The organism is Streptomyces sp. TRM68416, assembly GCF_014596915.1.
Lineage (GTDB): Bacteria > Actinomycetota > Actinomycetes > Streptomycetales > Streptomycetaceae > Streptomyces.
The window spans coordinates 1-56,708 of record NZ_JACVWU010000003.1 but is presented as its reverse complement, the minus strand read 5'-3'; the positions used below and the strand labels follow the sequence as shown (position 1 = coordinate 56,708).

Here is a 56,708-nt window from a genome sequence, read left to right as displayed (position 1 = left end):
CGGCATCGCGTTCGAGGCCGTGTACACGATCACCTGGCGACCACTCTGGCGTGTGCCTCCCAACGTGGAGGAGGCAGTACGCACCGCAGTGCATGCCACGGCCGCCGAGACAGCAGCGCGTCTGGGAGCCTCGGACGTGCCCGCCGCGCAGGACGCCATCAACGCCGCCCTCGGCCAGTTGCCTCGCCGTGCCGCGAACTACTGCCTGCTGAACGTCTACACGGCTCTCAGTCTGCCCAGCGCGGCACAGGAGCTACTGGCACAGCAGGCCGCGGACAAGCAACGAATCAACCGCCTGCGCTTCCTGAAGGACCACCTCTACGATCACCCGGACCTCGTCGTCCTGGACCAACTTGAACACCACCCCCCAGGCGCCCTGGGCGACGATCACGTTGCCGAACTCCAGCGCCTTGCTCGCCTGATCTGCTCCTGCGACCGCTGGTGGTTCCCACTCCTGCAGCAATGGGAGCAGGTCGGCCAAGGGTTCACGGACATCGAGCGGCGACAGCAAGCCATGCTCGTCCTGTCTGACTCTCTCAAGGCTCTCAACGGCGGCAGTCTCCCCGACAGCATCCCGACAGCGGACATGTCCGTGTCTGGCGAAGCATCCGGAAGGGCGCACCCATGAAGCTCGCCCTGTGGCGAATACTGTTGGCCCCCCTGACGAGCCTCAGAGCCCTGTTCATGCAACGGCGTAGCGCGACCCCCCTGTCCTACGACGTTGCCTGGCGCCAGGCCCGCCTGGACCGTTGTCCCGACGAAATGGTCTATCGACTCCACGGCCACCAAGCCACCACACCCGACCAGGTATCCAGGGCTGATTCGCCCTTGGCCCCGCCCAGAATGGACGAGCAGACCGACCGGCGCCCCTGACCGAGCGTTCCGCAAGCACACAGACACCTTCGCCCTGTCCATGAGGACAGGGCGAAATGACGCTCATGCGGCAATGGTCAGTGGAGAGTCCATACGCTCCAGGCATCGAGGACAGCCTTATGCGCGTCCGGCTGCAGGTGGGCATAACGCTGGGTGGTCTGGAAACTCTCGTGGCCTCGCGGCACGTCCCGACCGGTACGCCACCCCGCCGACCTTGCCAACGCGCTGCCGCGTCAGGCAGTCGACGACTGCCCCGTACGCGCCTTCATCGACGCGAGCGCCACGGAAGGCGTTCCGAGCTTCCTTGATCTTCTGCAGAAGGGGGCGCTCGACGGCAGCAATTGACATGGGGCAGCCTACGGCGACGCCCCAATCGGGCCGCATGGCCGCTGCAGCGTGGACGGCTGCCGTGGCGGGACGGCTCCATGTGCCCCGACTTCGGAAGCCCCTCCTTCAGGCGGGTGGCGTCTGTCTGTCTCCCAGCGGGTCCGCGGTCCTCGTGATCCTTGTCGTGCGGATCGGCTTGAGCGGGCGCACGCTGAAATCATGAACGACAATGACGCCTCAGGCCGGTCATGGGGCCCGTCGCAGCAGCCTCCGGAGTGGGGACAGCCGCCGCCCGCCCCGCGCCGATCGAGATCGGTAAAAAGAGTCCTAACCCACACGGCAGCCGTGGTCCTCGGCCTCGTCATCGGGTTAGTCATCGGCTCAGCCGGCGCGGGCGACTCCGACAGCACAAGCAGCACACCAACGGCGACGGTCACGGCCACGACGACGGCGACCGAAACCGAGACCGAAGCAGCCCCGCCCACGAAGGAGACCCCTGCTCCCACCCCGACCCCGACGAAGAAGGCCCCGGGCGGTGAGATCCCAGGCGACGGGACGTACATCGTCGGCGAGGACTTCAAGCCCGGCACCTACCGAACCGACGGCCCCAAAGACTCGGCCATTCCGGACTGCTACTGGGCACGGATGAGCGGCACGTCCGGCGAGCTCGACGAGATCATCGCCAACGGGAACACGGCGGGCCCCACCACCGTGACGATCTCCGCCAGCGACGAGGCGTTCCAGACCACCGGGTGCAAGACCTGGAAACGAACCGGCTGACGGCATCCGCACCGCGCCCGAGCGACCAACCCCTCTCACCGCCGCCGTCCCCGGCACCGTGCTGCCGCAGAGCACACGACGTCCGGCTCCGGCCGGCCGCACCCTGGGGTGACCCATGAACAGTGACTATCCTCCCCCACCGACCGATCCACCCCGGCCGTTGCCGCACCCGTCCAAGCCCAGGCGCGTGCACCCCTTGGTCGCGGCGCTGGCGGGCGTGGTCCTGGGGGCCGGAGCGGTCGGGACCGTGTGGGCCATCGTGGGTGACAGCCACAACACCCCCAAGACCGACCCGAGCAGTGCCGCGCCCCCGTCCCCCGGCACCTTCGCTCTCACCGGGACCTTCGAACTCACTGACGGTGTCATCGACGACGGCCTGGGTGGATGCCAGGGCGGCGACGGCTATGACGACATCTTCGAGGGCACCGCGGTCACGGTCTACGACGGGGCGGGCACGGTGATCGCCACGGGGCAGCTCGGCGAGTCGACGCTGGAGAGCGACGGCACGTGCACGTTCGAGGTGTCGGTCGGGGACGTGCCTGCCGGCAAGGGTTTCTACAAGGTGGAGGTCTCGCACCGCGGCACTGTCCAGCTGAGCGAAGCCGAGGCGGAGGCCGGAGCCTTCGGCGCATCGCTGGGATGAAGCGAAAGCCCGCATCCGGACGCGGCCTGACCGCCCACCGCCGCACAGTGCCCCTTGGAACGGCGAGTGATCCCGAGCGGTCCGCCCTCGTTCGGTCGACAATGCGGGCAGCAGTGTCGCGCTGCGGTTCCGTACGGACGCTGCCCGCGCCTGGCGCCTGGCGCCTGGGGGGGGATAAGGCCGCCTGTGTGGCTCGGCCTGGTGGGTTCCGGCGGGTTCAGGTGGTGTGACGGCCGGTGCCGCTCGTAGGCGGCGGCCATGACCGAGATCCAGACTCCGACGCCTCGCGACGCTTTCGAGCTGCTCATGGCCGGTAACGAGCGCTTCGTCTCAGGTATCCCCGCGCACCCGAACCAGGACGCCATACGTCGCACCGAGATCGCACCGGCCCAACAGCCCTTCGGCATGCTGTTCGGGTGTTCCGACTCCCGGCTAGCCGCCGAGATCATCTCCGACCGCGGCCTGGGCGGCCTGTTCCAGGCTCTCCAACGACCTGACGGTCTTTCAGCCCGTGCGTCATTCGTGCGTCACGCCGCAAGGACCATCGGGCTCCGCCACCGCCACACACCCCTCCCCTCAGACGAATGCCCAGGTCACGCGGCATCGTCCGCCTTCACCCGTTCCCACCTCGCCAAACAGGTCAAGCCGACGAACGAAGTCAGAAAACTGCAGGTCAAGAGCCTTTTCCAGCGGGTTCCAGGATCGCGACGCACTCCACGTGCGCGGTCATCGGAAACAGATCGAACACCCGCAACGTCCGCACCCGATACCCCCCGTCCCGGAAGTACCCCAGATCGCGCGCCAGCGCCGCCGGGTCGCAGGCCACGTAGGCGATGCGGCGGGCGCCCAGGGAGGCCAGGTGTTGGACGGTCGCGCGGCCCGCGCCCGCCCGGGGTGGGTCGAGGACGATGAGGTCGACCTCGGTGATGCCGGTGCGGGGCAGGACGGACTCGACCTTGCCCTGTTCGATGCGGACGCGGGGGAAGTCGGCGAGGTTGTGCCGGGCGTCCTCGACGGCGCGCTTGCCGGACTCGATGCCCAGCACCGCGCCCTTCTCGCCGAGGCGGTCGGCCAGCGCGCCCGCGAAGAGGCCGACGCCGCAGTAGAGGTCCAGCGCCGTCTCGCCCTTGCGCGGGAGCAGTCCCTGCATGACCGCCGTCACCAGGGTGTCGGCCGCCTTCGGGTGGACCTGCCAGAAGCCGCCGCTGCCGACGCGGTGGGTACGGCCGTCCGCGCGCTCGCGGACGAAGGGGCGGCCGTGGACGCGGTGGACGCCGCCGTCCTTCTCCCCCACCCTCATCACGGAGACCGGCTTGTCCAGCTCCACGATCGGCAGGCGCGCGCCGGGGCGCGGGGTCAGGATGACCTGGCGGTCCTGCGAACCCGTCGCCGCGATGGCCTCGACGGACGCCATGCCCGGCCACTCGCGCCGCTCGATGCCGAGTTCGCTCACGCCCTCCGCGGCGATCATGCAGTGCTCGATGGGCTCGACCTCGTGCGAGCGGTGGCGGCGCAGACCGGCGCGGCCGTCGGCGTCGATCGCGTACTGGACCCGCGTGCGCCACTGCGGCACCTGTCCGGCCGGCAGCTTGTCGCCCTCGGCGGGCATCACGGTGCCGTCCCAGCCGGCCTCCTCGGGCGTGAGCCCGGCAAGACGCGCCAGCTGTTCCGCGACCACCTCGCCCTTGAGACGCCGCTGCGCGCCGGGCTTGGCGTGCTGCCAGTCGCAGCCGCCGCAGCGGCCCGGACCCGCGTACGGGCAGGGCGCCTCGATGCGGTCCTTGGACGCCTCCAGCACCTCGACCGCGTCCGCGCGCAGGAAGCGGGCGCCCTCCTCGCCCTCGGTCACCCGCGCGACGACCCGCTCGCCGGGCAGTGCGTGCCGTACGAAGAGCACCTGGCCCTCGGCGGTGCGGGCGATGCAGTGACCGCCGTGGGCGACGGGGCCGACCTCGACCTCGTAGACCTCCCCCACCAGCGTCTTCTTCGGTTCTGCCTGCATGGCGGGGTGACTCCAGGTGCGTAAGGGGGAAAGGGCCGGACAACAGCCCACCAGTCTACGGCTGCTTCGACGTGTCCTTCGCCCGCTCCTCGGCGGGGCCGCGCCGCACCGAACCCGGCGCGTTCCAGTCCTGGCGCTTGCGGGCCCGCCGCCTGGCGACCTCGGAGGACTGGAGCTGGTAGGGCACCGAGGTCACCATGACGCCCGGGGTGAACAGCAGGCGGCCCTTCAGGCGCAGGGCGCTCTGGTTGTGCAGCAGGTGCTCGTACCAGTGGCCGACGACGTACTCGGGGATGATCACGGACACCGCGTCGCGCGGGGACTCGCGGCGCAGGTTCTTGACGTACTCGATGATCGGCCGGGTGATCTCGCGGTAGGGCGAGTCGAGGACCTTCAGCGGTACGTCGACGCCGCGCCGTTCCCACTCGGCCTTGAGCGCCTTGGTCTCGGCCGGGTCGACGTTGACGCTGAGCGCTTCCAGGGTGTCGGTGCGCATCAGCTTGGCGTAGGCGATGGCGCGCAGCGTGGGACGGTGCATCTTGGAGACCAGGACCACCGAGTGCACCCGGGAGGGGCGCACGCTGTCGTCGCTCGGGCCCTCGGGGGCCGCGATCTCCTCGGCGACGCGGTCGTAGTGCTTCCGGATCGCGGACATGGTCGCGTAGAAGATCAGCATGCCGAGCAGGGCGACCCAGGCACCGTGCGTGAACTTGGTGACGAGGACGACGATGAGGACCAGGCCGGTGAAGAAGGCGCCGAAGGCATTGATCGCGCGGGAGCGGATCATGTGGCGGCGCTTGGCGGCGTCCTTCTCGGTGCGCAGATGGCGGTTCCAGTGGCGGACCATGCCGGTCTGGCTGAGCGTGAAGGAGACGAACACGCCGACGATGTAGAGCTGGATGAGGCGCGTGGAGTCGGCGCCGTAGATCCAGACCAGCAGGGCGGCCGCGCCGGCCAGGAGCACGATGCCGTTGGAGAAGGCGAGGCGGTCGCCGCGGGTGTGCAGCTGACGGGGCAGGTAGCGGTCCTGGGCGAGGATCGAGCCGAGCAGCGGGAAGCCGTTGTACGCCGTGTTGGCGGCGAGGAAGAGGACCAGCGCCGTGGCGGCGGCGAGCAGCACGAAGAAGAACGTGCCGTCGCCGAAGACGGCGGCCGCGACCTGCGAGATCACCGGGTTCTGGACGTAGTCGCTGCCGACCGGGACGCCGTCGAGGTAGAGGTCCTTGGCCGGGTACTCCGCCATGTGCACGTCGGTGGCCATGGCCAGCCCGATGATGCCGCAGAACATGCTGACGGCCAGCAGACCCATCATGGCGAGCGTGTTGGCCGCGTTCTTGGACTTGGGCTTGCGGAACGCGGGGACGCCGTTGCTGATCGCCTCGACGCCGGTGAGCGCGGCGCAGCCGGAGGAGAAGGCCCGCAGCAGCAGGAAGACGAGGGCGAAGCCGGCCAGGCCCTCGTGCTCGGGCTTGATCTCGTAGTCGGCGGTCGGAGCCGTCATCGTCTCGTCCAGGACCAGCCCCCGGAACGCACCCCAGGCGATCATGAGGAAGACGCCGGTGACGAACACATAGGTCGGGATCGCGAAAAGCCTGCCGGACTCCTTCACTCCGCGCAGGTTCATCAGCGTCAGCAGCACGATGATGCCGATGGCGCAGAACACCTTGTGCTCGACGAAGAAGGGGACGGCCGAGCCGAGGTTCTCCACGCCGGAGGAGATGGACACGGCCACCGTGAGCACGTAGTCGACGAGCAGCGCGCTGGCCACGGTCAGGCCCGCCTTCGGGCCCAGGTTGGTGTTCGCGACCTCGTAGTCGCCGCCGCCGCTGGGGTACGCGCGCACGTTCTGCCGGTAGGAGGCGACGACCGTGAACATCAGGACGACGACAGCGACCGCGATCCAGGGACTGAAGTGGTACGCCGACACGCCCGCGATGGACAGGACCAGCAGCACCTCACCGGGGGCGTAGGCCACGGAGGAGAGCGGGTCGGAGGCGAAGACGGGGAGGGCGATGCGCTTCGGCAGGAGCGTTTCGCCCAGCCGGTCACTGCGCAGTGCGCGCCCGATCAGAATCCGTTTGGGCACGTCGGTCAGTTTGGACACAACAGAGGATCGTAAGCGTTCGGTCGGGGCACCGCCCACCCGCCACCCCCGATCCACGGGCGCCCGCCCGCCTTGTGCTCTCCGGGTGAAATCGACGTGGGCCGGGGCTGCGGATTCCGCGCCGGACCGGATGAGCATGTCTATATGACAAGCCCGTCCTCTTTTCCCCTGCGTCGCGCGGCCGTTGCCGCCCCTTGGAGGTCCCATGCACACGACCGCGGAGCTGATCGGCGCCGTCGCCGCCCTCCTCGGCCTCGGAATCCTCACTCTGGCCAGTGTGCGGAGCATCAGCCGCCGGTGATCGTCCCGGGCTTCGGAGCAACCATGCACAGGGGTGCCGTCGTCCTACCGCGCGTGTGTAGCTTGGGCGTCTGTCTGAGACCCTGATGTGGCTGAGCAACATCTCTTGACACCGGAAGGACGGTCGTGCACATCGTCATCATGGGCTGCGGAAGAGTGGGTTCCGCTCTTGCCCAGACCCTGGAGCAACAGGGGCACACGGTCGCGGTGATCGACCAGGACCCCACCGCCTTCCGCCGGCTCGGCCCCGGGTTCGGGGGGCGCCGGGTCACCGGCGTCGGCTTCGACCAGGACACCCTGCGCGAGGCGGGCATCGAGGAGGCCGGCGCCTTCGCCGCCGTCTCCAGTGGTGACAACTCCAACATCATCTCCGCGCGCGTGGCCCGCGAGATGTTCGGTGTGGAGAACGTGGCGGCCCGGATCTACGACCCCCGCCGTGCCGAGGTCTACCAGCGCCTGGGCATCCCCACCGTCGCGACCGTCCGCTGGACGGCCGACCAGATGCTGCGCCGGCTGCTGCCCTCGGGCGCCGAGCCGCTGTGGCGCGACCCCACCGGCGGTGTGCAGCTCGCCGAGGTGCACACCGCCACGGCCTGGGTGGGCCACCGGATCAGCAGGCTGCAGGAGGAGACGGGCGTCCGCGTGGCCTTCCTGACCCGCCTCGGCGAGGCCGTCCTGCCCAGCTCGCAGACGGTGTTGCAGGAGGGCGACCTGGTGCACGTGATGATGCGCGCCGACGAGGTCGACAAGGTCGAGGCGGCGTTCGCCCAGGGTCCCGAAGAGGAGGGCGGTCACTGATGAGGGTCGCCATTGCCGGTGCCGGCGCGGTGGGCCGCTCGATCGCGGGCGAACTGCTGGAGAACGGCCACGAGGTCCTGCTCATCGACAAGGCGCCGACCGCCATCTCGGTCGAGCGCGTCCCGCTGGCGGAGTGGCTGCTCGCCGACGCCTGCGAGATCACGTCCCTGGACGAGGCGGCGCTCCAGCGCTGCAACGTCGTGATCGCCGCGACGGGCGACGACAAGGTGAACCTGGTCGTCTCCCTGCTGGCGAAGACGGAGTACGGCGTCCCGCGCGTCGTGGCCCGGGTGAACAACCCGAAGAACGAGTGGCTCTTCAACGAGTCCTGGGGCGTCGACGTCGCCGTCTCCACCCCGCGCCTGATGTCGGCCCTGGTCGAGGAGGCCGTCTCGGTCGGCGACCTGGTCCGCCTGCTCCGCTTCAGCCACGGCGACGCGAACCTGGTGGAACTGACGCTCCCCGAGGAGTCGGCGCTGGCCGGCACCCAGGTCGGCGACGTGGACTGGCCCCAGGACACCTCCCTGGTCACCATCATCCGCGGCACCCGCGTCCTCACCCCCACCCGCGACGACTCCCTGGAAGCGGGCGACGAACTCCTCTTCGTCGCCGCCCAGGCCCGCGAGGAACAGCTGGAGGACCTCCTCTCGGTCCGCCGCGACGACACGACGAGCTGAGGCCTTCGGGCGCTACGACGACGAAGGGCGCCCTGGGAAATCCAGGGCGCCCTCAGCGCCCTGAAGGGGCGCGCGAAACTGCGCGACAAGCCCGCACGGCGCCGCAGCCGACCTGCCACGGCACCCTCGGCGGAGCGTTCAGTCGCCGGAGCGGGCCGCCGCCTCGCGCTCCTTCTCGGCCTTCTCCGCCGCCTCCATCTCCGCGAACACGTCGATCGGCGCGGGCGCCTTCGCCAGGAAGACCCACGTCAGCCAGACCGCCAGCAGGAACGGCGGGATCTTCAGCGCGATCAGCACCCAGCCGAACTGCGTGGTGTCGGCCCACCAGTACAGCGGGAAGAGGATCGCGCACTTGGTGAGCAGGATCGCCCCCCAGGCGTAACTGGCCTTCGCGTACGCCTTCTTGCGCCCCGGATTGCGTGTCCGCCAGGAGAGGTTCTCCTTGAACACGGGGCCGAGGATCAGCCCGATCAACGGGACCCCGCACAGCGTGGTGATGATGTACGCGAGTCCGAGCCCCAGCGTGTAGAGCATGCCCGGCAGGTAGAAGTCCTTGGCGTTGCCGGTCATCATCGCGAACACGACACCGAAGGCCACCCCGAAGACACCGCTGAAGGCGTGCTTGACGGTGTCCTTCATCGCGAGGCGGACCACGACCAGGACCAGCGACACCGCGAGCGCGGCGATCGCGGACATGTGCAGGTCCTTGTTGATCGTGTAGATCGTGACGAAGAGCAGGCCCGGCGCGACCGTCTCGACCATGCCGCGCACGCCGCCGAACGCCTCGAAGAGCGCGGCCTCCGTCACCGCCCGCGCATCCTGCTGGGCGTCCTGGGTCGGCTTGTCGAGCGACGTCACCGGCTACTCCCGTCCGAGGGGTCTCAGTTCGTACTTCGGATTGAACAGCACCCGGCGGCCCCGGCTCATCGAGATCCGGCCCGATGCGATCAGCCTGCGCCCCGGCTCTATCCCCACGATGGAGCGTCTGCCGAGCCACACGACGTCCAGGGCGGCGGAGCCGTCGAACAGCTCGGCCTCCAGGGCCGGGACTCCCGCACGCGGCCGCAGGGTGACCGTGCGCAAGGTACCAGTAACGGTGACTATCTGTCGGTCCTGGCAGTCACCTATGCGTATGCAGCCGGCGGTGTCGGCGTCCTCTCGCAGTTCCTCGGACTCCAGGTCCTCCTGCGACGAGGAGAGCCGGCCGAGCATGCGCCGGAACCGGCCCGCCGGCCTCTCGGATCGAGGAACAGAACTCATGTCTGAAGCGTACCGGGGTGCACCGACACGTACGTACCCGCGGTGCAAGCCTGCGAAGCCCTTCCGCGTCATGATCCTGCTTGCCTAAAGCCTTTAGGTAACCGCATAGTGGATTTCGGCAAAGGAGAGGGATCTGATGGCACGTGCAGGACTGACCCCGGAGCGGCTGACCCGCGCCGGGGCCGAGCTGGCCGACGAGGTGGGCTTCGACAACGTGACCGTCTCGGCGCTCGCCCGGCGGTTCGACGTCAAGGTCGCGAGCCTGTACTCGCATCTGAGGAACTCCCACGACCTGAAGACCCGGATCGCCCTGCTCGCGTTGGAGGAGCTGGCCGACCGGGCCGCCGAGGCGCTCGCCGGCCGGGCCGGCAAGGACGCCCTGACCGCCTTCGCCGACGTCTACCGCGCCTACGCACGCGAGCACCCCGGCCGCTACGACGCCGCCCGGTTCCGCCTCGACCCCGAGACGGCGGCGGCGAGCGCCGGCGTCCGGCACTCCCGGATGACCCGGGCGGTCCTGCGCGGCTACGACCTGACGGAACCGGACCAGACCCACGCGGTCCGCCTGCTGGGCAGCGTCTTCCACGGCTACGTCAGCCTGGAGCTGGCGGGCGGCTTCGCCCACAGCTCCCCCGACAGCGACGAGTCCTGGGCCCGGATCCTGGACGCCCTCGACGCCACCCTGCGCAACTGGCCCCCACACTGAAAGCACCGAGCCCATGCAGAGCACCCCTCTCACCCCCGACCTGATACGCGGCGCCCTCGACCTGGAGCACACCGTCCACGGCGTCCTCCCGCACCGGCTGCCCGCCCGGGCCCGCGCCCAGTACCCCGACCCGCAGCTCGCCCTGGCGGAGGCCCAGCCCTCCGGCGTACGGCTGGCGTTCCGCACCCGGGCCACCGTCGTGGAACTCGACACCCTGCCCACGAAGCGCGCCTACACCGGCGTCCCGCCCCGCCCGGACGGCGTCTACGACCTCCTCGTCGACGGCCGTCTCACCGCGCAGGCGACCGCCTCCGGCGGCAACACGGTGACCGTCGACCCGGCCACCGGGTCCACCGAACTCCGGCCCGGCCCGGTCGCCACCCTGCGCTTCGCGGAGCTGCCGGACCGGGACAAGGACGTCGAGATCTGGCTGCCGCACAACGAGATGACCGAACTCGTCGCCCTGCGCACCGACGCCCCCGTCGAGCCCGTCCCCGACCGGGGCCGCAAGGTCTGGCTGCACCACGGCAGTTCGATCAGCCACGGCTCGGACGCGGCGAGCCCCACCACGACCTGGCCCGCCCTCGCCGCCTCCCTCGGTGGCGTCGACCTGATCAACCTGGGCCTGGGCGGCAGCGCCCTGCTCGACCCCTTCACCGCGCGTGCGATCCGGGACACCCCGGCCGACCTGATCAGCGTCAAGATCGGAATCAACCTGGTCAACCTGGACCTGATGCGGCTACGGGCCTTCACCCCGGCCGTCCACGGCTTCCTCGACACGATCCGCGACGGCCACCCCGACACCCCGCTGCTGGTCGTCTCCCCCGTCCTGTGCCCCCTCCACGAGAACACCCCCGGCCCGGGCGCCTTCGACCAGGACGCCCTCAGCGCCGGAGAGCTGCGCTTCCTGGCCACCGGGGACCCGGCCGAGACGGCCGCCGGAAAACTGACGCTGACGGTGATCCGCGCGGAACTGGCACGGATCGTGGAGCAGCGCGGGCAGGACGACAGGAACCTGCGCTACCTCGACGGCCGCGAGCTCTACGGCGAGAGCGACTACGCCGAACTGCCGCTCCCGGACGAACTGCACCCGGACGCGGCCGCGCACCGCCGCATCGGGGAGCGCTTCGCCGAGCGGGTCTTCAACGCTCGAACCGGTAGCCCATTCCCGGCTCGGTGATGAAGTGCTTCGGATGCGCGGGGTCCGCCTCCAGCTTCCGCCGCAGCTGGGCCATGTACACCCGGAGGTAGTTCGTCTCCGTCCCGTACGACGGCCCCCACACCTCCTGCAGCAGCTGCTTCTGGCTGACCAGCCGTCCGGAGTTGCTCACCAGCACCTCCAGCAGGTGCCACTCCGTCGGTGTGAGCCGCACGTCGGCGCCGCCGCGCCGGACCTTCTTCGCGGCGAGGTCGACGGTGAAGGTACCGGTCTCCACCACGACGTCCTCCTCGCCGCCCCCGGCGGGCTCCGCGCGGCGGACGGCGGCGCGCAGCCGGGCGAGCAGCTCGTCCATGCCGAAGGGCTTGGTGACGTAGTCGTCGGCGCCCGCGTCCAGCGCCTCGACCTTCTCGTCCGAGGAGTGCCGGGCGGACAGCACCAGGATCGGCACCCGGGTCCAGCCGCGCAGACCGCGGATGACCTCGACGCCGTCCATGTCGGGCAGCCCCAGGTCGAGGATCACCACGTCGGGGTGGCGGGCGGCGGCGAGCTGGAGGGCGGTGGCTCCGTCATGGGCCGCGTCGACCTCGTACTTGCGCGCCTTGAGGTTGATCACGAGGGCGCGCACGATCTGCGGCTCGTCGTCGACCACGAGCACCCGGCTCATGAAACCTGCCTTTCCGGTTGGTCAAGGGGAAGCGGCTGCGGCAGGCGGGTTCCCGTGCCGCGCAGGGTGAGGACCATGGTGAGGCCGCCGCCGGGGGTGTCCTCCGCGTCCAGGGTGCCGTCCATGGCCTCGGCGAATCCGCGGGCGACCGCCAGACCGAGCCCGACACCGGCGCCGCGCGGAGCGTCGCCGTAGCGCTGGAAGGGCGCGAAGATACGTTCCTTTGCCTCGTCGGGGACGCCGGGGCCGCGGTCGACGACCCGCACCTCGACCCGGTCCGCGATGGCGCTGGCGGACACCAGGACGGGGGTGCCGTCCGGACTGTACTTGACGGCGTTCTCGACCAGGTTGGCCACGGACCGCTCCAGCAGCCCGGGGTCGACGGCGACCATCGGCAGCGTCTCGGGGATGTCCAGCTGCACGCTGTCCTCGGGCACTCCGCCGAGCGCCATCGGCACCACTTCGTCGAGGTCGATCTCGCGGATCAGCGGGGTGACCGTGCCGGTCTGCAGGCGGGACATGTCCAGCAGGTTGCCGACCAGGTGGTCCAGGCGGTCGGCGCCCTCCTCGATGCCCTCCAGCAGCTCGGCCCGGTCCTCCTCGGACCACGCCACGTCGTCGGAGCGCAGCGAGGACACCGACGCCTTGATACCGGCCAGCGGGGTACGCAGGTCATGGCTGACGGCGGCCAGCAGCGCCGTACGGATCCGGTTGCCCTCGGCCAGGGTGCGGGCCTGCCCGGCCTCTTCCTGGAGCCGACGCCGGTCGAGGACGACGGCGGCCTGGGCGGCGAAGGCGGCCAGCACCCGGCGGTCCTCGGCGGGCAGCACCCGTCCGGTGAGCGCCAGTGCCATGTGGTCGCCGACCGGCATGTCGACGTCGGCGTCCTCGGGCCGCTGCACCGGCGGCCCCTGGCCCGCGCGGCCCGCGCAGGTCCACGGGTCGACGTCGCTCGCCCGCTCCAGCAGCGCCGCGGACTCCATGCCGAAGGTCTCCCGGACCCGTTCCAGCAGGTCCTCAAGGCCGGTCTCGCCGCGCAGGACGTTGCCGGCGAGGAAGGAGAGGATCTCCGACTCGGTGCGCAGCCGGGCGGCCTGCTCGGTGCGCCGGGCGGCCAGGTCGACCACCGAGGCCACCGAGACCGCCACGGCCACGAAGATCGCCAGGGCGAGGGCGTTCTTCGGGTCGGCGATGGTGATCCGGTGCACCGGCGAGGTGAAGAACCAGTTCAGCAACAGGGACCCGAACGCGGCCGAGGCCAGCCCCGGCAGCAGCCCGCCGAGCAGGGCCGCGGTCACCGTCAGCATCAGGAACAGCAGCATGTCGTTGGCGAGGCCGAGGTCCGCGTCGACATGGGTCAGCAGCAGGGTGAGCAGCGCCGGACCGCCGACGCCCGCCAGCCAGCCCCACACGATCCGGGACCGGCCGAGCCGCGCACCGCGGGCGACCGGCAGCCCGCGCCCCTTGGCGACCTCGTCGTGGGTGACGATGTGCACGTCGAGGTCGGACCCCGACTCGCGGGCGACCGTCGCGCCGACGCCGGGGCCGAAGACGTACTGCCAGCTCTTGCGGCGCGAGGAGCCGAGGACGATCTGGGTGGCGTTCACCCCGCGGGCGAAGGCCAGCAGCGCGGCCGGTATGTCGTCGCCCACGACGTGGTGGAAGGTGCCGCCGAGGTCCTCGACGAGGGTGCGCTGGACGGCGAGTTCCTTGGGCGAGGCCGAGGTCAGGCCGTCGCTGCGGGCGATGTACACGGCGAGCACCTCGCCGCCGGCGCCCTTCTCGGCGAGCCGCGCGGCGCGCCGGATCAGCGTCCGGCCCTCGGGGCCGCCGGTGATCCCGACCACGATCCGCTCCCGCGAGCCCCATATCTTCGACACCCGGTGCGCGCCGCGGTACTCGCGCAGGTATTCGTCGACCCGGTCGGCCACCCACAGCAGGGCCAGCTCGCGCAGTGCGGTGAGGTTGCCGGGCCGGAAGTAGTTCGACAGGGCCGCGTCGACCTTGTCGGGCTGGTAGACGTTGCCGTGCGCCATACGGCGGCGCAGCGCCTGCGGGGACATGTCGACCAGCTCGATCTGGTCGGCGCGGCGCACCACCTCGTCCGGCACGGTCTCCTGCTGGCGCACGCCCGTGATCGACTCGACGACGTCGCCCAGTGACTCCAGGTGCTGGATGTTGACGGTCGATATGACGTCGATCCCGGCCGCCAGCAGCTCCTCCACGTCCTGCCAGCGCTTGGCGTTGCGGGAGCCGGGGATGTTGGTGTGGGCGAGTTCGTCGACGAGGGCCACCTCGGGGCGGCGCGCCAGCACCTCGTCCACGTCCATCTCGGTGAAGACGCCGCCGCGGTACTCCAGTTCCCGGCGCGCGATCTGCTCCAGGCCGTGCAGCATCACCTCGGTGCGCGGCCGGCCGTGGTGCTCCACGAAGGCGACCACGCAGTCCGTGCCCCGCTCGGCGCGCCGGTGCGCCTCGGAGAGCATGGCGTAGGTCTTGCCGACGCCCGGTGCCGCACCGAGGTAGATCCGAAGCTTGCCGCGTCCCATGGCCTCATTGTCTTCCGGTCGAACACTGCCTGCGCAGCGTCGACCTTACGACCAGCAATCCCGACATATGACACCCCGTGGGGCCGCCGGAACGTCTTTGACGCAACCCTGACGCACCGCGCCGCACCCGGCGGGGCCGCACCTGGCGGGTCCCTGCCCGGCAGGTCCGTGTCAGTGGGGCAGCACCTGGTGCGGGCCCTGCCCGGAACGGTCTTCGGCGGGCCGCCGTCGGGGCGAGGTGCCGAGGTGGCCCGTCCCCGGTCCGGGGCGCGAAGGGCGGGAGCACGGCGCCCGGGACCCTACGCCGCATGGCAGCGCCCCGTGGCTCGCACCCGGGCGGGCGGTTCGGCACGACCGACCTCGCCCGTCCCGTACGCAGTCGACCGGGCCCCCGCCGCACGGCAGCCCCCTGCGGCTCGCGCCCAGCCCGGCGGTCCCGGACGGCCGCCCTCACCCGCAAGCCGTACGCCGGAACGCGCAGAGGGCCGCACCCCGCGCGGGGTGCGGCCCTCTGCGCTGATGCCTGTCAGCGGACCTCGGTGATCTCCGGACCGCGCTGCAGCTGGCCCATGCCGCCGGAGAAGCGGGAACCGGCCTCGTCCTGCTGCTGGACCCCTTCGGGGACCATCTGGGCGTCGTTGGGCAGCTTCAGGACGATGGGATCGCGGGGCGCCATGGGGCCGTCGCCGCGGACCACGACCGTGTCCCGGAAGATCTGCTCCAGCAGCCCGGCCGCCTGCGGCTGCACCGCGCCCTGGCCCGAGATCACCCCGCGCAGGAACCAGCGCGGGCCGTCCACGCCGACGAACCGCACGACCTGGAAGCCGCCCGTGCCGTCCGGCAGTTGCACCGGGACCTGCGCCCTGAGCTCCCAGCCCAGCGGGCCCTCGACCTCGTCGATGATGCCGCCCTGCTGGGTGATGCCGGAGCCGATCTCCTCGCGCACCTCGCCCCAGATGCCCTCCCGCTTGGGAGCGGCGAAGGCCTGGAGCTGGATGGCGCTGTCGCGCAGCACGACGGTCGCCGCGACGATCGCGTCGCCCGCGACCTCGACCCGCAGCTCCATGCCGTCGACTCCGGGCACGAAGAGACCGCCCAGGTCGACCCGGCCCTCGCCCGGTTCCCGCACCTCGGTGCTGTCCCACGGCCCGTCGGGCCGCGGCTCGGGCTCCAGCCGCACGCGCTCGCGCGCGCCGTTCTCGTCCGCCTCGGTGTCGACGCCGTCGACGACCTGCTCGGGCTCGCCGGCCGCGTCCTCGGCGGCACCCTTCTTCTTGCGACGTCCGAACACGTCACTGTCCTTCCCGGTCGGATACGACCGAAGCGTATCTAGTCCCACCCGTTGTGCCGCCGTCGGCGGCCTGATCGCTTGTGCCGTCCCCGTCGCCCACGGCGGCGTGACCGCCGGTGGACCCGAAGCCCCCCTCGGCCCGCGCCGAGTCGGGAAGCTCCGCGACCTCCTGGAAGCGGACCCTCTCGACCTGCTGGACGACGAGTTGGGCAATCCGGTCGAAGCGCTCGAACCGCACGGTCTCGTGCGGGTCGAGATTCACCACGATCACCTTGATCTCCCCACGGTACCCGGCATCAACCGTCCCCGGGGCATTCACGAGGGCGACACCGCAGCGGGCGGCGAGACCGGATCGCGGGTGCACGAAGGCCGCGTACCCCTCCGGGAGCGCGACAGACACGCCCGTGGGCAGCACGGCCCGCTCCCCCGGCTTCAGTTCACAGCCCTCGGTGGTGCGCAGATCGGCTCCCGCGTCACCGGGGTGCGCATACGACGGAAGCGGTACGTCCGGATCGACGCGCCGGATCAGCACGTTCAGGGGGTCACGGCTCACGGGTTCACCTCGAAGGCACGGGCACGCCGTACCTGGTCCGGGTCGTTCATGGCCGCGCGGATCTCCTCCGGGCGGCCGTTGTCGATGAAGTGGTCGACCTTCACCTCGATGAAGAGGGCGTCGGCCCGGACCGCCACGGGTCCGTCGGGGCCGCCGATCCGGCCGGTGGCGGTGGAGTAGATCTTCCGCCCGGCCACCGCGGTCACCTCGGCCGCCAGGTGCAGCACCGTGTCCACCGGGACCGGCCGCACGAAGTCCGTCTCCAGCCGTCCCGTCACCGCGATCGTGCGCAGCAGCCAGTTCAGCGAGCCGAGCGTCTCGTCCAGGGCGCTGGCCAGCACTCCGCCGTGGGCGAGGCCCGGGGCGCCCTGGTGGGCGGGCCGCACGGTGAACTCCGCGGTGAGGGAGACGCCTTCCCCGGCCCGCGCCTGCAGGCGCAGTCCGTGCGGCTGCTCGTCACCGCAGCCGAAGCACTGGCCGTAGTGGGCGCCGAGGAGTTCGCCGGGCGCGGGCGCGTCGGGGTGCCGCACCGGCCGTACGGCATCGGCGGGAGGCGTCAGAGCTGCGGATGTACCACTCACAGGCGCAGACCTTACCCGCGCGTCGGCCCTTGCCGGACACCGTGCCAAGCTTGACTCCATGCAGCCCTCCGCCACCCCGTACGAAGAACGTCTCACTGCCCCCCGCTCCTGGTGGCTGATCTCGGTCCTGGTCGGCGTCGCGCTGGCGTTGGTCCTGCTGCCCTTCGGCACGCTTCCGATGCTCGGCGGACTGGCCGGCGGCACGGCCGCGGCGGCGGTGACGGCCAGTTCGTACGGCTCGGTCCGCATCCGGGTGGTGGGCGGCTCGCTGATCGCGGGGGAGGCGAAGATCCCGGTCACGGCGCTGGGCGAGGCGGAGGTCCTGGACGCCGAGGAGGCCCGGGCCTGGCGTACGCACAAGGCCGACACCCGCGCCTTCCTGCTGCTGCGCGCCTACATCCCCACGGCTCTGCGCGTGGAGGTCACGGACCCGGAGGACCCGACGCCGTACCTGTACCTGTCCACGCGCGAGCCGGAGCGCCTCGCCGAGGCGCTGAAGGCGGCGAGGGCCACGGTCTAGCACAGGCGACCGAGAGGTCCCCGGAACGGGGGCCTCGCACTCAGCCTCCGGAGTCGCCGCGCTTCCTGCGGCCGAGTTCCTTGGCGAGGTCCCCCAGCTTCAGCGGGTCCTTCGGGGCCTCCAGCTCGGGCAGGTCATCCAGCGCGTCCCACGGCACCTGGACCTTGCGCAGGTCCGCCCGGATGCGCTCCGCCAGCTTTCTGGTGTCCCGGCGGTTCATGACCGCTCCCACGGCCGCGCCCACCATGAACGGCATCAGGTTCGGCAGGTTGCGCACCGTGCGCTTCATGATCTGCTGGCGCAGCTGGACCTTCATGTGGCTGTTGAGCGCCGAGCTCATCGTCGACGGCTTGGTCACGTCGATGCCCCGCTCGCCCGACCAGGAGTCGAGGTAGGCGGTGGAGCGCTGTTTGAGGTTGCCGGGCGGCCGTACCCCGTACACCTCGTGGAGTTCGGCGATGAGTTTCAGCTCGATGGCCGCCACCCCGGTGATCTCCGCGGCCAGTTCCGTCGGCATCGCGGGCGGCACGGGCAGCATCGCCGCCGCGCCGACCCCGGCCCCGACGGTCGACGTCGCGGCCGTCGCGCCCGCCACGAGCTTGTCGGCGAGCTGCTCGGGCCCCAGGCCGGGGAACTGCCTACGGAGCGCCGCGAGGTCCCGTACGGGGATACGCGGGGCGTTCTCGATGATCCGGTCGGCGAGGTACCCCAGCCCCGCCCTGGCGCGGCTGCCGCCCTTACGGACGCCTTCCCGGGCCTTCTCCCGGATGACCGCCGCCCGCCGCCTGGCGACGGGCACGGGATTCCGCGCCGGCACCGGGAGGTTCCCCGGGCCGGACGCCGGTTCGAGCGAGGCCGATCCCGTACCGGATGAGCCCCGCTCGTCGTCACGCGCGCCGTGAGGGCCGCCGGACGGCCCTTGGTCCGCTCCCCGCGCGGGGAAGCGGCGCTTCCAAGGAGAGGTCGAGCCGGTCATGCCCGACCCCTCCTCAGTCGCAGTCGCGGCAGATCGGCTGACCGTTCTTCTCCCGGGCCAGCTGGCTGCGGTGGTGCACCAGGAAGCAGCTCATGCAGGTGAACTCGTCCTGCTGCTTGGGCAGCACCCGGACGGCCAGCTCCTCATTGGAGAGGTCGGCGCCGGGCAGCTCCAGGCCCTCGGCGGCCTCGAACTCGTCGACGTCCACAGCGGAGGTCGACTTGTCGTTCCGCCTGGCCTTCAGCTCTTCAAGGCTGTCCGAGTCGACGTCGTCGTCGGTCTTGCGTGGGGTGTCGTAATCCGTTGCCATGTCGCTCTCCCCCTCTGGGTGTCTGCGGTGTCTCCAGCGCACGTAACGCGTGAGAGGCCGGACTTGTGCCCGACCCGAGGCGGAGATTTTGCCTCACATCAAGGTCTGTTACTCAATCGACACCCAACCGGACCCCTCAAGAGTGATCGGCTTGGATGGCGAACGGGACCGTACACGGTCCGGATACCGCACTTCAAAGGCGCCTCACCGTGTACTTCCCGTGATCTGGACCCCCGAAAACCCGGATTTTCCCGGCTTTCCGGCATGTTGCATGATCACAGAGAGTAGATGGCCGGAAATTCGCCCATGTGATCGATCACACAGGATGCCGCTCCACGAGTGCCCAGAAAATTCCGCGCAAAGCGAACACCTCTGTGTGCCTGCGGCCCGATCTCACACGGCAAGCGTCACTCTCATCACCAGCCCGCCGCCCTCGCGCGGCTGCGCCGCGATGTGCCCGCCGTGCGCGCGCGCCACGGAGCGGGCGATGGACAGCCCGAGCCCGACGCCCTTGTCACTGCCCGTACGCTCCGTACGCAGCCGCCTGAAGGGCTCGAAGAGGTTGTCGATCTCGTACGCCGGCACGACCGGCCCGGTGTTCGACACCACGAGCACCGCCTGGCCGTGCTGGACCTCGGTGGTGACCTCGACCCAGCCGCCCTCGGGGATGTTGTAGCGCACGGCGTTCTGCACGAGGTTCAGCGCGATCCGCTCCAGCAGCACGCCGTTGCCCTGGACGACCGCCGGTTCGCGCTTTCCGCGGATCTCCACACCCTTGGCCTCCGCCTCGCCGTGCACCTGGTCGACGGCCTGCGAGGCGACCTCCGCGAGGTCCACGGGCTTGCGCTCGACGATCTCGTTGTCGCTGCGGGCGAGCAGCAGCAGGCCCTCGACGAGCTGCTCGCTGCGCTCGTTGGTGGCCAGCAGCGTCTTGCCGAGCTGCTGGAGCTCCACCGGGGCGTTCGGGTCGGACAGGTGCACCTCCAGCAGCGTGCGGTTGATCGCCAGCGGCGTTCTCAGCTCGTGCGAGGCGTTGCCGACGAAGCGCTGCTGGGCGGTGAAGGCCCGCTGGAGGCGCTCCAGCATGTCGTCGAAGGTGTCGGCCAGCTCCTTCAGCTCGTCGTCCGGGCCGTCCATCTCGATCCGGCGGGACAGGTCCGAGCCCGCCACCGCGCGCGCGGTGCGGGTGATCCGGCCCAGCGGGGACAGGACGCGGCCGGCCATGGCGTAGCCGAAGGCGAACGCGATGACGGCGAGGCCGAGGAGGGCGAGCAGGGAACGGCTGAGCAGGGTGTCCAGGGCGTGCTGGCGCTGTTCGTTCACGCACTCGTTCAGCGCGTGGTTGAGCTCGTCCGCGGGCAGCGGGTTGGAGCGCAGCGTGCAGGTCTCGCTGGCCACCTGGCCGGAGACGACCCTGAACGGAAGATCACTGCCGACATTCAGCGCGCTCGCGGCGAGCAGGTAGATGATCGACAGCAGCAGGATGCCGGCGATCAGGAACATGCCGCCGTAGAGCAGGGTGAGCCGTATACGGATGGTCGGGCGCAGCCAGGGGAAGGGCTGCACCGGCCTTCTCGGGTCCCAGGTCGGCTTCGGGGGCGCCTGGGGCGGTGCGGGGGTGCCTGCCATGGTGGATCAGATCCGGTAGCCGGAGCCGGGGACGGTGACGATGACGGGGGGCTCGCCCAGCTTGCGGCGCAGGGTCATGACGGTGACGCGGACGACGTTGGTGAACGGGTCGGTGTTCTCGTCCCAGGCCTTCTCCAGGAGCTGCTCCGCGGAGACGACGGCCCCCTCGGAGCGCATCAGCACCTCCAGCACGGCGAACTCCTTGGGCGCGAGCTGGACCTCCTTGCCGTCGCGGAACACCTCACGGCGGTTGGGGTCGAGCTTGATGCCGGCGCGCTCCAGGACGGGCGGCAGGGGCACGCTCGTACGACGGCCGAGGGCACGCACGCGTGCCGTGAGCTCGCTGAACGCGAAGGGCTTGGGGAGGTAGTCGTCGGCGCCGATCTCCAGCCCCTCGACGCGGTCGCTGACGTCGCCGGAGGCCGTGAGCATCAGCACGCGCGTGGGCATGCCGAGCTCGACGATCTTGCGGCAGACGTCGTCGCCGTGCACGAGCGGGAGGTCGCGGTCGAGGACGACCACGTCGTAGTCGTTGACGCCGATGCGCTCCAGGGCGGCCGCACCGTCGTACACGACGTCGACGGCCATGGCCTCCCGGCGCAGTCCGGTGGCCACCGCATCGGCGAGCAGCTGCTCGTCCTCGACGACGAGTACGCGCACGTCGCTTTCCTTCCTCTGTCCACCCGCGTAGCGCTCTTTCCGCGCGCGGGCAGGGTCCTGGTGGGGTGTCTTGGCTCCATCCTGCCCTTTTCGGCCATAAGTCGGCGGTAAGACGGGTGAGTGACGCATGAAGGGCGGGTGCGGGGCGCGGGAATGCGAGATTTTCTCGTCCGGTTGAGGTTTCCGTGAAACGGAGCAGGGGGAGGACGGCTGTACACCCCGCGATCACGCTCCGCTGCTGCCGCACCACCATGCGGTACGGAGCCATCCGCTTTCCGCAGAGCGGGCGCGGGTGTCCGGCACCGTCGCCGCCCGGCACGGGTCGCGCCGGGCGCTCGCACGAGGCGTGATCGCCCCTTCTGAACGGCACACCCCCGTGCCACCGACCCACGACCCAGGACGAGGGGGCACAGCATGGACGCATTCACCGCAGGGCTTCTGCAGCGCATAAGGACGACCGAGTCCGACCTGACGCGGGCTCGTGACGAGGGCGACGACTTCCTCGTCGAGGTGGAGCAGGGCGAACTCGACGACCTGCGCCGCCTCGCCGCCGAACACGGTGTGGAAGTCGGCGTGTCCAGCGTCTGACCGGCCCATAGGCACACCAGCGGGCCCCCGGCGAATCCAGCGCCGGGGGCCCGCTGTCGTGCTTGCGGACAACGGCACGGGGGCTTGCAACGAGAACGGCCCGGGCCCGAGGTGGCTGCTCGCAAGGCGAACGGCACAGGCCGACGCTGTTGCCTGCACCGAAGGGCACAGGCCCACCAAGGCCGACGCTGTTACCTGCACCGAACGGCACAGGCCGACCACGGCCCGACGGTGTTACCTGCACCGAAGGGCACAGGCCGACCACGGCCCACGGGTGTCGCCTACACAGAACGGCACAGGCCCACCAACGGCCACTGTCCCCAGGCCACCGGCCGGGAGGGAGCCGAAGGGGCGCGCCGGTGTCGAGAGCACGAGCGCGCGGAGGCGCGAAGCGCTGAGCACGGTCGGGCTCTCGACACCGGCACACAGCGCCCCGTAGGCGACCGACCCATCCAGCACAGCCCCGTCAATCCCTCCAGGCGCCGAAGTCCTCCAGGAGCCGCTGGAGCGGCTCGAAGACCGCCGGGGTGGCCGCGACCGTCAGGTCGTACGACGGGCGTTCTCCGGGGCGTCCGCCGGTCAGGGCGCCCGCCTCCCGGGCGATGAGGTCGCCGGCCGCGAGGTCCCAGGGGTGCAGGCCGCGCTCGTAGTAGCCGTCCAGGCGGCCCGCGGCGACGTCGCACAGGTCGACCGCGGCCGAGCCGGAGCGCCGGATGTCGCGCAGCAGGGGGATCAGCTTGCGGGCGACCTCGGACTGGTGGACGCGGACCTCGGTGACGTAGTTGAAGCCGGTCGAGACCAGGGCCTGCTCCAGCGGTGCCGCGGGGCGGCAGGCCAGCCTGCGCTCGCCGTCCCAGGCGCCTGTCGCCCAGGCGCCGCCGCCCCGGACCGCGTGGAAGGTCTCGCCGCGCATCGGGGCCGCCACGACGGCGACGACGCTCTCGCCGTCCTGCTCGGCGGCGATGGAGACGGCCCAGGTCGGCAGGCCGTACAGGTAGTTGACGGTGCCGTCGAGCGGGTCGATCACCCAGCGGACGCCGCTCGTGCCCTCGGTGGAGGCGCCCTCCTCGCCGAGGAAGCCGTCGTCCGGGCGGTGCTCGGCGATCAGGTCCGTGATCAGCTTCTCGGCGGCGATGTCCATCTCGGTGACCACGTCGATCGGGCTCGACTTGGTCTTGGCCACCGACAGGTCGGCCGGGCGGCCGTCGCGCAGCAGGTCGCCCGCGCGGCGCGCGGCCTCCCGGGCCAGGTGGAGGAGTTCGGTGTGGAGAGGGTCGGTCACAGGGGTCCTCACGCGTAGGGGCTGTCGGCGCCTGCGGCGGCCGGGCGGGGGGCCCGGGCGGGGCAGCAGCCCACCGGGCAGAGGTTGTGGCTGGGGCCCAGCGCCCCCAGGGCGCAGGGGGTGGCCTCCTGGCCGCGTTCCGTCGCGGCCCGCTCCAGGATCAGGTCCCGGATCGCCGCGGCGAACCGCGGGTCGGCGCCGACGGTGGCCGAGCGGCGCACAGGGAGCCCCAGTTCCCCGGCCTTGGCCGTGGCCTCGGTGTCGAGGTCGTAGAGGACCTCCATGTGGTCCGAGACGAAGCCGATGGGGGCGATCACGACGGCGGGGGCGCCGGAGGCGTGCCGCTCCTCCAGGTGGTCGCAGATGTCGGGCTCCAGCCAGGGGATGTGCGGGGCTCCGGAGCGGGACTGGTAGACGAGCTGCCAGGGGTGCTCGACGCCGGTGCGCTCGCGGACGGCGTCGGCGATCAGCCGGGCCACGTCCAGGTGCTGCGCGACGTACGCACCGCCGTCGCCGTGGTCCTCGACCGGTCCCGAGGTGTCGGCGGCGGAGGTCGGGATGGAGTGGGTCGAGAAGGCGATGTGGGCGCGGTCCCGGACCTCCTCGGGCAGGTCGGCGAGGGACCGCAGTACGCCGTCGACCATGGGCTCGACGAAGCCGGGGTGGTTGAAGTAGTGCCGCAGCTTGTCGATCTTCGGCGGTTCCAGGCCCTCGGCCTCCAGGGCGGCCAGCGAGTCGGCGAGGTTCTCGCGGTACTGGCGGCAGCCCGAGTACGAGGCGTAGGCGCTGGTGGCGAGGACCAGGATGCGGCGGCGGCCGTCCCGGACCATCTCGCGCAGGGTGTCCGTCAGGTAGGGGGCCCAGTTGCGGTTGCCCCAGTAGACCGGCAGGTCCAGGCCGTGGTCGGCGAAGTCCTTGCGCAGGGCGTCCAGCAGTTCGCGGTTCTGGTCGTTGATGGGGCTGATCCCGCCGAACAGGAAGTAGTGCTGACCGACTTCCTTCAGGCGTTCCTTGGGGATGCCTCGCCCGCGCGTCACGTTCTCCAGGAACGGGACCACGTCGTCCGGTCCTTCGGGGCCGCCGAACGAGAGCAGGAGCAGGGCGTCGTAGGGGGTGGCATCGAGCGCGTCTGGCATGGCTCGATCCTGCCACCCGGCACTGACAGCCGGGAAACGGCGGGGTGTCGGCCGGGGTCCCACCGGCCGACCGGGTGCGTTAGGGTCACCTAACTCGTAAGCTGTATCAGCCACGTACACGCCTTACGCCGTACGCCCTACGCCGCCCGCCCTACGTCCTACGCCTTGCCCCTCACCCGGCGCCCTCGCCGAGCCGCCGCCCTGCCGTCCGACCGGAGATCCCGTGCCCAGCCCCTACCGCGCCTTGTTCGCCGCCCCCGGCTCCAAGGGCTTCTCCGCCGCAGGCTTCCTCGGCCGGATGCCGCTGTCGATGATGGGCATCGGCGTGGTGACGATGGTGTCCCAGCTGACCGGGCGGTACGGCCTGGCCGGCGCCCTGTCGGCCACGATCGCGCTCGCCGCCGCCGTCGCGGGACCGCAGGTCTCCCGCCTGGTGGACCAGTACGGTCAGCGGCGCGTGCTGCGTCCGGCGACCCTGATCTCCCTGACTGGCGCTGGCCTGCTTCTCCTCGCCGCGCACTACGGGTGGCCGGACTGGGTGCTGTTCGTGGCCTGCGTCGGCATCGGCTGCGTGCCGAGCATCGGTGCGATGATCCGCGCCCGCTGGGCCGCCGTGTACCGGGGCACCCCGCAGCTGCACACCGCGTACTCCTTCGAGTCGGTGATCGACGAGGTCTGCTTCATCTTCGGGCCGATCATCTCCATCGGGCTGTCGACGGCCTGGTTCCCGGAGGCCGGTCCGCTGCTCGCCGCCTGCTTCCTGGCGGCCGGGGTCTTCTGGCTGACCGCGCAGCGCGCCACCGAGCCGGAGCCGCATCCGCGGGACCAGCACGCGGCGGGCGGCCGCACCGCCTTGCGCTCCCCCGGTCTCCAGGTCCTGGTGGCCACCTTCGTGGCGACGGGCGCGATCTTCGGGTCGGTCGACGTGGTCACGGTCGCCTTCGCGGAGGAGCAGGGCCACAAGGGCGCCGCGAGCGTCGTTCTCGCGCTGTACGCGGCGGGGTCGTGCCTGGCCGGTGCCGTCTTCGGGCTTTTGCACCTCAAGGGAGCGCCCGAACCTCGCTGGCTGCTGGGCGTATGCGCGATGGCCGTGAGTATGATCCCCCTCCTACTGGTCGGAAACTTGCCGTTTCTGGCCGTGGCGCTGTTCCTTGCCGGGCTCTGCATCGCTCCCACGATGATCACGACGATGTCCCTCATCGAGCAGCACGTACCACGCGCGCAACTGACCGAGGGCATGACCTGGGTGAGCACGGGGCTCGCGGTCGGGGTCGCGCTCGGCTCCTCCGTGGCCGGCTGGGTGATCGACGCGGCCGGTGCGCAGGCCGGGTACGGGGTTCCGGCGGTGTCCGGGGCCGTCGCGGTCGCGGTCGGTTTCCTCGGGTACCGCCGGCTCAGCAGGCCGGCTCCGGGTCGGGGAGGCACCGTTGAGCAGCACAGCGAGCGGGACGAACGGCACATGGCGTAACTGGGGAGGCAACGTCTCCGTCCGGCCCGCGCGGGAGGTCGAACCGGCCTCCGTGGAGGAGCTGGTGGCGGCCGTGCGCGGCGCCGCGGAGGACGGCCTGAAGGTGAAGGCGGTCGGCACCGGGCACTCCTTCACCTCCATAGCGGCCACGGACGGCGTCTTGATACGCCCTCAACTGTTGACCGGCATCCGCAACATTGACCGGGACGCCATGACGGTCACGGTGGAGGCCGGCACCCCGCTCAAGAGGCTCAACGTGGCCTTGGCGCGCGAGGGGCTGTCGCTGACCAACATGGGCGACATCATGGAGCAGACGGTCTCCGGGGCCACCAGCACCGGCACGCACGGCACGGGCCGTGACTCCGCTTCGATCGCCGCCCAGATCAGGGGCCTGGAGCTGGTCACCGCCGACGGCTCGGTCCTCACCTGCTCCGAGAAGGAGAACGCGGACGTGTTCGCGGCCGCGCGCATCGGCCTCGGCGCACTGGGCATCGTCACCGCGATCACGTTCGCGGTCGAGCCGATCTTCCTGCTCACCGCCCGCGAGGAGCCGATGACCTTCGACCGGGTCACCAGCGGCTTCGACGAACTGTGGGCCGAGAACGAGCACTTCGAGTTCTACTGGTTCCCGCACACCGGCAACACCAACACCAAGCGCAACAACCGCAGCGCGGGTCCCGAGCGGCCGGTGGGCCCGGTGCGGGCCTTCTTCGAGGACGAGTTCCTCTCCAACGGCGTGTTCCAGGCCGCCCAGTGGGTCGGGCGCGCGGTGCCCGCCACGATCCCGGCGATCGCGCGGATCTCCAGCAGGGCCCTGTCCGCCCGGACGTACACCGACATCCCCTACAAGGTCTACACGTCGCCGCGCCGGGTGCGCTTCGTGGAGATGGAGTACGCCGTCCCGCGCGAGGCCGCCGTCCAGGCGCTGCGCGAGCTGAAGGCGATGGTCGACCGCTCGGGCCTCAGAGTCAGCTTCCCCGTGGAGGTGCGCACCGCCCCGGCCGACGACATCACGCTGTCCACCGCCTCGGGCCGCGACACCGCCTACATCGCCGTGCACATGGTCAAGGGCACGCCGTACCAGCGGTACTTCACCGCCGCGGAGCGCATCTTCACCGCGCACGAGGGCCGGCCGCACTGGGGCAAGATCCACACGCGCGACGCCGAGTACTTCGCCGGGGTCTATCCCCGCTTCGGCGAGTTCACCGCGCTGCGGGACCGGCTCGATCCCGAGCGTCGGTTCCAGAACCCGTACTTGCGGAGGGTGCTGGGGTCGTAGCAACCAACTGCACGAGAAAGGGACGTACGAACGAAACCATTAGTTCCGTATCTGTCGATTACGTGAAGTACGCCACGCACAAGATCCCCAAAGCCCCGCAACGGGCGGCCGGGGCCCGCCTCTTGCGAGAACTTGAGCGGCGCGCCAATCCACGCACGTGGCCCGAATGGAGTACTGTTGCGAGCCCTGGGTCCGGTCTCCCGCCAGGGCGTCCGCGACCTTCAAGGACCGCCAGGAGGGGGCTAGTTGCACAGGGTGACGGAGTTGGTCACTTAGCGTTGCGAATAGGTAACCGTGCCATAACGGCGATCCAGGGCCCGCGCCCGACACGCCGGGCAACTCGGCAAGGTTGTGGCAGGCTGCACCCGGGCAGGCCACACTCGACTAGCGGAAGCAGCGACGCACGTGACGTCGGCAGGCACCACCCGGGAGGTCCCCATGCCCGAACTGCGTGTCGTGGCCGTCTCCAATGACGGCACACGGCTGGTGCTGAAGGCTGCGGACAGCACGGAGTACACGCTTCCGATTGACGAACGGCTCCGCGCCGCCGTGCGCGGCGACCGTCCCCGCCTCGGCCAGATCGAGATCGAGGTGGAGAGCCATCTCCGCCCCCGCGACATCCAGGCACGTATACGCGCCGGCGCGACCGCGGAAGAGGTCGCCCAGATGGCCGGCATCCCCGTCGACCGCGTACGGCGGTTCGAGGGCCCCGTGCTGGCCGAGCGCGCCTTCATGGCCGAGCGGGCCCGCAAGACGCCCGTCCGCCGGCCCGGTGAGAACGCCGGACCCCAGCTCGGCGAGGCCGTCCAGGAGCGGCTGCTGCTGCGCGGCGCCGAGAAGGACACCGTGCAGTGGGACTCGTGGCGCCGCGACGACGGCACCTGGGAGGTCCTGCTGGTCTACCGGGTCGCGGGTGAACCGCACTCGGCGAGCTGGACGTACGACCCGCCGCGGCGGCTCGTCCAGGCCGTCGACGAGGAGGCCCGCTCGCTGATCGGCGAGTCCGAGGACCTGGCCGCGCCGGAGCCCAGCTTTCCGTTCGTCCCGCGGATCGCCCGCCTGCCGCGCGACCGCCCGCTGGACCGCGCCCTGGACCGGGAGCGACCGAGCCTGCCGGCGCCGGCCACCGAGCCGGTCGCCGAGGAGAGCACGAGCGAACGGGACTCCCTGACCAGCCTGTTGGAGGCCGTACCGAGCTTCCGCGGCGACCTCGTGGTCCCCGAGCGCCCCTCGGAGCCCGCTCCCCCGGAGGAGCCCGAGACCGAACCCGCGGAGGAGGAGCCCCCGGCGCCCGCGGCCTCGGCCGGTTCCGCCTACGCGGACGTCCTCATGCCCCGCTCCGTCGGCAGCCACCGCGACCGCCTCATCGGCTCCACCGACCGCCAGGCCGAGGCCGACGGCGTCCGCCCGGGCCGCCGCGCGGCCGTCCCGAGCTGGGACGAGATCGTGTTCGGAACGCGGCGGAAGAAGCAGGAGTAGTCGGCTCGGCGCTCCGTGCGGCGGCCTCGGGAAGAGGCGGGAGAGTCGGCCGTACGGCGGCCGTGGCAGCGAACACCTGGGCCCGCACCGGTCGGTGCGGGCCCGTTCTCCCACTGCGGCGCCACTGAGGGCCGTACGCCCGCTGCCGCGCGAACCTGGGGCACCCTCCCGCCGCCGTACTACTACCGCGGACCCGTTCGACCCCACCGAGCACCCATGGACCCGTTCTCCCGCCGCCGCACGCCCGCGAACCGCTCCACCGCCGCCGCACAAACCACCACGGACCCGCTTCCCCGGGCGCTGCCGCGCTACTGCGGATCCGGCCCCACGGCCACAGGGCGGGACGGGTCCGAGGACCATTCCGACCAGGAGCCCACGTAGAGCGCCGCGGGAATCCCGGCGACGGCGAGTGCCAGGACCTCGTGCGCCCCCGAGACGCCCGAACCGCAGTACACGCCGACCTCGGTGCCGTCGGAGGCCCCGAGGGCCTTGAAACGCGCGTGCAGGTCCTCGGCGGGCAGGAAGCGGCCGTCGGCGGCCACGTTGTCGTTGGTGGGGGCGCTGCGGGCGCCGGGGATGTGCCCGCCGACCCGGTCGATCGGCTCGACCTCACCGCGGTACCGCTCCCCCGCGCGCGCGTCCAGCAGCACACCGGAGCGGGCGAGCGCCGCCGCACCGTCCGCGTCGAGGAGCCCCACGGCGCCCGGCGCCGGTTCGAAGTCCCCTTCCGCGGGCGTCGCCGCCGACGTCTCCAGCGGGCCGTCCCAGGCCGGCAACCCGCCGTCGAGGACCCGCACGTCCGGGTGACCCGTCCAGCGCAGCAGCCACCACGCGCGGGCCGCCGCCCAGCCCTGCCCGCCGTCGTAGACGACGACCGGCACCCGGGCCGAGACACCCGCCCGCCGCATCGCGGCACCGAACTCCGCGACGTCCGGAAGCGGATGGCGGCCGCCCGCACCCGGCGGGGAGGCGAGTTCCCTGTCCAGGTCGACGAAGACGGCCCCGGGAATGTGCCCGGCCGCGTAGGCGGCACGACCGTCGAAGGGTGGTTCGCCGGCCGCCTTGGCCGTGCTCAGCTGCCAGCGGATGTCGAGCAGAACTGGCCGATTCTGCCCTGCCAGGTCGCTCGCGAGTTCGGATGCGGAGATGATGGCGTTCATGGCCACCATCCTTGCGCACGGGGTGGCCGCATCGTCCATGTCCGGCTACTCTGCTCCGCCGGACAGGCCCGATCACGAGGCGTACGGGATCGGGCACATGCTGTACAGCCGATCGACACTCGTGGGCAAGCACACGGAAACGGACGGGAAACGGCACAACGGGCATCCTCCGTGGCACAGGGTGCCGCCGGGCGGCGCGCCCGGGACGCGCGGCACCACGGGTGGTGCGAGCATCGGCACGGGTCCGAAGAGTCGGAAGCGACGCGGCCACCGCGAGGGGCCGAGGAGAGAGTGACGATGACCGAGGCACGGGGGTCGGCCGGTTCGAGCGGCGAGGCAGAGGCTCGGCACGCGCCCGGCACGCCCTGCTGGGTGAGTCTGATGGTGCACGGACTGGACGCGACCCAGGAGTTCTACGGCGAGCTGTTCGGCTGGGAGTTCCAACCGGGCCCCCAGCAGCTCGGCCCGTACGTACGGGCCCTCCTGGACGGCAAGGAGGTGGCAGGCATCGGCCAGTTGCCCCCGGACCGGCACCTTCCCATCGCCTGGACGCCCTACTTCGCCTCGGACGACGTACACGGCACGACCGAAACGGTACGGCTGTGCGGCGGCACGGTCGGCGTGGGTCCCCTGGACGCGGCGGAGGCCGGCCGGCTGGCGATCTGCTCCGACCCCTCGGGCGCCGTCTTCGGCATCTGGCAGGCGGCCGCCCACCTCGGCATCGCTCTCACCGGCGTGCCCGGCACACCCGCCTGGAACGAGCTGATCACCTTCGAGTCCGCGAGCGTCGTCAAGTTCTACGAGACCGTCTTCGGCTTCGAACAGGAGGCCGTGGCCTCCGCGGACTTCGACTACGTCACCCTGCACATCGCCGGCCGCACGGTCGCCGCCGTCCTCGGCATGGGCCAGGCCCTCCCCCGTGACCGCGGCCCCCACTGGATGACCTTCTTCGAGGTCGCCGACACCGACGAGGCGACCGCCCGTGTCTACGAACTCGGCGGCCACGTCCTCAGACAGCCCCACGACAGCGCCCTCGGCCGCATGTCCACGGTCACGGACCCGGAGGGCGCGAGGTTCTCCCTGCTGCAGAGCAAGGCCTGAGCAGCGGCCCACAGCGGCACGACGAACGGCACATCGAGATGTTCCCTCGTCCGGAAGACGCGGAAGGCGTGTTCACGTACACCACGGTGAACCCGTGGCCGTCCCTGCGGATGTTCGCGAAGTTCGCCTGCATCGCGGAGCAGTACGGCTACCGCTACGACGGCCTGGATCCGGACATGAGCGGCTCCTCCACGCCCTTCTTCGTCTTCCGGCGTCTGCCGGACGCCCGGGCCCGTGCGGAGCGCACGCGCTCGCGCTACCCCGACGCGCTCAGTGGCGGCCGGCTGCCGGGAATGCGCCGCCGCTGGTTCCCCGGTCCGGCGTCGCCGGAAGCGCGGCACGAGGTGAGGATCTTGCGCGCCCGCATCGCGATCGACCACTTCAGCGTGGTGGGAGGTCAGCGGCTGAGGCCCTGGCTGATCCGTATCGCGGTCGTGGCGGTGGCCCTCGTCGTGGTGAACGCACAGTTCAGCGCCGCGGCCGTGGGCACCGCAGCGGGCCTCGCGCTGGCTCTCACCGTGTTGCTGGTCGGTTCAAGGGTGTTCATGCGCCGACGCGTCGTGACGTATCGAAGGAAGCTTGAAGCAGTCGGCATCCGGTGGCCCGCATCGCCCTCGGGCGGAGGCCTCCCGTCACCGCACGATCAGCCCGAGGTGACCGGCAGCACGTCGGGGGACAGCGCCGCGGCCCGAGCCCGCGCAGCCGTCATGCGGCGCCGGTGATGCCGTCGGCACAGCACCTCGTAGCCGATCTCCTCGGGTGAGCGGTTCACGTCGCCCACCACGACCTGCTCGCCGTCGACGACCATCTCGCCGCCGACCGTACGGGCGTTGTGCGTGGCCCGCGCCCCGCACCAGCACATCGCCTCGACCTGCAGCGTCTCGATGCGGTCGGCCAGCTCGATCAGCCGCTGGGAGCCGGGGAAGAGCTTGGTGCGGAAGTCCGTCGTGATGCCGAAGGCGAAGACGTCCAGCGTCAAGTCGTCCACGATCCGGGCCAGTTGGTCGATCTGCTCCGGTGCGAGGAACTGGGCCTCGTCGACGATGACGTAGTCGACCTTGCCGCCCTGTGACAGCTCGGCCACGACATGCGCGTAGAGATCGAAACCGCGTCCGGCCTCCACCGCGTCCGTCACCAGGCCGAGCCGGGAGGACAGCTTGCCCTCGCCCGCTCGGTCGTCGCGGGTGAAGATCAGGCCCTGCAGACCGCGCGCCGAGCGGTTGTGGACGATCTGCAGTGCCAGGGTCGACTTCCCGCAATCCATCGTTCCGGAGAAGAACACCAGCTCGGACATGGGGAGTTGAGCACCTTTCGGCAAGGGGGACGGGAGAGCGGGTGTCAGGATCGTACTTCGAGCAGCGGCACCAGCTGCTCGGCCGGAGTCATCGAGCCGTGGTTGCCGACCATGGCCGACTCCTTCGGCTCGCGCTCGGAGGCGATGATCAGGACGTCGTCGCGGGCGGCGGCGACCACGTCGCCGATGCGGGCGTGGACCCGCTCGTCGACGCGCGGCCCGAACCAGCCCGCCGCGATCGCCTCGTCCCGCGAGGCCACCCAGAACTGCTCGCCGAGCACCTCGCGCCAGCAGGTCAGGACGTCGTTCTCGGCGCCGGGCACGGCGTAGACATGGCGGGCGCGGCCTTCGCCGCCGAGCAGGGCGACCCCGGCGCGCAGCTCCCAGTCCGCGTCGAAGTCGATGCGGTGGTCCTCGTCGAAGGGCACGTCGATCATGCCGTGGTCGGCGGTGACGTAGAGCGCGGTGCGCGGCGGGAGTTGTTCGGCGAGGCGCTGGACGAGCCGGTCGACGTACATGAGCTGGCCGCGCCAGGTGTCGGAGTCGACGCCGAAGCGGTGGCCGGCGCCGTCGACCTCGGCGTAGTAGGTGTACACCAGGGAGCGGTCGCCGGCGGCCAGTTGCTCGGCCGCCAGGTCCATCCGGTCCTCGCCGCCGAGCCGCCCGTGGAAGCGGCCGCCGCTGAGCGCGACCTTGGTCAGGGGGGTCGTCTCGAAGGCGGGTGACGACACCTGCGCCGCGTGCACGCCGGCCTCGTGGGCGAGCTGGAAGACGGTGGGGTACGGCTGCCAGGGGCCCGGCGGGGTCCAGGGCTGCCAGCGCAGCTGGTTCATCAGCTCGCCGGTGTCGGGGTTGCGCACGGTGTAGCCGGGCAGGCCGTGCGCGCCCGGCGGCAGGCCGGTGCCGACGGAGGCGAGGGAGGTCGCGGTGGTCGCCGGGTATCCGGCGGTGATCGGCCGTCCGGTGCCGCCGCGGGAGCTGCTCAGGAGCGAGCTCATGAAGGGGGCCTCGTCCGGGTGCGCCTTGAGCTGCTCCCAGCCCAGACCGTCGATCAGGAACACGCAGTTCCGGTCGGCGGGGGTGAGCTCCGGGATCGCGGCGGTCATGCCGGGTACGGCCATGCCCGCGGCCAGCGTGGGCAGGAGGTCGGCGAGCGAACCGCTGCCGTACTCGGGCAGGGGCGCGGAGTCGACGGCGAGCGGTTCCGGGTGGGGCTCCCAGGCGGTGGGCTGCGCCATCAGCGGGTGAGGTCCGCGGTCGCCTCGGAGACCGCCTGCGCGAAGGCGAGCGCCTGCCGCACGGTCTCCGGGCCGTCGCCGGCCTCGCTGACGCGCAGGCTCAGGTCGTCGGCGGTGGAGCTGCCCGTGTAGCCGTGGTCGGCCTCGCAGTTGGGGTCGCCGCAGGCGGCGGGCTCCAGGTCGATACGGGAGACGGCGCCCCAGCCGATGGTCAGGACGACCTCGCGGGGCAGGGTGCCGGGCCGGTACTGCTCCGGGTTGGCGACCACCCGGCTGACCACGACCGATGAGATCCGGCCGAGTTTGACCGACTCCGTGGAGGTCGTGGCGTACGGGGTCGGGGACGTGCTGTCGGCGGCCTGCTCGTCGGTGTGGCTGACGATGAAGCGGTTGCCGGTGAGGACGAGCACGGTGACGTGCCGGCGCACCTCGTTCTGGTCGAACGTCGTCTCCTGGTGGACCAGGTACGACCGGATGGGCTCGCCGCCCACGGCGGCCTCCACCGCCTCGGCCACGAGGGCCGGGTAGTAGCCGCTGCGTTCGATCGCCGCTCGCAGCCCCTGGGTCGTCGTACTGGTCTTGGCCATGACGCCCATCCTACGGGGGCCCACTGACTGCGAGGCACCGCTCGCCCGAGGTCAGTACGCGGGCAGGGTCCGCGGGCCGAGGTCGTCGCGCGCGGGCGGCGGCGCGAGCCGCACGGTGGCGCCGAGCACGCTCAGGCCGTTCGGTGCGACGACGACCGGCTCCAGGGTCACCGCGACGACTTCGGGATGGTCGTGGACCAGCCGTGACACCCGCAGCAGCAGCTCCTCCAGGGCAGGCGTGTCCACCGGCGTCGAGCCGCGCCACCCGAAGAGCAGCGGTGCCGTCCGGATCGAGCGGATGAGCGAGGCGGCCTCCCGGTCGGTGACCGGTATCAGCCGGTGCGCCATGTCCCCGAGCAGCTGCGAGGCCGCCCCGGCGAGCGCGAACGACAGGACGGCCCCGGCCGCCGGGTCGATCACGGCCCGTACGACGGTGTCGACGCCGCGCGGGGCCATGCCCTGCACCACCGGCCGCAGCGCCTGCGGTGTGCCGAACAGCTCGGTCAACTCGGCGTAGGCGCGGCGCAGTTGCTCCTCGTCGGCGAGGTCCAGGCGTACGCCGCCCAGGTCGGCGCGGTGCCGCAGGTGCGGGGCGGTGGCCTTGAGGGCCACGGGGTAGCCGATGGCGCGCGCGGCCTCGGCGGCGGCGTCGGGGCTGGGCGCGGGGACCGCCCGGCGGACGTGAATGCCGTACGTCCCGAGCAGTTCGCAGGTGTCCTCGGTGCCGAGCGTGAGGCCCTGCCCGCGCGCGAGGAGCCCGTCGATCAGGGCGGCGGCCCCCCGCTCGTCGATGTCCTCGTACTCGGGCACCCGGCCGGGCTCGGTGGCGTCCCGGCGCCACTGGCCGTACCGCACGGCTTCGGCGAGGGCGCGGACGGCGCGTTCGGCGGCGGGGTAGGCGGGGATGAGTCCCGCCGGGCCGCCGGTCCCGGGGGAGGGCGGCTCCTCGTCGGCGGCGCCGGGCCGGGTGTCGTCCGCCTGCCCGGCGGGTTCGCCGGAGCCGGACTGGGGTGCGGTGCTGGCCGCGGCGGACAAGGCCTCCGCCAGCCCGCCCAGCTCCACGTGCACCACCAGGACCGGCTTCCCGGGCACCTCCTCCGCCGCGGAGCGCAGCGCCTCCGCGAGCACCGCGTCCCCCGGCGAGCCCTCCCCGATCGCCGGGATCGCCGTGACGACCACCGCGTCGCAGGTGTCGTCGGCCAGCGCGCGGGACAGGGCCCGGCGGAAGTCCTCCGCCGACGCGGCCGTCGTCAGGTCCAGCGGGGGCAGCGGCCGCAGCCCCTCGGACAGGCACGCGTCGTACGTCAGCAGCCCCAGCGACTCGGAGTTGCCGAGGATCGCCACCCGCGGCCCGGCGGGCAGGGGCTGGCGGGCGAGCAGCAGTCCCGCGTCGACGAGTTCGGTGATCGTGTCGACCCGGATGACGCCCGCCTGGCGCAGCAGCGCGGACACCGTGGCGTGCGGCAGCCGGGTGGCCCGTACCGCGTGTCCCTGGGGCGCGGATCCGCCGTGGCGCGCGCCCTGGACGACGACGAGCGGCTTGGTGGCCGCCGTGCGCCGGGCGAGGCGGGTGAACTTGCGCGGGTTGCCGATGGACTCCAGGTACATGAGGACCACGTCGGTGTCCGGGTCGTCGTACCAGTACTGGAGTACGTCGTTGCCGGAGACGTCGGCCCGGTTGCCGGAGGAGACGAAGGTGGACACGCCCGTGTCGCCGGTGACCCCTCCGCCGCGCCGGTGCAGCCGGGACAGCAGGGCGATGCCGATGGCGCCGGACTGGGCGAACAGCCCGATCCGGCCGGGCCTCGGCATCTCGGGGGCCAGGGAGGCGTTGAGCCGGACGTCCGCGGCGGTGTTGATGATGCCGAAGGTGTTCGGGCCGATGAGGCGCATCCCGTACGCGCGCGCGTGCCGGACGAGTTCGCGCTGGCGCTCGCGGCCCTCGGGGCCGCTTTCGGCGTATCCGGCGGAGACCACGACCAGTCCCTGCACGCCGTGCTCGCCGCACTCGGCGACGACCGCGGGGACCTGTTCGGCCGGTACGGCGACGACCGCGAGGTCCACGTGCTCCCCGACGTCCCGCACCGAGCGGTGGGCGGGGACGCCGTCGAGTTCCTTCAGGTCCTCGGGGAAGGCCTTGTTGACGGCGTACAGCCGGCCCGTGAAGCCGGCGTCCCGGATGTTGCCCAGGACGCTGCGGCCCACGCCGCCCGGTGTGCGGCCGGTCCCGATGACGGCGACGGAGCCGGGCGCCAGCAGGCGCTGCACGGACCGCGCCTCGGCGCGCTGTTCGCGCGCGTACTGCACGGCGAGCGAGCGGGCGGTGGGTTCGAGGCCGAACTCCAGGCGTACGACGCCGTCCTCGAAGCTGCGCTTCTGGGTGTACCCGGCGTCCGTGAACACCTTGATCATCTTGGTGTTGGCGGGCAGTACCTCGGCGGCGAAGCGCCGGATGCCGCGCTCGCGGGCGACGGCGGCGATGTGCTCCAGGAGGGCGGAGGCCACACCGCGCCCCTGGTGGGCGTCCTGGACGAGGAAGGCGACCTCGGCCTCGTCGGCGGGTGCCGACGCGGGCATGCCGTCGGCACCAATGCGGTCATAGCGTACGGTGGCGATGAACTCGCCGCCGATGGTGGCTGCGAGTCCCACCCGGTCCACGAAGTCGTGGTGCGTGAAGCGGTGGACGTCCTTGGCGGACAGACGCGGGTAGGGCGCGAAGAAGCGGTAGTACTTCGACTCGTCCGAGACCTGCTCGTAGAAGCTGACCAGGCGCTCGGCGTCATCAACGGTGATGGGGCGGATGCGCGCGGTGCCGCCGTCGCGCAGCACCACGTCGGCTTCCCAGTGGGCGGGGTACTCGTGCCGGTCCGGCGCGCTCTGCATGGGCCCCAGAGTACGGCTCGCGTCCGACAACGGCGCGAGGCAGTCTGTGGAGGACGGAAGTCGGACCGAGGCCGCGGCCCGACTGCCCGCCCCGGAACGGGACACCGGTTCCGTTCCGGAGAGGCTTCACGTTGTGGAACACTGGTCTAGACAACCCTGAGAACCTGAAGGGCAGCATCACATGGCTGAGCGCCGCGTCAACGTCGGCTGGGCCGAGGGCCTCCACGCCCGCCCCGCCTCCATCTTCGTCCGAGCCGCCACGGCCGCAGGCGTCCCGGTGACGATCGCCAAGGCTGACGGCAACCCCGTCAACGCGGCCTCCATGCTGGCCGTCCTCGGCCTGGGCGCCCAGGGCGGCGAGGAGATCGTCCTCGCCTCCGACGCCGAGGGCGCGGACGCCGCCCTCGACCGTCTCGCGAAGCTGGTCTCCGAGGGCCTCGAGGAGCTCCCCGAGACCGTCTGAGCATCCCTCGCACAAGCGCTGAAGCCGCGTCGGCATTTCCTGCCGACGCGGCTTCACCGTTTTCGGACCGGCGCCACCGGAATTTGCGGCGCACCCGAAAAGTGGCAGCGGAAATTACCCGCCGCCGAATATCATCTCTTTGTATACGGCCCCCGTGTTAATGCCGCAGGCTCGGCATGTTTACGGGATGTTGCGAATTCCTCACACGGTCCGCACGATCGCCTCCGCCGGGGAAACGCAGCCGGTGCGCGGCGCTCGACCGCTCGGTGTGCAGGGCCGTGACGGCCCGCGCGCGCTCGCCGTCCCCTCGCGCCACCGCGTCCACGATCGCCCCGTGCTCGGCCCAGGACGCGGCCGGATCGGCGGGCGCGTCCACCACGTACATCCAGGCGATCTTGTGGCGCAGCTGGGTCAGCATCGAGCTCAGGGCCGGGCTGCCGGAGGCCTGGGCGAGCGTCTCGTGGAACCAGCCGCCCAGGGAGCGCAGATCCTCGCTGTTGCCCCGCCTGGCCCGCTCCTGCCCCAGCCGCACGAGGCCGCGCAGCACCTTCAGATGGGCCTCGGTGCGCCGCTGGGCGGCCCGGGAGGCACCGAGCGGCTCCAGCAGCGTCCGCATCTCCAGCAGGTCGGCGGCCTCCTGCTCGGTCGGCTCCGCCACGCACGCGCCCGCGTGCCGCCGGGTCACCACGAAGCCCTCCGCCTCCAGGGTGCGCAGCGCCTCCCGGACGGGGACGCGCGAGACTCCGTAGCGACGCGCGAGCAGTTCCTCGGTGAGCCGGCTGCCGCGCTCGTAGACACCGGCGACGATGTCGTCCCGGATCGCCGTGCATACCGAGTGCGCCGGAATACGCATGACCGACCTCCGCATTAATCCCCGTGAAACGTCGACGATTGACGTCTGTTCCGTGACTCTATTGCAGCGGGCCGGAATTTCCGACGGCGGGCCGGAATCCATGGATATTTTTTGGACAGACGTGCCATGGAAACGACGAAAGCCCCGGCTCGGGGAGCCGGGGCTTCGGGAGACGTCAGCGATCTGTCGTCAGACGCTCACGCCGTGCGCACGGAGGTAGGCGACGGGGTCGAGGTCGGAGCCGTAATCCGCCGTCGTACGGGCCTCGAAGTGCAGGTGCGGCCCGGTGACGTTGCCGGTCGCGCCGGAGAGGCCTATCTGCTGGCCCGGGGTGACGGTCTGGCCGACCGACACACCGATGGACGACAGGTGCCCGTACTGGGTGTACGTGCCGTCGTGCATCTTGATCACGACCTGGTTGCCGTACGCCCCGCCCCAGCCGGCCTCGACGACGGTGCCCATGCCGACGGAGCGGACGGCGGTGCCGCTGGCGGCGTGGAAGTCGACACCGGTGTGGCTGCCGGAGGACCAGACGGCACCGCCGGCCTTGTAGCCGGTCGAGACGTAGGAGCCGGCGATCGGGGTGACGAAGGTGTTGAGGCGCTTGCGCTCGGCTTCGCGGGCGGCGCGCTCCTTGGCCTCGCGGGCCTCCTTGGCCGCCTCGGCGGCCTTCTTGCGCGCGGCCGCCTCGGCCCTCTTGCGCAGCTCCGCCTCTTCGGCGGCCTGCTGCTGGGCGGCGGCCTGGGCGTCGATCTTCTCGGCGACCGAGTCGCCGATGGTGATCACGGGGGTGAGGCCGGTCTGCTCGGCGGCGGCCTCCGCGGCGAGCGCGGGTGCGGCGAGGGTGCCGATGACGCCGGTGGTGGTGAGTGCCGCGACGCCCGCCGCACGGGCGGTGCTGCGCTGCATCCTGCTGGGACGACGGTGCTTCCCGGTGGCGCGCGTGAACGCCATGGAGTGGCTGGTCCTTTCCTTCCCTCTCGCCTACCGGGTTAGCTGACGGGTTCGGAGCAGGAAGGTCTCCTACGGACCCCCTCGCGTCGCGCGGGCGTCCGATTCACCCCAGGGACGATTGGGTCCCCGGCTCCCCTGGCTCGCGCCGTACGGGGACTCGGCGATGACTGTCCGGTGCCGCGGGCGCGGCGCACTGCTCGGACGGACAGCCCGGATGACGCTAAAGGGGACAACTTTCAATCCCCAAACGGATCACCGCTTTTGTAGCGCATGCCACAGGCCAGACAGGCAACCTCTGCCCTAATTCGGACATTAAGGGGCCCTGGTGACGCATCAGTCACCAGGGCCCCCACGCGCGCGTGCCGTTACTCCGCGGACACCACGGTCACTTCACCGATGCCGAGGGCCTCCACGGGCTCCTTGATCGCGGCCGCGTCGCCGACGAGGACCGTCACCAGCCGGTCCGTCGGGAAGGCGCTCACGACCGCCGCGGTGGCCTCCACGGTGCCGGTCTCGGCGAGCCGCCGGTACAGCGTGGCCTGGTAGTCGTCGGGCAGGTGCTGCTCGACCTGGTCGGCCAGCGTGCTCGCCACGGCCGCGGCCGTCTCGTACTTCAGCGGCGCCACACCGACGAGGTTCTGCACGGCGACGTCGCGCTCGGCGTCGGTGAGCCCCTCGGCGGCGAGCGTGCGCAGCACCGTCCACAGGTCATCGAGGGCGGGGCCGGTGTTGGGGGTGTCGACGGAGCCGCTGATGGCGAGCATCGCCGCGCCCGTGCCGTCGGGGGCCGAGCGCATCACCTGCGCGAAGGAGCGCACACCGTAGGTGTAGCCCTTCTCCTCGCGCAGGACCCGGTCCAGACGCGAGGTGAGGGTGCCGCCGAGGCAGTACGTGCCGAGCACCTGCGCGGGCCACACGCGGTCGTGCCGGTCGGGGCCGACGCGGCCGATCAGCAACTGGGTCTGGACGGCGCCGGGACGGTCCACGACGACGACCCGGCCGGTGTCGTCGGCGGTGACCGGGGGCACCGGCCGCGGCTCGGCCCGGGAGCCGGTCCAGGCGCCCAGGGTGTCGCCGAGGAGCGCGTCGAGGTCGGTGTCGGTCAGGTCGCCGACGACCACGGCGGTGGCCGTGGCGGGGCGTACGTGCCGCTCGTAGAAGGCGCGTACGGCCGTGGAGTCGATGCCCGCCACCGTCTCCTCGGTGCCCTGGCGCGGGCGCGACATGCGCGAGGTCGCCGGGAACAGTTCCTTGGAGAGTTCCTTCGCCGCGCGCCGGGAGGGGTTGGCCAGCTCGTGCGGGATCTCGTCGAGCCGGTTGCGGACCAGCCGTTCGATCTCGCTGTCGGCGAACGCGGGCGCCCGGAGAGCGTCGGCGAGCAGACCGAGCGCCTTGGCCAGCCGGGAGACCGGCACTTCCAGGGAGAGCCGTACGCCCGGGTGGTCGGCGTGCGAGTCGAGGGTGGCGCCGCAGCGCTCCAGTTCGGCGGCGAACTCCTCGGCGGTGTGCTTGTCCGTGCCCTCGGAGAAGGCCCGCGCCATGATCGTCGCGACACCGTCGAGACCGGCCGGCTCGGCCTCCAGGGGGGCGTCCAGGAGTACCTCGACGGCGACGACCTGCTGGCCGGGGCGGTGGCAGCGCAGGACGGTCAGGCCGTTGTCGAGGGTCCCGCGCGTGGGGGCCGGGAACGCCCACGGCCTGGCCTCGCCCGCCTGCGGCTGAGGGTGGAATTCCATCGTGGCGAGCTCGGTCACTTGGCCGCCTCCTCGTTGTTGTCGGTGGCTTCCACGGTGGCCGCGGACTCCAGGTCGTCGGTGCCCTCGTCCTCGACCGTCTCCGTGGGGACCGTCGGCTCGTAGACGAGCACCGCGCGGTTGTCGGGGCGCAGGCGGGCCTTGGCGACCTCCTGGACCTCCTCGGCCGTCACCTCCAGCACGCGCTGCACGGCCGTGAGGGCGAGCTGCGGGTCGCCGAACAGGACGGCGTAGCGGCACAGTTCGTCGGCGCGGCCCGCGACCGTGCCGAGCCGGTCCAGCCACTCGCGCTCCAACTGGGCCTGGGCGCGCTCCATCTCCTCGGCCGTGGGGCCCTCCGCCGCGAAGCGGGCCAGCTCCTCGTCGATGGCGGCCTCGATGACGGGGACCTCGACGTCGCCGGAGGTCTTCACGTCCAGCCAGCCCAGGGAGGGCGCGCCGGCCAGCCGCAGCAGGCCGAACCCGGCGGCGACGGCCGTACGGTCGCGGCGTACGAGACGGTTGTAGATACGGGAGGACTCGCCGCCGCCCAGGACGGTCAGCGCCAGGTCGGCCGCGTCGCACGCGCGTGTGCCGTCGTGCGGCAGCCGGTAGGCGGCCATCAACGCGCGCGCGGGGACCTCCTCCTCGACCACCTCGCGCAACTGCTCGCCGATGACGTCGGGCAGGGAGCCGTCGCGCGGCGGCTGCTTGCCGTCGTGCGAGGGGATGGAGCCGAAGTACTTCTCGATCCAGGCGAGGGTCTGCTCCGGGTCGATGTCGCCGACGACCGACAGCACGGCGTTGTTCGGCGCGTAGTACGTACGGAAGAAGGCGCGCGCGTCCTCCAGGGTCGCCGCGTCCAGGTCGGCCATCGAGCCGATCGGCGTGTGGTGGTAGGGGTGGCCCTCCGGGTAGGCGAGGGCGGTCAGCTTCTCGAACGCCGTGCCGTAGGGGACGTTGTCGTAGCGCTGGCGGCGCTCGTTCTTCACGACGTCCCGCTGGTTCTCCATCGACTCGTCGTCGAGGGCGGCGAGCAGCGAGCCCATGCGGTCGGCCTCCAGCCAGAGGGCGAGCTCCAGCTGGTGGGCGGGCATGGTCTCGAAGTAGTTGGTGCGCTCGAAGCTGGTGGTGCCGTTGAGCGAGCCGCCGGCGCCCTGCACGAGCTCGAAGTGGCCGTTGCCCTTCACCTGGGCGGAACCCTGGAACATCAGGTGCTCGAAAAGGTGAGCCAGGCCGGTACGCCCCTTGACCTCGTGGCGCGAGCCGACGTCGTACCAGAGGCACACCGCCGCGACCGGGGTCAGGTGGTCCTCGGAGAGCACCACGCGCAGGCCGTTGGCCAGGCGGTGCTCGGTCGCTGTCAGGCCGCCGGAGCCTGCCTGGGCTGTGGCCGTGTGACCCATGGGCATGTACGTCCCTTCGATCGCGAACGCGGTCGTTGAAACCGCGGTTTTCCTGCCGGTCCTGCCACTGTATGCAAGCGTGCGCGGCGTCGGCGAAGTTCCCGCGGGACGTACGCCGACAGCGGATCGCGTAGCCTGCGGGCAGCCGTCAGGGGAGATGCCTCACCGCGCCGGGCCGGACGGCCTGTGCCGGGTCCTGGTCCTGGTTGTCAGTGCCACGGTCCACAATGGTCCGCGTCAGTCCCCGTTCACGCTTCAGCCAGAACACCGACATGGGCGCCCCGTAGGTGAGCGCGAAGACAAGAAGGAGCCCAGGCAGCGATGGCCCGCCGCAGCACGAAGACCCCGCCGCCCGACGAGTCGTTCGAGGAGCGCATCCTCGACATCGACGTCGTCGACGAGATGCAGGGCTCCTTCCTTGAGTACGCGTACTCGGTCATCTACTCCCGCGCCCTGCCGGACGCCCGCGACGGCCTCAAGCCGGTGCACCGGCGCATCGTCTACCAGATGAACGAGATGGGCCTGCGCCCCGACCGCGGCTATGTGAAGTGCGCGCGCGTGGTCGGCGAGGTGATGGGCAAGCTGCACCCGCACGGCGACTCGTCGATCTACGACGCCCTGGTGCGCATGGCCCAGCCCTTCTCCATGCGCGTCCCGCTGGTCGACGGGCACGGCAACTTCGGCTCGCTGGGCAACGACGACCCGCCGGCCGCGATGCGGTACACCGAGTGCCGGCAGGCCGCCGCGACGAGCCTGATGACCGAGTCGATCGACGAGGACACGGTCGACTTCGCGCCCAACTACGACGGCCAGGAGCGGGAGCCGGTGGCGCTGCCCGCCGCCTTCCCCAACCTCCTGGTCAACGGCTCGTCCGGGATCGCGGTCGGCATGGCCACCAACATGCCGCCGCACAACCTGGGCGAGGTCGTCGCGGCCGCCCGCCATCTGATCCGCTACCCGAACGCCGACCTCGACGCCCTGATGCGGCACGTCCCCGGCCCCGACCTGCCCACCGGCGGCCGGATCGTCGGCCTGTCCGGCATCCGGGACGCCTACGAGACGGGCCGCGGCACGTTCAAGATCCGCGCCACGGTGTCCGTGGAGACGGTGACCGCGCGCCGCAAGGGCCTGGTCGTCACGGAGCTGCCCTTCACGGTCGGCCCGGAGAAGGTGATCGCCAAGATCAAGGACCTGGTCGGTTCGAAGAAGCTCCAGGGCATCGCCGACGTCAAGGACCTCACCGACCGCGAGCACGGCCTGCGCCTGGTCATCGAGATCAAGAACGGCTTCGTGCCGGAGGCGGTCCTGGAGCAGCTGTACAAGCTGACTCCGATGGAGGAGTCCTTCGGCATCAACAACGTCGCCCTGGTCGACGGCCAGCCGCTGACCCTGGGCCTCAAGGAACTCCTGGAGGTCTACCTCGACCACCGCTTCGAGGTCGTGCGGCGCCGCAGCGAGTTCCGCCGCACCAAGCGGCGCGACCGCCTGCACCTGGTGGAGGGCCTGCTCACCGCCCTCGTCGACATCGACGAGGTCATCCGGCTGATCCGCTCCAGCGAGAACAGCGCCCAGGCGAAGGAGCGCCTGATGGAGCGCTTCTCCCTGTCGGAGATCCAGACGCAGTACATCCTGGACACCCCGCTGCGCCGGCTGACCAAGTACGACCGCATCGAGCTGGAGGCGGAGAAGGAGCGGCTGAACGCGGAGATCGCGGAGCTGACCCGGATCCTGGAGTCGGACGCCGAGCTGCGCAAGCTGGTCTCCGCCGAACTGGCCGCGGTGGCGAAGAAGTTCGGTACCGAGCGGCGTACGGTCCTGCTGGAGTCGGCGGGCGCCACGGCCTCCGCGGTACCGCTGCAGGTGGCCGACGACCCGTGCCGGGTGCTGCTGTCCTCGACGGGGCTGCTGGCGCGTACGGCGAACGGCGAGCCGTTCCCGGAGGACGCCGGCGCCAAGCGCACCAAGCACGACGTGATCGTCTCGGCGGTGCCGGCCACCGCCCGGGGCGAGGTGGGCGCGGTGACGTCGGAGGGCCGCCTGCTGCGGATCAACGTCGTCGACCTCCCGCAACTGCCGGACACGGCCGCGGCGCCGAACCTCTCCGGCGGTGCTCCGCTGGCGGAGTTCGTCTCCCTGGAGGACGGCGAGACGGTGGTCTGCCTGACCACGCTGGACGAGTCCTCGCCCGGTCTGGCGATCGGCACCGAGCAGGGCGTGGTCAAGCGGGTGGTGCCCGACTACCCGTCCAACAAGGACGAGTTGGAGGTCATCACCCTCAAGGAGGGCGACCGGATCGTGGGCGCGGTCGAGCTGCGCACCGGCGAGGAGGACCTGGTCTTCATCACGGACGACGCGCAGTTGCTGCGCTACCAGGCCTCCCAGGTCCGCCCGCAGGGCCGTCCGGCGGGCGGCATGGCGGGCATCAAGCTCACCGAGGGCGCGAAGGTCATCTCCTTCACGGCGGTGGACCCGGCGGTCGACGCCGTCGTCTTCACGGTCGCGGGCTCGCGCGGCACGCTCGACGACTCCGTCCAGACGACGGCCAAGCTGACCCCGTTCGACCAGTACCCGCGCAAGGGCCGCGCCACCGGCGGCGTCCGCTGCCAGCGGTTCCTGAAGGGCGAGGACTGCCTCTCCCTGGCCTGGGCGGGCGCCGCGCCGGCGCGGGCCGCGCAGAAGAACGGAACCCCGGCGGAGCTGCCGGAGATGGACCCGCGCCGCGACGGCTCGGGCGTGTCGCTGGCGAAGACGGTGTCGGTGGTGGCGGGGCCGGTCTAGGCCCGGGCTAGTCAGCTCGAAGGGCTCGGGGGCTCGGAGGGCTCGGTGGGCTCGAAGGGCTCGGTGGGCTCGGAGGGCTCGTCCTCCGAGCCCTGTACGTAGCGCAGGACGCCCCACATGGCGTGTTCGTCGGCGTGCGGGGCGTCGGCCCTGCACGCCTCCAGCTCCTTGCGGAGGGCAGCCGCGTCGATGCCCGAGCCGATCAGCACGAGCTGGGTGAGGCGGGGCTCGGCTGCGGACGGCCAGCGCTCCGGGTAGAAGCGGAGGAACCGCCCGACGGCGTGCACGGCGTAACGGTTCGCTGTGTCGTGCGGGCCGAAGTCGACGTAGCCCTTGATCCGGTACAGCCCTTCGGGGCGGCTGTCGAGGAAGGCCATCAGGCGGCGCGGGTCGAGCGGGACCTCGGAGCTGAAGGAGACGCTGTCGTAGGCGGCGTGCAGATGGCCGTCGTGCCCGTCGTGCTCACCGTGCTCGTCGTGTTGGTGCTCGTGCAGGTCGTCGAAGGACAGCTGCCCGATGCGCTCCTCGCTGGGCCGGCAGTCGAAGAGGAATTCGGGGTCGATACGGCCGTAGGTGGCGGGGACGACGGCCGCGCGGTCGATGAGGCCGCGGACGGTGCGCAGGATCCGCTCGCCGTCGGCCGCGCGGTCGAGCTTGTTGACGACGACGAGGTCGGCGAGGGCGAGATGCCGGTCGATCTCCGGGTGCTTCGCGCGGGTGTCGTCGAACTCGGCGGCGTCGACGACCTCGACGAGCCCGCCGTAGACGATTCCCGGGTGTTCGCTGGCCAGCACCATGCGTACCAGCTCCTGCGGTTCGGCGAGCCCGCTGGCCTCGATGACGATGACGTCGATGCCGGCGGACGGTGCCGCGAGGCGTTCCAGGTAGACGTCGAGTTCGCCGGCGTCGACGGCACAGCACAGACATCCGTTCCCGAGGGACACGGTGGAGTCTCCGAGCGCGCCCGCCACGGCCATCGCGTCGATCTCGATGGCGCCGAAGTCGTTGACGAGGGCTCCGATACGGCTCCCTCCGCTGCGGTGGAGGAGGTGGTTGAGGAGCGTGGTCTTGCCGGAGCCGAGGAATCCGGCGAGTACGACGACCGGGATCTGCTGCGCACCGCGGCTCTGGTCCAACGAGCGACCTCTCTCACACCTCTGCGTGCACCGGCTCACGGCCCGGCGCCCGTACGAAATCCGAATGCAGCCCCAGGATACGAGCCGGAAGAAACCGCGCGAAGTGAACGATTGTTAGCAGCACTTGCGGGGCAGACGTTGGTCATGGCGCCGGACTGTGCGACCCTCGCTTCCCTCCGTGCGCCTCCTCTCCGCCTCCCTGCCGATCAGAGCCGCTCGGCACTCTGGGAGACGGCAAGCGCCGCCCACTGCTCGCCGGTCCCCTTCAGTCGACCCGCACCCCGACGACCGGCGGACGGTCGCCTGATTCGGGGGTTGACATGGTCACACAGAAGTTTGGGACTCGGGGGTGCAGCTCCGCGCTACTGGCGGGGCTGGTCACTGCCGCCGTCGGGGTCCTCATCGCTCAGCAGAGGCGGTTGCAGCAGCTCAGGAGGAGCCAACTGAGCGAGCAGCAGCGCCACACCAACCTGGCCCACCAGCAGCGCCTGCAATGGGAACTACTGAGCAAGGCCATGGAGGACCCGGCCCTGGCCGCGGTGCTCGACACCCACGACGGCGCCCTTTCGCCCGACAAGCACCGGCAGTACCTCTTCGCCAATGCCGTCTACACCAACGCCCTGCTCGCCTATCGCATCGGCAACGTCAGCCGCGCGGAACTCTTCGGGCACCTCCGCGGCACCGTGCAGAACCCGATCTTCCGGGAGTACTGGGAGGCGAGCAGGGCGGCTCGGGCAAGCCTTGAAGTCCACTCCGTCGAGGCCCAGGTGGGACGCATGCTGGACGGGCTCATCCGCGAGTTGGACGAGGCCGACACCGAGGAATGGTGGGTCGTGGGCGAACCACCCGAGTAGGACGCGCGACAACAGAATCTCAAACGATTCACACCATCGAGCGATCGGGAGAGATGAATAGTCTTCGTCCCACACGGGCTAGGTTGTGCCCATCCCTACCCCTGATCGCTTAGGACGGTAGCCCTCTTGAAGATCACCCGTCGCATCGGCGCGTCTCCCCGGGACCGCGGGAGTATCACCGGTAGCACCTGCCCCGACATCTTCGAACTGAGCGACGGCTCTTTCGCCGTCATCGGGACCGATGCCACCGAGGCCCTCGACTCCGAACTGCCCCCGGACGCCGCACGGGCGGACTACGAACGCATCGTGGTCATCTCGCGGGACACCCTGGTCCGCGCCAGGGCCGACATTCCCGCCCAGTAGCTTTCGCACCATCCTCCGCGCGGGCGCGGTCGGCCGGCTCCCCCTCCCCGGAGGACAGCAGAGACTCCCGAAGCGTCCGCGCCGCCCTAAACATCCCGTTTGAAGAATGGCTGGAAATCGCCGGTCCGTTCGTGGGCTTCAGTCGAAGCACGCCCGGCGCCACTGGCTAAGTTACGTCCGTGACCTCTCCCGACATCTTTCGACGCATCGGTGTACCCCCTCGGCAGCGCGGCAGCCTTGACGGTAATACGTGCCCAGACATTTTCGAGCTGAGTGACGGCTCGTTCGCCATCATCGGCGCCGACAAAACCGATGCCCTGGAGTCCAAACTGCCGGCGGATGCGGGACGATCGGACGACGAGCGGATCGTGGTCATCACGCGCGAGACGCTACTTCGCGCCAAGATCGACATTCCGGATGTCTGACCGCGGGCGCCGCACTCCCGACCGGTTTCGGACACGGACGCGGGTGCGGCTCGACACTCAAGGCTGATCACTCGACGGCGGCATGAGAGACCGCCCGCGCACAGGCCCGGCCGGTCGCTGATCGGCGGCCGGCCAGGCCTGCGCACTCCCGCCGCGCGGGACAGCAGGGCCCTCCGCGCTCGCGCTGCGCGGGACGAAGGCCCCGCAGGGCTTCCGCCGCGCGGGGCGACGAGGTGTCTGCCGGACTTTCGTCGCGCGGGACGAAAGCCCCGCCGGACTTCTGCCGCGCAGGACGAAAGCCCCGCCGGACTTCTGCCGCGCAGGACGACAAGACGTCTGCCGGACTTCCGACCTCGCAGGACGACAAGCTGCCCGCCGGGTTCCCGTCAGGCGCGGCTCGGCACCGCCACCGGCGCCCCCGGCCCCACATACCGCGCCACCGGCCGGATGATCTTCGAGTCCTCCGCCTGTTCGAGGATGTTGGCGCTCCAGCCCACCACCCTCGCCGCCGCGAACGTCGGGGTGAACATCTCGCGCGGCAAGCCGCAGAGTTCCATGACCACGCCCGCGTAGAACTCGACGTTGGTGTGGAGTTCGCGGCCCGGCTTCAGCTCCGCCAGGATCGCCTCGACCCGGCGTTCCACCTCCACGGCGAAGTCCACGCGCGGGCCGCCGAAGCCCTGGGCGACCTCGCGGAGCATCCGGGAGCGGGGGTCCTCCGTGCGGTAGACGGCGTGACCGAAGCCCATGATGCGGTCGCCGGCCAGAACGCGGTCGCGGATCCAGGGGTCGATGCGCTCGGGGGTGCCGATCGCGTCGAGGGTGTCCAGCGCGCGGCTGGGCGCCCCTCCGTGCAGCGGCCCGGACAGCGCACCCACCGCGCCCACGAGGCAGGCCGCCACGTCCACCCCCGTCGACGCGATGACGCGCGCGGTGAATGTTGACGCATTGAAGCCGTGGTCAATGGTCGAGATCAAGTATTGCTCGATCGCCCGGCTCCGCACCGGATCCGGCTCCGACCCGGTCAACATGTACAAGTAGTTCGCCGCGTACGACAGGTCCTCACGCGGTTCGACCGGCTCCAGCCCCGCGCCCAGCCGGTACAGCGCGGTGAGCAGCGTCGGTACGGCCGCCGCCGCGACGACGGTGTCCCGGCGACGCTCGTCGGTGCCGATGTCGTAGACCGGACGGAAGCCCTTCACCGCGCCGAGCAGGGAGAGGGCGGTACGCATGCCCGCCAGCGGGCCGGAACCTCCGGCATTGGCGCTCGCCGCCGCGATCGCGGGCAGGACCGACCGCACCTCGTCGGGCAGCCGTCGCAGCGCGGCGGTCTCGGCGGCGAAGGCGGAAGCCTGTCGGGCGTCCGGCAGTTCACCGTGGACCAGCAGGTGCCAGACGTCCTCGAATCCTCGCGTCCGTGCGAGTTCGACGGCCGAGTACTGGCGGTAGTGGTAGAAGCCCTCGCGCCCTCGGACGTCACCGATCGCGGTGTCGGTGACGACGACGCCGGCGAGACCGCGCGGCGCTTCGATGAGAGTGGTGGACGACCGATTGACGGACATGGATTCCTCCCTGGACTTGACTCGACTGTCCATGCTTGACTGAACTCCTGTCAACATTGATTGAATCAATATACATCAATCAATGTGTCCTCGCCCGGATACGGTGACCCCCATGCGCGATCAAGAACCCGCCCCCGGCCACGCGGGTCGGCGGCTGACCACCAGGGAAGCGGCCGAACTGCTGGGCGTGAAGCCCGAAACCGTGTACGCGTACGTCAGCCGCGGACAGCTCAGCAGCCAACGGGTGCCCAGCGGCCGTGGCAGCACCTTCGACGCGAAGGAGGTCGAGGCGCTCGCCCGGCGCAACAGGCGGGAGAGCAGCGGTGGTTCGGCGTCCGGCGGCGAGCCGGTCATGCGCACCAGGATCACGTTCATCGACACCGACCGGTACTACTTCCGGGGCGTCGACGCGACCGAACTCGCCGTCCGCCACTCCTACGAAGAGGTCGCCGAGTGGCTGTGGACCGGGCAGTTGCGCCCCGGCGTCGTCTTCACCGCGCCGGAGGCCACGGTCGCCACCGCCCGCCGGGCCGTCAACGCCCTGCCCGAACACGCCGGTCCGACCGACTGTTTGAGGGTCGCCGCGATCGCCGCAGCGACCGCCGACCCCCTGCGCTTCGACCTGTCCGAGGACGCCGTCCTGGGCACCGCGCGGAGCCTCATCCCCACCCTGGTCGCCGCCCTCCCGCCGAAGGTGTACGCCCGTGACGACGCGGGCCCCCTGGCCCACCGGCTGTGGGGACGTCTCAGCGGCCGCGAACCCGACGAGGCGTCCCTGCGCACCCTGGACACCGCGCTCGCCCTGCTCGTGGACCACGACCTGGCCGCCTCCACGCTCGCCGTGCGGGTCGCGGCCTCCGCCCGGGCGCACACCTACGCGGCCGTCTCGGCGGGCCTGGGCGTCCTCGAAGGCCCGCTGCACGGCGCGGCCAGCGGGCTTGCCCACCGGCTGCTGCTGGACGTCCTGGACCACGGTGACGCCGGGCCGGTGATCGCCGACGAACTGCGCGCCGGCCGCCGCATTCCGGGTCTCGGCCACCGGCTCTATTCCGGCGAGGACCCACGCGCGCGGGTCCTGTTCGGGCTGCTGGAGGAGATCCCTCGGGCGGCGCCCGCCCTGGCCGCGGCCCGGGACATCGTCGCCACCACCGCCCGCCACACCCCGCTGCACGCCAACGTCGACCTGGCGCTCGCCGTACTGACCGCGTCCTGCGGCATGCCGGCGACAGCGGGCGAGACGATCTTCGCCGTCGCCCGGACGGCGGGCTGGATCGCGCACACCCTGGAGGAGTACGGGGAGCGCCCGCTGCGCATGCGCCCCAGCGGGCACTACGTGGGGCCGAGGCCACCTCAACCGCTTCCGGAGTAGGACACGACCCCGACCGGAAGTCACCCTGAGCCAATTCAGGTTAGGCTCACCTTCGTGAGTATGTGCTCAAGCGTCTCCCGGGACCTCGACGAGCCCGTTTCGGGAACCGCGGCCACCGCGAGGACCTGGCTGCTGCTGGAACAGCCCGGTCCGTGGGGTGCCAAGGCGCTCACTTCGAGCCACCTGGACCCCGCGCTGGGCCGTGCCCTGGAAGCGGCCGCGAAGGGCACCGGCGTGCGCATCGCGCTGATCCGCCGCCCCGGCCGGCACGCCGACTGCGGCACCTCCGCCGCGCGCCAGGTGTACGCCGCCCACACCACGCCGGGCAACGTGTGGTTGCGCAGTGCCACGACCTGCGATCCGCGCCGCCTGCTCGACCTCGACTTCGCGGCGCTCGGCGCGGGCGACCACCGCACCTTCGACGCGGCGCTTCAGGCGGGACCCCACACGGGCGACCCGCTCGCGCTCGTCTGCACCAACGGCAAGCGGGACCGCTGCTGCGCCCTCCTGGGCCGCCCCCTGGCCGCCGAACTCGCCGCGTCCGGCGTGGAGGGCGTCTGGGAGGTCACCCATCTGGGTGGTCACCGCTTCTCCCCCACGCTGCTCGTGCTGCCGTACGGATACGCCTACGGCAGGGCCGAGGCCCCGATGGTCAAGGAGATCCTGCAGAGCGTGCAGCAGGGGCGGATCGTCGTCGACCGGTGCCGCGGGAACTCCGCCTGGGAGCGGCCCGGCCAGGCCGCCGAGCTGGCCGTGCGCACGGCCGTGGGCGAGTACGCGGCGGAGGCGCTGAGCGTCGTTCGCACGGAGGGCGCCGCGCCGCACTGGGAGGTCACCGTCGCGCACACCGACGGCCGCCTCTGGCGGGTCGGCGTCGCCCAGAGCGCCTCGGCGCCGCCCCGCGCGGAGAGCTGCGGGACCTCGGTGCTGGGCTCCCCGGCCCGCATGGAAGTGGTGGCGGTACGGGAACTCGTCACGGCGACGGCACTAGCGAGCTGACCGGGCGGCACCCACCGGACCCGTCCACCATTGATCGAAGGATCAAGGCCCCTGATCAAGAGACAAGGGCGACTCATCAGGAGATCAAGGCCACTGGTCAAGAGATCAAGGCCGCTGCTCAGGAGATCCGGACCACACCCCCTACGGCTGTTCTCGCCGTCCCACGTACCGTCTTGGGTATGAGCCCCACTCCCCTCGCGCGCCGCCTGCGCCTCGGCCTGCCGCGGCGGATGTTCTCGCAGGTGCTGCTCATGCAGGTGGCGATCGCCGCGGGGGTCGCGGTGCTCGCGACCGGGCTGTTTCTCGCACCGCTCAGCGACCAGCTGGACGACCAGGCCATGCGCCGGGCGCTGGCGATCGCCCAGACCACCGCCGCCGAGCCGCAGTTCGCCGAGAGCGTCGTGAACACGCCCGCGCGCGCCGACGGCCCCGTCCAGCGGGAGGCGGAGCGGATCCGCGAGGCCACCCGGGCCGAGTACGTCGTGGTGATGGACACCCGAGGCGTGCGCTGGTCGCACCCGACCCGGGCCGAGATCGGCCGGACCGTGTCGACCGACCCCGGGCAGGCGCTGGCCGGCCACGAGGTCATGGAGATCGACGACGGCACACTGGGCCGTACGGCCCGCGGCAAGGTGCCCCTGCGGGACGGCGACGGTGACATCGTCGGCGCGGTCTCGGTCGGCATCGCCTACGACAGCGTGCGGGCCCGGCTGATCCACGCGATCCCGGGGCTGCTGGCCTACGCCGGCGGTGCGCTGGCCGTCGGTGCCCTGGCCGCCTGGTTCATCTCGCGGCGGGTCCAGCGGCAGACCCGTGACCTGGCCTTCTCGGACATCTCGGCGCTGCTCGCGGAACGCGAGGCGATGCTCCACGGCATCCGCGAGGGCGTGGTCGCCCTGGACCGCACCGGCCGGATCCGCCTCCTCAACGACGAGGCGCGACGGCTGCTTGGCATCGGGGACGAGGCCGTCGGCCGGTCCCTGGACGAGGCGCTCGGCGCAGGCCGTACGACCGATGTCCTGGCCGGCCGGGTGACCGGCACCGACCTGCTCACCGTGCGCGGCCAGCGGGTCCTGGTCGCCAACCGCATGCCCACCGACGACGGCGGCGCCGTCGCCACCCTGCGCGACCGGACCGAACTGGAGCAGCTCGGCCGGGAACTCGACTCCACGCGCGGTCTGATCGACGCCCTGCGCGCCCAGGACCACGAGCACGCCAACCGCATGCACACGCTCCTGGGGCTGCTGGAGCTGGAGATGTACGACGACGCCATGGAGTTCATCGGAGAGGTGGTGGGCGACCACAGGGCCACGGCGGAGGAGGTCACGGAGAAGATCCGCGACCCGCTGCTGGCGGCGCTGCTGGTCGGCAAGGCGACCGTGGCCGCGGAGCGCGGCGTCGCGCTGATGGTGTCGCCCCGGACCCGGCTGCCGGACCGGCTGATCGACCCCCGGGGCATTGTCACGATCGTCGGCAACCTGGTGGACAACGCCCTCGACGCGGTCGCCGGGACGCCGCACGCGCGCGTGGAGGTCGAACTGCGGGCCCAGGGACGCGCCGTCGCCCTCACCGTGCACGACACGGGCCCGGGCATCCCGGCGGAGCAGCGCGAACTGATCTTCACCGACGGCTGGACCACGAAGGAACGGCCGGCGCACCGCGGGCGCGGGATAGGCCTGTCCCTGGTGCGCAGGCTGGCCGAACGGCAGGGTGGCAGCGCCGACGTGGGCGAGGCCGACGGAGGCGGGGCGCAGTTCACGGTCGTCCTGCCCGAGGCGCTGTCCGAGCCGCCCCTGGAACCGGCACTGAGCGGGCCGTCGGCCCATGAGTCCACGGTTGACGAGGAGTCACGATGATCGAGGTCCTGGTCGTGGACGACGACCTGCGGGTCGCCCGGGTCAACGCCGCATACGTCGAAAAGGTGCCGGGCTTCCATGTGGCCGGCCAGGCGCACAGCGCGGCGGAGGCGCTGCGCCGGGTCGAGGAACTGCCGCGCGTGGACCTGGTCCTCATGGACCACTACCTGCCCGACGACACGGGTCTGTCGGTCGTACGGGAGATGCGGCGGCGCGGCCAGCGGACCGACGTGATCATGGTGACGGCCGCCCGTGATGTCTCGACCGTGCAGGAGGCAATGCGGCACGGCGCCCTGCAGTACCTGGTCAAGCCGTTCGCCTTCGCGGGTCTGCGCGCCAAGCTGGAGGCGTACGCGGACCTGCGCCGCACCCTCGACGGTGGCGGCGAGGCGGAACAGGCCGAGGTGGACCGCATTTTCGGCGCCCTGTCGGCGCCGTCGGAGCCGGGACTGCCCAAGGGGCACTCGCCCACCACCGCGGAGCTGGTGCGCCGTTCGCTGATCAATGCCGAGGGCCCGCTGTCGGCTCAGGAGATCGCCGAGCGGACCGGGGTGAGCCGCCAGACCGCCCAGCGCTATCTGAAGCTCCTGGAACGCACGGGACGGGCGCGGTTGACCCTCAAGTACGGGGACGCGGGCCGCCCGGAACACCGTTACGTGTGGGCGACCCGCGCCTAGGGCACGGCCGGGTGGGGGCGGGGAAACAGCCGTACCCCACCTACATACGGACGGCAGGCGCCGTTGTCTCCGGGAACGCGCGTGTCTCTCGCGTCACGCCGCCCCCGCCCCCGTCAGCGACCGCACCTCGGTCTCCGCGTGCTTGGCCTCGTCGGGGAGCTCCGTCGAGGTGACCGTGCCGAGCCAGCCGGCGACGAAGCCCAGGGGAATCGAGACGATGCCGGGGTTCTGCAGCGGGAAGTACTGGAAGTCGACGCCTGGGAACAGGGATTCGGGGCTGCCGGACACCACCGGTGACAGCAGCACCAGCACCACCGCCGGGACCAGGCCGCCGTAGACCGCCCACACGGCACCGCGTGTGGTGAAGCCGCGCCAGAACAGCGAGTAGAGCAGCACCGGGAGATTGGCGGAGGCGGCGACGGCGAAGGCGAGGCCCACCAGGAAGGCGACGTTGAGGTCGCGGGCGAGCAGGCCGAGTGCGATCGCGACCACCCCGATGCCGACCGCCGCGACGCGCGCCACGGCGACTTCGCTGCGCGGCTTGGCCCGTCGACGCCGCAGTGACGCGTACAGGTCGTGGGCGACGGACGCCGAGGAGGCGAGGGTGATCCCGGCGACCACGGCGAGGATCGTGGCGAAGGCGACGGCGGCCACGACGGCGAACAAAACCGTTCCTCCCGTGGAGTCCGCGCCGCCGCCCAGATCGAGGGCCAGCAGCGGTACGGCCGTGTTCCCCGCGGCGTTCGACTCGCGCACCGCATTCGGTCCCACGATCGCCGCCGCTCCGAAGCCCAGGACGATCGTCATCAGGTAGAAGCCCCCGATGAGGCCGATCGACCAGACCACCGACCGCCGGGCCGCCCGCGCGGTGGGCACGGTGTAGAAGCGGGACAGGATGTGGGGCAGCCCGGCCGTGCCCAGGACCAGTGCCAGTCCGAGGCTGATGAAGTCGAAGCGGGCGGTCCATTCACCGCCGTACTTGAGCCCCGGCGCCAGGAACGACTCGCCGTGGCCGCTGCGCTCGGCCGCGGAGAGCAGGAGCTGGTCGAAGTCGCCGTGGAACCGGAGCAGGACGAGCACGGTCAGGGTGATGGTGCCGCCGAGCAGCAGGACCGCCTTGACGATCTGAATCCATGTGGTGGCCCGCATCCCTCCCAACGACACATAGATCACCATGAGCGCGCCGACGCCGATGACGGTCCAGGCCTGTGCCGCCTCGCCCTGGCCGCCCAGCAGCAGTGCGACCAGGCTGCCCGCTCCCACCATCTGCGCAACCAAATACAGAACGGACACGGTGACCGAGGAAGTTCCGGCCGCGATCCGTACGGGCCGTTCGCTCATCCGTGCCGCGACCACGTCGGCGAGGGTGAACCGCCCGCAGTTGCGGACCAGTTCGGCGACCAGGAACAGCACCACGAGCCAGGCCACCAGGAAGCCCACCGAGTACAGCAGCCCGTCGTAGCCGTAGAGGGCGATGAGTCCGGAGATGCCGAGGAAGGAGGCGGCCGACATGTAGTCGCCGGCGATGGCAAAACCATTCTCCATCGGCGAGAAGAGACGGCCGCCCGCGTAGAACTCCTCCGCCGAGCCGTGCCGGTGGCGGCTCACCCAGGTCGTGATCGCCAGCGTGACGGCGACGAACGCGCTGAACAGGACCAGCGCCAGGGTCTGGTGATCGCCCGTCACGAGGTACCGCCCCTCGCGCCCCGCGTGAGTTCCTGGGTGTCCCAGCGCAGTTCGAGCGCGGCCCGGTCCCGGCGCAGCCGCGCATGGCGGGCGTAGGCCCAGGTGAGCACGAAGGTGGTGAGGAACTGGCCGAGTCCGGCGAGCATCGCCACGTTCACGGCGCCGACCACGGGCCGGGCCATCAGCCCCGGAGCGGTCGTGGCGGTCACGACGTAGCCGACGTACCACGCGAGGAAGCCGGCGACCGCCGGGACCACGAACCGCCGGTACCGGCTGCGCACTTCCTGGAAGGCCGCGCTGCGCTGCACCTCCAGATAGATGTCCGCCGCGGCCAGGGCCCGGTCCTCGCCCACCGCGCGGGACGGCGGGAGGGCGGCGGCACCGGTGCCGTCCGACTCGCCCCACCCGGAGGCCAGCGCGTCGTACCAGGGATCTTCGTACCGCACGCTCCCCGGCGCCGCGACCGGGTCCGAACTGTCGGTACCACCCTCGCGCGCGCGGGAGTGGCCGTTGCTTGAGTGCATGCCCAAGGATGGACAGAACGGGAAGATCCCCGACTCTTGTTCCCTTTGCTCTTCACCCCATCAGGTGATTCATCCCGCACAGGCCGTGCAGGACCCTTCGCATACGCATAACCGGGGTGGGGGGGGGGGGGGGGGGGGGGGGCGCCCCCCCCCCCCCCCCCCCCGACCACTCTCCCCAGCCCACTTGTCAGTGCCGTGCGCTGTGCTGTG

Annotated in this window: 51 protein-coding genes, 1 pseudogene and 1 riboswitch (1 of these 53 running past the window's edge); of the genes and pseudogenes, 24 read left to right on the top strand and 28 right to left on the bottom strand. The window is 71.4% G+C overall.

Annotated features, from left to right (window positions below; genetic code table 11):
• From ICC28_RS05745 to ICC28_RS40310, 4 genes and pseudogenes are all read left to right on the top strand, one after another.
• A protein-coding gene (locus tag ICC28_RS05745) for a hypothetical protein (protein ID WP_223188436.1) crosses the window boundary here: on the top strand, window positions 1–628 show its 3' portion. Its footprint begins 44 nt before the window's first position; the window shows 628 of its 672 coding nt (coding positions 45–672); its start codon lies off the left edge, out of view; it ends in the stop codon at window positions 626–628.
• Window positions 629–1,545: 917 nt separating this feature from the next.
• Complete coding sequence (locus ICC28_RS05740; protein ID WP_223188435.1) at window positions 1,546–1,980, top strand: hypothetical protein; 435 nt, start codon at window positions 1,546–1,548, stop codon at window positions 1,978–1,980.
• A 187-nt stretch (window positions 1,981–2,167) separates the two neighbouring features.
• A complete protein-coding gene (locus ICC28_RS40315; RefSeq protein ID WP_317453961.1) occupies window positions 2,168–2,623 on the top strand; it encodes a hypothetical protein in 456 nt (151 codons plus the stop codon).
• 258 nt (window positions 2,624–2,881) lie between these two features.
• Window positions 2,882–3,100: pseudogene (locus ICC28_RS40310) on the top strand (carbonic anhydrase); the annotation flags it as partial.
• A gap of 196 nt (window positions 3,101–3,296) precedes the next feature.
• Here ICC28_RS40310 and ICC28_RS05730 read toward each other — a convergent pair.
• Together ICC28_RS05730 and ICC28_RS05725 are read right to left on the bottom strand one after the other, a co-directional pair.
• Window positions 3,297–4,625, bottom strand: a complete 1,329-nt coding sequence (locus ICC28_RS05730) for a class I SAM-dependent RNA methyltransferase (protein WP_188287304.1) — start codon at window positions 4,623–4,625, stop codon at window positions 3,297–3,299.
• 55 nt (window positions 4,626–4,680) lie between these two features.
• Window positions 4,681–6,729 (bottom strand): APC family permease, encoded by a 2,049-nt coding sequence (locus ICC28_RS05725; RefSeq protein ID WP_188287303.1) that lies wholly within the window; start codon window positions 6,727–6,729, stop codon window positions 4,681–4,683.
• A gap of 426 nt (window positions 6,730–7,155) precedes the next feature.
• Here ICC28_RS05725 and ICC28_RS05720 point away from each other — a divergent pair, with 426 nt between their 5' ends.
• Together ICC28_RS05720 and ICC28_RS05715 are read left to right on the top strand one after the other, a co-directional pair.
• Window positions 7,156–7,827, top strand: coding sequence for a potassium channel family protein (locus ICC28_RS05720; protein ID WP_188287302.1), 672 nt, complete (start codon window positions 7,156–7,158; stop codon window positions 7,825–7,827).
• On the top strand, window positions 7,827–8,504 hold the full coding sequence (locus ICC28_RS05715; protein WP_188287301.1) for a potassium channel family protein: 678 nt from the start codon (window positions 7,827–7,829) through the stop codon (window positions 8,502–8,504). Before ICC28_RS05720 ends, ICC28_RS05715 begins: the two co-directional genes overlap by 1 nt.
• A 138-nt stretch (window positions 8,505–8,642) precedes the next feature.
• On the opposite strand, the gene ICC28_RS05710 is transcribed toward ICC28_RS05715, so the two are convergent.
• Both ICC28_RS05710 and ICC28_RS05705 read right to left on the bottom strand, forming a co-directional pair.
• Window positions 8,643–9,362: a DUF3159 domain-containing protein gene (locus ICC28_RS05710; RefSeq protein ID WP_188287300.1), complete on the bottom strand. Its 720-nt coding sequence runs from the start codon at window positions 9,360–9,362 to the stop codon at window positions 8,643–8,645.
• A gap of 3 nt (window positions 9,363–9,365) precedes the next feature.
• Complete coding sequence (locus ICC28_RS05705; RefSeq protein WP_188287299.1) at window positions 9,366–9,764, bottom strand: OB-fold nucleic acid binding domain-containing protein; 399 nt, start codon at window positions 9,762–9,764, stop codon at window positions 9,366–9,368.
• A 136-nt stretch (window positions 9,765–9,900) separates the two neighbouring features.
• On the opposite strand from ICC28_RS05705, the gene ICC28_RS05700 reads away from it, so the two are divergent.
• A complete protein-coding gene (locus tag ICC28_RS05700) occupies window positions 9,901–10,470 on the top strand; it encodes a TetR/AcrR family transcriptional regulator (protein WP_188287298.1) in 570 nt (189 codons plus the stop codon).
• Window positions 10,471–10,483: 13 nt separating this feature from the next.
• Window positions 10,484–11,650, top strand: coding sequence for a GDSL-type esterase/lipase family protein (locus ICC28_RS05695; protein ID WP_188287297.1), 1,167 nt, complete (start codon window positions 10,484–10,486; stop codon window positions 11,648–11,650).
• On the opposite strand, the gene ICC28_RS05690 is transcribed toward ICC28_RS05695, so the two are convergent.
• From ICC28_RS05690 to ICC28_RS05670, 5 genes are all read right to left on the bottom strand, one after another.
• Window positions 11,613–12,296, bottom strand: coding sequence for a response regulator (locus ICC28_RS05690; RefSeq protein ID WP_188287296.1), 684 nt, complete (start codon window positions 12,294–12,296; stop codon window positions 11,613–11,615). The genes ICC28_RS05695 and ICC28_RS05690 overlap by 38 nt on opposite strands.
• Window positions 12,293–14,845: a sensor histidine kinase gene (locus tag ICC28_RS05685; protein ID WP_223188434.1), complete on the bottom strand. Its 2,553-nt coding sequence runs from the start codon at window positions 14,843–14,845 to the stop codon at window positions 12,293–12,295. The genes ICC28_RS05690 and ICC28_RS05685 overlap by 4 nt, the downstream gene beginning before the upstream one ends.
• A 526-nt stretch (window positions 14,846–15,371) precedes the next feature.
• Entirely contained in the window at window positions 15,372–16,136 is a 765-nt protein-coding gene (locus ICC28_RS05680; protein WP_188287295.1) for a DUF3710 domain-containing protein, read from the bottom strand.
• 1 nt (window position 16,137) lies between these two features.
• On the bottom strand, window positions 16,138–16,689 hold the full coding sequence (gene dut, locus ICC28_RS05675; protein WP_188287294.1) for a dUTP diphosphatase: 552 nt from the start codon (window positions 16,687–16,689) through the stop codon (window positions 16,138–16,140).
• Window positions 16,686–17,270, bottom strand: a complete 585-nt coding sequence (locus ICC28_RS05670) for a PaaI family thioesterase (protein ID WP_188287293.1) — start codon at window positions 17,268–17,270, stop codon at window positions 16,686–16,688. The genes dut and ICC28_RS05670 overlap by 4 nt, the downstream gene beginning before the upstream one ends.
• Before the next feature lie 58 nt (window positions 17,271–17,328).
• Here ICC28_RS05670 and ICC28_RS05665 point away from each other — a divergent pair, with 58 nt between their 5' ends.
• Window positions 17,329–17,790: a DUF3093 domain-containing protein gene (locus ICC28_RS05665; RefSeq protein WP_188287292.1), complete on the top strand. Its 462-nt coding sequence runs from the start codon at window positions 17,329–17,331 to the stop codon at window positions 17,788–17,790.
• A 40-nt stretch (window positions 17,791–17,830) separates the two neighbouring features.
• Here the strand turns inward: ICC28_RS05665 and ICC28_RS05660 are convergent, their stop codons facing one another.
• The 4 genes from ICC28_RS05660 to ICC28_RS05645 all read right to left on the bottom strand — a co-directional run bounded on the left by ICC28_RS05660 (window position 17,831) and on the right by ICC28_RS05645 (window position 21,365).
• Window positions 17,831–18,766, bottom strand: a complete 936-nt coding sequence (locus ICC28_RS05660) for a hypothetical protein (protein WP_188287291.1) — start codon at window positions 18,764–18,766, stop codon at window positions 17,831–17,833.
• A gap of 13 nt (window positions 18,767–18,779) precedes the next feature.
• On the bottom strand, window positions 18,780–19,076 hold the full coding sequence (locus tag ICC28_RS05655) for a DUF4193 domain-containing protein (RefSeq protein ID WP_005481602.1): 297 nt from the start codon (window positions 19,074–19,076) through the stop codon (window positions 18,780–18,782).
• 393 nt (window positions 19,077–19,469) lie between these two features.
• Window positions 19,470–20,705 carry a sensor histidine kinase gene (locus tag ICC28_RS05650; protein ID WP_188287290.1) on the bottom strand — a complete coding sequence of 412 codons (1,236 nt, stop codon included), beginning with the start codon at window positions 20,703–20,705 and terminating at the stop codon, window positions 19,470–19,472.
• Between the two features lie 6 nt (window positions 20,706–20,711).
• On the bottom strand, window positions 20,712–21,365 hold the full coding sequence (locus ICC28_RS05645; RefSeq protein WP_007385219.1) for a response regulator transcription factor: 654 nt from the start codon (window positions 21,363–21,365) through the stop codon (window positions 20,712–20,714).
• 414 nt (window positions 21,366–21,779) lie between these two features.
• Between ICC28_RS05645 and ICC28_RS05640 the strand changes: the two genes are divergently transcribed.
• Window positions 21,780–21,953, top strand: coding sequence for a hypothetical protein (locus ICC28_RS05640; protein ID WP_188287289.1), 174 nt, complete (start codon window positions 21,780–21,782; stop codon window positions 21,951–21,953).
• 466 nt (window positions 21,954–22,419) lie between these two features.
• On the opposite strand, the gene ICC28_RS05635 is transcribed toward ICC28_RS05640, so the two are convergent.
• Together ICC28_RS05635 and ICC28_RS05630 are read right to left on the bottom strand one after the other, a co-directional pair.
• Window positions 22,420–23,235 carry an inositol monophosphatase family protein gene (locus ICC28_RS05635; protein ID WP_188287288.1) on the bottom strand — a complete coding sequence of 272 codons (816 nt, stop codon included), beginning with the start codon at window positions 23,233–23,235 and terminating at the stop codon, window positions 22,420–22,422.
• 8 nt (window positions 23,236–23,243) lie between these two features.
• Window positions 23,244–24,371 carry a ferrochelatase gene (locus tag ICC28_RS05630; protein WP_188287287.1) on the bottom strand — a complete coding sequence of 376 codons (1,128 nt, stop codon included), beginning with the start codon at window positions 24,369–24,371 and terminating at the stop codon, window positions 23,244–23,246.
• Window positions 24,372–24,594: 223 nt separating this feature from the next.
• On the opposite strand from ICC28_RS05630, the gene ICC28_RS05625 reads away from it, so the two are divergent.
• From ICC28_RS05625 to sepH, 3 genes are all read left to right on the top strand, one after another.
• Window positions 24,595–25,839 carry an MFS transporter gene (locus tag ICC28_RS05625; protein WP_188287286.1) on the top strand — a complete coding sequence of 415 codons (1,245 nt, stop codon included), beginning with the start codon at window positions 24,595–24,597 and terminating at the stop codon, window positions 25,837–25,839.
• Window positions 25,799–27,118, top strand: coding sequence for a D-arabinono-1,4-lactone oxidase (locus tag ICC28_RS05620; RefSeq protein WP_188287285.1), 1,320 nt, complete (start codon window positions 25,799–25,801; stop codon window positions 27,116–27,118). The genes ICC28_RS05625 and ICC28_RS05620 overlap by 41 nt, the downstream gene beginning before the upstream one ends.
• Before the next feature lie 438 nt (window positions 27,119–27,556).
• Entirely contained in the window at window positions 27,557–28,597 is a 1,041-nt protein-coding gene (sepH, locus tag ICC28_RS05615) for a septation protein SepH (protein ID WP_188287284.1), read from the top strand.
• A gap of 308 nt (window positions 28,598–28,905) precedes the next feature.
• On the opposite strand, the gene ICC28_RS05610 is transcribed toward sepH, so the two are convergent.
• Window positions 28,906–29,757, bottom strand: a complete 852-nt coding sequence (locus tag ICC28_RS05610) for a sulfurtransferase (protein ID WP_188287283.1) — start codon at window positions 29,755–29,757, stop codon at window positions 28,906–28,908.
• Between the two features lie 297 nt (window positions 29,758–30,054).
• Between ICC28_RS05610 and ICC28_RS05605 the strand changes: the two genes are divergently transcribed.
• Together ICC28_RS05605 and ICC28_RS05600 are read left to right on the top strand one after the other, a co-directional pair.
• The gene (locus ICC28_RS05605; protein WP_188287282.1) at window positions 30,055–30,858 is read left to right on the top strand and encodes a VOC family protein; all 804 of its coding nucleotides are present in this window, start codon (window positions 30,055–30,057) and stop codon (window positions 30,856–30,858) included.
• A gap of 68 nt (window positions 30,859–30,926) precedes the next feature.
• Window positions 30,927–31,580 carry a hypothetical protein gene (locus ICC28_RS05600; protein ID WP_188287281.1) on the top strand — a complete coding sequence of 218 codons (654 nt, stop codon included), beginning with the start codon at window positions 30,927–30,929 and terminating at the stop codon, window positions 31,578–31,580.
• Here ICC28_RS05600 and ICC28_RS05595 read toward each other — a convergent pair.
• From ICC28_RS05595 to ICC28_RS05580, 4 genes are read right to left on the bottom strand one after another with little or no spacing between them, the layout of a single operon-like run.
• Complete coding sequence (locus tag ICC28_RS05595; RefSeq protein WP_188287280.1) at window positions 31,502–32,152, bottom strand: thymidine kinase; 651 nt, start codon at window positions 32,150–32,152, stop codon at window positions 31,502–31,504. The two genes, ICC28_RS05600 and ICC28_RS05595, sit on opposite strands and share 79 nt — an antisense overlap.
• A 44-nt stretch (window positions 32,153–32,196) precedes the next feature.
• The gene (locus ICC28_RS05590; RefSeq protein WP_188287279.1) at window positions 32,197–33,390 is read right to left on the bottom strand and encodes an alkaline phosphatase family protein; all 1,194 of its coding nucleotides are present in this window, start codon (window positions 33,388–33,390) and stop codon (window positions 32,197–32,199) included.
• Complete coding sequence (locus ICC28_RS05585; RefSeq protein WP_188287278.1) at window positions 33,390–33,977, bottom strand: DUF5998 family protein; 588 nt, start codon at window positions 33,975–33,977, stop codon at window positions 33,390–33,392. The genes ICC28_RS05590 and ICC28_RS05585 overlap by 1 nt, the downstream gene beginning before the upstream one ends.
• Before the next feature lie 51 nt (window positions 33,978–34,028).
• Window positions 34,029–36,860: a bifunctional GNAT family N-acetyltransferase/acetate--CoA ligase family protein gene (locus ICC28_RS05580; RefSeq protein WP_188287277.1), complete on the bottom strand. Its 2,832-nt coding sequence runs from the start codon at window positions 36,858–36,860 to the stop codon at window positions 34,029–34,031.
• Window positions 36,861–37,041: 181 nt separating this feature from the next.
• Between ICC28_RS05580 and ICC28_RS05575 the strand changes: the two genes are divergently transcribed.
• A complete protein-coding gene (locus tag ICC28_RS05575; protein WP_003993478.1) occupies window positions 37,042–37,323 on the top strand; it encodes an HPr family phosphocarrier protein in 282 nt (93 codons plus the stop codon).
• Between the two features lie 157 nt (window positions 37,324–37,480).
• On the opposite strand, the gene ICC28_RS05570 is transcribed toward ICC28_RS05575, so the two are convergent.
• The 4 genes from ICC28_RS05570 to ICC28_RS05555 form a co-directional block, all read right to left on the bottom strand.
• On the bottom strand, window positions 37,481–38,176 hold the full coding sequence (locus ICC28_RS05570) for a GntR family transcriptional regulator (protein WP_188287276.1): 696 nt from the start codon (window positions 38,174–38,176) through the stop codon (window positions 37,481–37,483).
• Window positions 38,177–38,365: 189 nt separating this feature from the next.
• Window positions 38,366–39,130 carry a M23 family metallopeptidase gene (locus tag ICC28_RS05565; protein WP_188287275.1) on the bottom strand — a complete coding sequence of 255 codons (765 nt, stop codon included), beginning with the start codon at window positions 39,128–39,130 and terminating at the stop codon, window positions 38,366–38,368.
• A 12-nt stretch (window positions 39,131–39,142) separates the two neighbouring features.
• A riboswitch (cyclic di-AMP (ydaO/yuaA leader) is annotated at window positions 39,143–39,303 on the bottom strand.
• A gap of 192 nt (window positions 39,304–39,495) precedes the next feature.
• A complete protein-coding gene (locus tag ICC28_RS05560) occupies window positions 39,496–40,884 on the bottom strand; it encodes a M16 family metallopeptidase (protein WP_188287274.1) in 1,389 nt (462 codons plus the stop codon).
• Complete coding sequence (locus tag ICC28_RS05555) at window positions 40,881–42,269, bottom strand: M16 family metallopeptidase (RefSeq protein WP_188287627.1); 1,389 nt, start codon at window positions 42,267–42,269, stop codon at window positions 40,881–40,883. The genes ICC28_RS05560 and ICC28_RS05555 overlap by 4 nt, the downstream gene beginning before the upstream one ends.
• A 321-nt stretch (window positions 42,270–42,590) precedes the next feature.
• Between ICC28_RS05555 and ICC28_RS05550 the strand changes: the two genes are divergently transcribed.
• A complete protein-coding gene (locus ICC28_RS05550) occupies window positions 42,591–45,047 on the top strand; it encodes a DNA topoisomerase (ATP-hydrolyzing) subunit A (protein WP_188287273.1) in 2,457 nt (818 codons plus the stop codon).
• Between the two features lie 11 nt (window positions 45,048–45,058).
• Here the strand turns inward: ICC28_RS05550 and ICC28_RS05545 are convergent, their stop codons facing one another.
• Window positions 45,059–46,183, bottom strand: coding sequence for a CobW family GTP-binding protein (locus ICC28_RS05545; RefSeq protein ID WP_188287272.1), 1,125 nt, complete (start codon window positions 46,181–46,183; stop codon window positions 45,059–45,061).
• Between the two features lie 320 nt (window positions 46,184–46,503).
• Between ICC28_RS05545 and ICC28_RS05540 the strand changes: the two genes are divergently transcribed.
• The 3 genes from ICC28_RS05540 (at window position 46,504) to ICC28_RS05530 (ending at window position 47,825) form a co-directional block, all read left to right on the top strand.
• Window positions 46,504–47,037, top strand: coding sequence for a DUF6082 family protein (locus tag ICC28_RS05540; protein ID WP_188287271.1), 534 nt, complete (start codon window positions 46,504–46,506; stop codon window positions 47,035–47,037).
• Between the two features lie 126 nt (window positions 47,038–47,163).
• Complete coding sequence (locus ICC28_RS05535) at window positions 47,164–47,400, top strand: hypothetical protein (RefSeq protein WP_188287270.1); 237 nt, start codon at window positions 47,164–47,166, stop codon at window positions 47,398–47,400.
• Between the two features lie 179 nt (window positions 47,401–47,579).
• Window positions 47,580–47,825, top strand: coding sequence for a hypothetical protein (locus tag ICC28_RS05530; protein ID WP_282700236.1), 246 nt, complete (start codon window positions 47,580–47,582; stop codon window positions 47,823–47,825).
• A 386-nt stretch (window positions 47,826–48,211) separates the two neighbouring features.
• Here the strand turns inward: ICC28_RS05530 and ICC28_RS05525 are convergent, their stop codons facing one another.
• Entirely contained in the window at window positions 48,212–49,387 is a 1,176-nt protein-coding gene (locus ICC28_RS05525) for a citrate synthase/methylcitrate synthase (protein ID WP_188287269.1), read from the bottom strand.
• Between the two features lie 112 nt (window positions 49,388–49,499).
• Here ICC28_RS05525 and ICC28_RS05520 point away from each other — a divergent pair, with 112 nt between their 5' ends.
• From ICC28_RS05520 to ICC28_RS05505, 4 genes are all read left to right on the top strand, one after another.
• Window positions 49,500–50,756: a citrate synthase gene (locus tag ICC28_RS05520; protein WP_188287268.1), complete on the top strand. Its 1,257-nt coding sequence runs from the start codon at window positions 49,500–49,502 to the stop codon at window positions 50,754–50,756.
• Between the two features lie 54 nt (window positions 50,757–50,810).
• Entirely contained in the window at window positions 50,811–51,755 is a 945-nt protein-coding gene (locus tag ICC28_RS05515) for a sucrase ferredoxin (protein WP_188287267.1), read from the top strand.
• A gap of 179 nt (window positions 51,756–51,934) precedes the next feature.
• Complete coding sequence (locus tag ICC28_RS05510; RefSeq protein ID WP_188287266.1) at window positions 51,935–53,611, top strand: sensor histidine kinase; 1,677 nt, start codon at window positions 51,935–51,937, stop codon at window positions 53,609–53,611.
• A complete protein-coding gene (locus ICC28_RS05505; protein ID WP_188287265.1) occupies window positions 53,608–54,288 on the top strand; it encodes a response regulator in 681 nt (226 codons plus the stop codon). Before ICC28_RS05510 ends, ICC28_RS05505 begins: the two co-directional genes overlap by 4 nt.
• Window positions 54,289–54,381: 93 nt before the next feature.
• Here ICC28_RS05505 and ICC28_RS05500 read toward each other — a convergent pair whose 3' ends face one another.
• Window positions 54,382–55,974 (bottom strand): cation acetate symporter, encoded by a 1,593-nt coding sequence (locus tag ICC28_RS05500; RefSeq protein ID WP_188287264.1) that lies wholly within the window; start codon window positions 55,972–55,974, stop codon window positions 54,382–54,384.
• The gene (locus ICC28_RS05495) at window positions 55,971–56,498 is read right to left on the bottom strand and encodes a DUF485 domain-containing protein (protein ID WP_188287263.1); all 528 of its coding nucleotides are present in this window, start codon (window positions 56,496–56,498) and stop codon (window positions 55,971–55,973) included. The genes ICC28_RS05500 and ICC28_RS05495 overlap by 4 nt, the downstream gene beginning before the upstream one ends.
• Between the last annotated feature and the right edge of the window lie 210 nt (window positions 56,499–56,708).

Bases quoted from the DNA above. Each gene is read 5' to 3' on its own strand.
- ICC28_RS05495 (WP_188287263.1), bottom strand. From the start codon at position 56,498: ATGCACTCAAGCAACGGCCACTCCCGCGCGCGCGAGGGTGGTACCGAC.
- ICC28_RS05550 (WP_188287273.1), top strand. From the start codon at position 42,591: ATGGCCCGCCGCAGCACGAAGACCCCGCCGCCCGACGAGTCGTTCGAG.
- ICC28_RS05640 (WP_188287289.1), top strand. From the start codon at position 21,780: ATGGACGCATTCACCGCAGGGCTTCTGCAGCGCATAAGGACGACCGAG.
- ICC28_RS05685 (WP_223188434.1), bottom strand. From the start codon at position 14,845: ATGGGACGCGGCAAGCTTCGGATCTACCTCGGTGCGGCACCGGGCGTC.
- ICC28_RS05690 (WP_188287296.1), bottom strand. From the start codon at position 12,296: ATGAGCCGGGTGCTCGTGGTCGACGACGAGCCGCAGATCGTGCGCGCC.
- ICC28_RS05630 (WP_188287287.1), bottom strand. From the start codon at position 24,371: ATGCCAGACGCGCTCGATGCCACCCCCTACGACGCCCTGCTCCTGCTC.
- ICC28_RS05555 (WP_188287627.1), bottom strand. From the start codon at position 42,269: ATGGGTCACACGGCCACAGCCCAGGCAGGCTCCGGCGGCCTGACAGCG.
- ICC28_RS05650 (WP_188287290.1), bottom strand. From the start codon at position 20,705: ATGGCAGGCACCCCCGCACCGCCCCAGGCGCCCCCGAAGCCGACCTGG.
- ICC28_RS05665 (WP_188287292.1), top strand. From the start codon at position 17,329: ATGCAGCCCTCCGCCACCCCGTACGAAGAACGTCTCACTGCCCCCCGC.
- ICC28_RS05655 (WP_005481602.1), bottom strand. From the start codon at position 19,076: ATGGCAACGGATTACGACACCCCACGCAAGACCGACGACGACGTCGAC.
- ICC28_RS05505 (WP_188287265.1), top strand. From the start codon at position 53,608: ATGATCGAGGTCCTGGTCGTGGACGACGACCTGCGGGTCGCCCGGGTC.
- sepH (WP_188287284.1), top strand. From the start codon at position 27,557: ATGCCCGAACTGCGTGTCGTGGCCGTCTCCAATGACGGCACACGGCTG.
- ICC28_RS05705 (WP_188287299.1), bottom strand. From the start codon at position 9,764: ATGAGTTCTGTTCCTCGATCCGAGAGGCCGGCGGGCCGGTTCCGGCGC.
- ICC28_RS05540 (WP_188287271.1), top strand. From the start codon at position 46,504: ATGGTCACACAGAAGTTTGGGACTCGGGGGTGCAGCTCCGCGCTACTG.
- ICC28_RS05695 (WP_188287297.1), top strand. From the start codon at position 10,484: ATGCAGAGCACCCCTCTCACCCCCGACCTGATACGCGGCGCCCTCGAC.
- ICC28_RS05580 (WP_188287277.1), bottom strand. From the start codon at position 36,860: ATGCAGAGCGCGCCGGACCGGCACGAGTACCCCGCCCACTGGGAAGCC.
- ICC28_RS05715 (WP_188287301.1), top strand. From the start codon at position 7,827: ATGAGGGTCGCCATTGCCGGTGCCGGCGCGGTGGGCCGCTCGATCGCG.
- ICC28_RS05700 (WP_188287298.1), top strand. From the start codon at position 9,901: ATGGCACGTGCAGGACTGACCCCGGAGCGGCTGACCCGCGCCGGGGCC.
- ICC28_RS05585 (WP_188287278.1), bottom strand. From the start codon at position 33,977: ATGGCCAAGACCAGTACGACGACCCAGGGGCTGCGAGCGGCGATCGAA.
- ICC28_RS05610 (WP_188287283.1), bottom strand. From the start codon at position 29,757: ATGAACGCCATCATCTCCGCATCCGAACTCGCGAGCGACCTGGCAGGG.
- ICC28_RS05660 (WP_188287291.1), bottom strand. From the start codon at position 18,766: ATGACCGGCTCGACCTCTCCTTGGAAGCGCCGCTTCCCCGCGCGGGGA.
- ICC28_RS05570 (WP_188287276.1), bottom strand. From the start codon at position 38,176: ATGCGTATTCCGGCGCACTCGGTATGCACGGCGATCCGGGACGACATC.
- ICC28_RS05590 (WP_188287279.1), bottom strand. From the start codon at position 33,390: ATGGCGCAGCCCACCGCCTGGGAGCCCCACCCGGAACCGCTCGCCGTC.
- ICC28_RS05525 (WP_188287269.1), bottom strand. From the start codon at position 49,387: ATGTCCGTCAATCGGTCGTCCACCACTCTCATCGAAGCGCCGCGCGGT.
- ICC28_RS05510 (WP_188287266.1), top strand. From the start codon at position 51,935: ATGAGCCCCACTCCCCTCGCGCGCCGCCTGCGCCTCGGCCTGCCGCGG.
- ICC28_RS05730 (WP_188287304.1), bottom strand. From the start codon at position 4,625: ATGCAGGCAGAACCGAAGAAGACGCTGGTGGGGGAGGTCTACGAGGTC.
- ICC28_RS05575 (WP_003993478.1), top strand. From the start codon at position 37,042: ATGGCTGAGCGCCGCGTCAACGTCGGCTGGGCCGAGGGCCTCCACGCC.
- ICC28_RS05605 (WP_188287282.1), top strand. From the start codon at position 30,055: ATGACCGAGGCACGGGGGTCGGCCGGTTCGAGCGGCGAGGCAGAGGCT.
- ICC28_RS05595 (WP_188287280.1), bottom strand. From the start codon at position 32,152: ATGTCCGAGCTGGTGTTCTTCTCCGGAACGATGGATTGCGGGAAGTCG.
- ICC28_RS05520 (WP_188287268.1), top strand. From the start codon at position 49,500: ATGCGCGATCAAGAACCCGCCCCCGGCCACGCGGGTCGGCGGCTGACC.
- ICC28_RS05565 (WP_188287275.1), bottom strand. From the start codon at position 39,130: ATGGCGTTCACGCGCGCCACCGGGAAGCACCGTCGTCCCAGCAGGATG.